Here is a 55,727-nt window from a genome sequence, read left to right as displayed (position 1 = left end):
CGAGGCGGAACAGGGCGATGATGCCCAGCGTGAAACCGATCTTCCGGCGAAGATCGGGGGTGCGGAAGATCCGCCCGATGGCGTTGAACACTCGTCCTCCTGTTACTGACGCCGCAGTCAGCATGAATGCGGCTCGAGCCTGTCGAGACCCCCGTGAATCATACGCGAGGTCCCGACAGGCTCGAATTCCGTGTGTGGTGCAGCGGCCTTACTTGACCGAACCGCCGGCGGCGACGATCTTCTGCTCGGCGGAGCCGGAGACCTTGTCGACCTCGACGTTGAGCTTCACCTGGATGTCGCCGTTGCCGAGCACCTTGACGCGCTCGTTCTTGCGGACGGCACCCTTGGCCACCAGGTCGGCGACGGTGACGTCGCCGCCCTTCGGGTAGAGCTCGGCGAGCTTGTCCAGGTTGACCACCTGGTACTCGACGCGGAACGGGTTCTTGAAGCCGCGGAGCTTCGGCGCACGCATGTGGTACGGAAGCTGGCCACCCTCGAAGCCGGGGCGGATGTTGTTGCGGGCCTTCGAACCCTTGGTGCCGCGACCGGCGGTCTTGCCCTTCGAACCCTCACCGCGTCCGACGCGGGTCTTGTCCTTCTTGGCACCGGGGGCCGGGCGCAGGTGGTGCACCTTGAGGACCGGCTCGCGCACGACGTCCTCGGACTCCTTCTTGGCCGGGGCCTTCTTCGCCGGAGCCTTCTTGGCGGGGGCCTTCTCGGCCTTCGCGTCGTCGGTCTTGGCGGCGGCGGCCTTGGCCGGAGCCTTCTTCTCGGCGGCCGGCTTCGCGGCGGCCTTCTTCTCGGCGGCCGGCTTCGCGGCGGCCTTCTTCGCGGGAGCCTTCTTCGGGGTCTCCTCGGCGGCGACGTCCTTCGTCTCGTCAGCCATTAGTCGATCTCCTCAACCGTCACGAGGTGGGCGACCGTCTTCACGTAGCCGCGCACCTGGGGGGTGTCCTCGCGAACGACGCTCTGGCCGATCTTCTTCAGACCGAGGCTGCGCAGCGTGTCGCGCTGGTTCTGCTTCTCGCTCACCTTGGACTTGACCTGGGTCACCTTGAGCTGCTTGGCCATCAGGCACCTGCCTTCGCTGCTGCGGCGGCCTCGGCCGCCTGGGCCTCGGCACGCAGCAGACGGGCCGGCACGACCTCGTCGTAGTCGAGACCACGACGGGCAGCGACGGCGCGCGGCTCCTCGAGCTGCTTCAGCGCCTCGACCGTGGCGTGCACGATGTTGATGGTGTTCGACGAACCGAGCGACTTGCTCAGGACGTCGTGGATGCCCGCGCACTCGAGCACGGCGCGGACCGGACCACCGGCGATGACACCGGTACCGGGGCCGGCCGGACGCAGGAGCACGACACCGGCGGCCGCCTCGCCCTGCACGGGGTGCGGGATCGACGAACCGACGCGCGGGACGCGGAAGAAGTTCTTCTTCGCCTCCTCGACGCCCTTCGAGATCGCGGTCGGGACCTCGCGCGCCTTGCCGTAGCCGACGCCGACGAGACCGTTGCCGTCACCCACGACGACGAGCGCCGTGAAGCTGAAGCGACGGCCGCCCTTGACGACCTTGGACACGCGGTTGATCGTGACGACGCGCTCGAGGAACTGGCTCTTCTCGGCGTCGCGCTCGCGACGGTCGCGGCCCTGGCCGCGGTCGCGGCCGCCACGGCGGCCTTCGCGCTCGTTGCGCGGCGGCTCCGAGGAAGCTGCCGTCTCGACGGGTGCCTCTGCGGCCACCTCGGTCTCCTTCACAGTGTTCTCGCTCACAGGCTCAGCCCTGCCTCTCGCGCTCCGTCGGCGATCGCGGCGACGCGACCGGCGTACTTGTTGCCGCCGCGGTCGAACACGACCGAGTCGATGCCGGCCTGCTTCGCACGCTCGGCGACGAGCTCGCCGACCTTCTTCGCCTTGGCGGTCTTGTCACCCTCGAACGCGCGGAGGTCGGCCTCCATGGTCGAGGCGGATGCCACGGTGTGGCCCTTGCTGTCGTCGACGACCTGCACGAAGACGTGGCGGGCCGAACGCGTCACCACGAGACGGGGACGCAGCTCGGTGCCGACGATCTTCTTGCGAAGCCGGGTGTGGCGGCGCGAACGCGCAGCCGACTTGCTCTTGACGGCCATGATTACTTACCAGCCTTTCCGGCCTTGCGACGCACGACCTCGCCGGCGTAGCGGATGCCCTTGCCCTTGTAGGGCTCGGGCTTCTTGATCTTGCGGATGTTGGCGGCGGTCTCACCGACGGCCTGCTTCGAGATGCCCGAGACGGTGATCTTGTTGTTGCCCTCGACCGTCAGCGTGATGCCGGCGGGCGGCTCGACGGTGACCGGGTGCGAGAAGCCGAGCGCGAACTCGACGGCGCTGCCCTTCTGCGCGACGCGGTACCCGGTGCCGACGATCTCGAGGCCCTTCGAGTAGCCCTGGGTGACGCCCAGGATGTCGTTGGCGATGAGGGTACGGGTGAGGCCGTGCAGCGAGCGCGACTCGCGCTCGTCGTCGGGGCGGGTGACGAGGACCTGGTTGTCCTCGACCTTGACCTCGATGGGCTGCGCCACGGTGAGTGCGAGCTCGCCCTTCGGGCCCTTCACGGTGACGGCGCGGCCGTCGACCTTGACGTCGACACCGGCGGGGATGTCGATGGGAAGTCGTCCGATTCGTGACATGGAACTACCACACGTAGGCGAGGACTTCCCCACCCACGCCCTTCTTCTCGGCCTGGCGGTCGGTGAGCAGACCGCTGGAAGTGGACAGGATCGCGACGCCGAGGCCGCCGAGCACCTTGGGGATCTCGGTCGACTTCGCGTACACGCGAAGGCCGGGCTTGGACACCCGCTTGATGCCCGCGATCGAACGCTCGCGGTTGGGGCCGAACTTGAGCTGCAGCGTGAGCGTCTTGCCCACGCGCGCGTCGGCGACCTCGAAGCCCGCGATGTAGCCCTCGGACTTGAGGATTTCGGCGATGTGCCCCTTGAGCTTGGAGTGCGGCATCGACACGGTGTCGTGGTGCGCGGAGTTGGCGTTGCGCAGGCGCGTCAGCATGTCAGCGACCGGGTCGGTCATCGTCATGACAATGGTTCCTTACGTTCACCAGGTTTCAGGACCCGTTACACGGGGACTGACCTGTGGTGGTGGCGGTACGCGGTTGCGAACCGCCGCATGCCGGTGCCGGCGGGGCCTCGGATGGCTCCGAGACCCGCCGGCGCTGGCACAAACTCGTAGAGTCTACTACGAACTACTGGGCGGACTCGTTCGACTTGAACGGGAAGCCGAGCGCCTTGAGCAGCGCGCGGCCCTCGTCGTCGGTCTTGGCGGTGGTCACCACGGTGATGTCCATGCCGCGGACCCGGTCGATCTTGTCCTGGTCGATCTCGTGGAACACGGACTGCTCCGTGAGACCGAACGTGTAGTTGCCGGTGCCGTCGAACTGCTGGTCCGAGAGGCCGCGGAAGTCGCGGATACGGGGCAGCGCCAGCGAGAGCAGGCGGTCGAGGAACTCCCACATCCGGTCGCCGCGCAGCGTGACGTGCGCGCCGATCGGCTGGCCCTCGCGCAGCTTGAACTGCGCGATGGACTTGCGGGCCTTGGTGACCTGCGGCTTCTGGCCGGTGATCTTCGTGAGGTCGGCGATGGCGCCGTCGATGACCTTGCCATCGCGCGCGGCCTCGCCGACACCCATGTTGACGACGATCTTCACGAGGCCCGGGACCTGGTGCGGGTTGGTGTACCCGTTCGCCTCGGTCAGGGCCGCGGTGATGTCGGCCTTGTACTTCTGCTTGAGGCGCGGCTGGATCTTGCCAGCCGGCGCGGCAGTCGCGGTGTCAGTCATTACAGGTCCTTACCTGACTTCTTGGCGTAGCGGACGCGGACCGTCTTCTCGACGCCGTCCTTGGTGACCGTCTCGGTGCGGAAGCCGACGCGGGTCGGCTTCTTCGTCTCGGGGTCGACGATCGCGACGTTCGACACGTGGATCGGGGCCTCGTGGGTCTCGATGCCGCCGGTCTTGGTGCCGCGCTGGGTCTGGCCGACGCGCACGTGCTTGGTGACGTAGTTGACGCCCTCCACCACGACGCGGTTCTGGTCGACCAGGACCTCGATGACGCGACCCTGCTTGCCGCGGTCGCCGCCGCGAGCCTGGCTGCGGCCCGAGATGACCTCGACGAGGTCGCCCTTCTTGATCTTGGCCATGGTTACAGCACCTCCGGCGCCAGCGAGATGATCTTCATGAACTTCTTGTCGCGAAGCTCCCGGCCGACCGGCCCGAAGATGCGGGTGCCACGGGGGTCACCGTCGTTCTTGAGGATCACCGCGGCGTTCTCGTCGAACTTGATGTAGGAGCCGTCGGGACGACGGGTCTCCTTCACGGTGCGGACGATGACGGCCTTGACCACATCGCCCTTCTTCACGTTGCCGCCCGGGATCGCGTCCTTGACGGTGGCGACGATGACGTCGCCGAGGCCCGCGTAGCGGCGGCTGGAACCGCCGAGCACGCGGATGGTGAGCAGCTCCTTGGCGCCCGTGTTGTCGGCGACCTTGAGCCGGGATTCCTGCTGAATCACTTCGTACTCCTTCTGGGAAGCAAGCCCGGGGGCTTACTTGGCCTTCTCGACGATCTCGACCAGGCGCCAGCGCTTGGTGGCGCTGAGCGGGCGGGTCTCGGAGATCACGACGAGGTCGCCGATGCCGGCGGTGTTCTGCTCGTCGTGCGCCTTGACCTTCGACGTACGGCGCATGACCTTGCCGTACAGCGGGTGCTTCACGCGGTCCTCGACCTCGACGACGATGGTCTTGTCCATCTTGTCGCTGACGACGTAGCCGCGACGGACCTTGCGGTACCCGCGGACGAGCTCGGCCGTCTCGGCGACCTCGGCCGCAGCCTTCTTGGTCTCAGCCATGATCAGGCCTCCTTCGTCTCGGCCTCGGCCGCCTCGGGGGCGGCCTTGGCCTTCTTCGTCTTCTTCTCGGCCTTGGCCGGAGCCTCGACCGGGGCGGGCGTGGCACGGATGCCGAGCTCGCGCTCACGGATGACCGTGTAGATGCGGGCGATGTCGCGCTTGACGGCCTTCAGGCGGCCGTGGCTCTCGAGCTGACCGGTGGCCGACTGGAAGCGCAGGTTGAACAGCTCCTCCTTGGCCTTCTTCAGCTCGTCGACGAGACGCTCGTCCTCGAAGGTGTCGAGCTCGGTCACAGCGAGCTCCTTGGAACCGACGGCCATTATGCGTCGCCCTCCTCGCGCTTGATGATGCGTGCCTTGAGGGGCAGCTTGTGGATTGCACGGGTCATGGCCTCGCGAGCGAGCTGCTCGGAGACGCCCGAGACCTCGAAGAGGACCCGGCCCGGCTTGACGTTGGCGACCCACCACTCGGGCGAACCCTTACCGGAACCCATGCGGGTCTCGGCGGGCTTCTTCGTGAGCGGACGGTCGGGGTAGATGTTGATCCACACCTTGCCGCCGCGCTTGATGTGACGCGTCATGGCGATACGAGCGGACTCGATCTGACGGTTGGTCACGTACGCGGGGCTCAGGGCCTGGATGCCGTACTCGCCGAAGGAGACCTTCGTGCCGCCGGTGGCCTGGCCCGAACGGCCGGGGTGGTGCTGCTTGCGGTACTTGACTCGACGGGGAATCAACATGGTTATGCCTCAACTCCTGCTGCGGCCGCCTCCTGCGCGCGGGGCGCACGGCGACGGTCGTTACGGTCACGCGACGGCTTCTGGGCGGCCTGCTCGCGGGCGAGCTCCTTGTTGGTGATGTCGCCCTTGTAGATCCAGACCTTCACGCCGATGCGGCCGAACGTGGTCTTGGCCTCGTAGAAGCCGTAGTCGATGTTCGCGCGGAGCGTGTGCAGCGGCACCCGACCCTCGCGGTAGAACTCCGAGCGGCTCATCTCGGCGCCGCCGAGGCGACCCGAGACCTGGATGCGGACGCCCTTGGCGCCGGCGCGCTGCGCGCCCTGCAGGCCCTTGCGCATCGCGCGGCGGAAGGCCACGCGGGCGGAGAGCTGCTCGGCGATGCCCTGCGCGACGAGCTGGGCGTCGGCCTCGGGGTTCTTGACCTCGAGGATGTTGAGCTGGATCTGCTTGCCGGTGAGCTTCTCGAGGTCGGCGCGGATGCGCTCGGCCTCGGCGCCGCGGCGGCCGATCACGATACCCGGGCGAGCCGTGTGGATGTCCACGCGGACGCGGTCGCGGGTGCGCTCGATCTCGATGCGGGAGACGCCCGCACGGTCGAGCGACGTCTGGAGCAGGCGACGGATCTTGACGTCCTCGGCGAGGTAGTCGGCGTAGCGCTGTCCGGGCTTCGTCGAGTCGGAGAACCACCGCGACACGTGGTCGGTGGTGATGCCGAGACGGAAGCCGTACGGGTTGACCTTCTGACCCATTACTTCGTACCCTCCTCGGGCGTGCCGAGCACGATGGTGATGTGGCTCGTGCGCTTGTTGATGCGGAAGGCACGACCCTGCGCGCGCGGCTGGAAACGCTTGAGGGTGGTGCCCTCGTCGACGTATGCCGTCTTCACGTAGAGGTCCTGCTCGTCCAGGTAGGTGTTCGTGGCATCGGCCTTGACGCGAGCGTTCGCGATGGCCGAGGCGACGAGCTTGTAGACCGGCTCGCTCGCACCCTGCGGGGCGAACTTCAGGATGGCCAGGGCCTCCTGTGCCTGCTTGCCGCGGATCAGGTTGACGACGCGGCGGGCCTTCATGGGGGTCACGCGGATGTGACGCACGCGGGCGATCGACTCCACCATTTCTCTCCTCCTTCACGCCACCGCGTCAGCGGCGGCGGCCCTTCTTGTCGTCCTTCACGTGTCCACGGAAGGTGCGGGTGGGCGCGAACTCGCCGAGCTTGTGGCCCACCATGGTCTCGGTGACGAACACCGGGATGTGCTTGCGGCCGTCGTGCACGGCGATCGTGTGGCCGAGCATGGCCGGGACGATCATCGAGCGACGCGACCACGTCTTGATGACGTTCTTGGAACCCGCTTCGTTCTGCGAGGCGACCTTGCGAAGCAGGTGCTCGTCGACGAAGGGGCCCTTCTTGAGGCTGCGAGGCATCTTCTCTTACTCCTACTTGCGCTTCTTGCCGACGGTGCGACGACGGACGATGAGCTTGTCGCTCTCCTTGTTGGGGCGACGGGTGCGTCCCTCGGGCTGACCCCACGGGCTGACCGGGTGACGACCACCGGAGGTCTTGCCCTCACCACCACCGTGCGGGTGGTCGATCGGGTTCATCGCGACGCCGCGGACGGTCGGGCGCACGCCCTTCCAGCGCTTGCGGCCGGCCTTGCCCCAGTTGATGTTCGACTGCTCGGCGTTGCCGACCTCGCCGACGGTCGCGCGGCAGCGCGCGTCGACGTTGCGGATCTCGCCCGACGGCAGGCGGAGCTGCGCGTAGGGGCCGTCCTTCGCGACCAGGCGCACCGAGGCGCCGGCCGAACGCGCCATCTTCGCGCCGCCGCCGGGGCGGAGCTCGATGGCGTGGATGACCGTACCGGTCGGGATGTTGCGCAGCGGCAGGTTGTTGCCGGGCTTGATGTCGGCGGCCGGGCCCGACTCCACGAGGTCACCCTGCGACAGCTTGGCCGGGGCCAGGATGTAGCGCTTGGTGCCGTCCGCGAAGTGGAGCAGCGCGATGCGCGCGGTGCGGTTGGGGTCGTACTCGATGTGCGCGACCTTGGCGGGCACGCCGTCCTTGTCGTTGCGACGGAAGTCGATCACACGGTACTGGCGCTTGTGGCCACCACCGATGTGACGGGTCGTGATGCGGCCCTGGTTGTTGCGACCACCGGTCTTCGAGAGCGGCTTGAGCAGCGACTTCTCGGGCGTCGAGCGCGTGATCTCGGCGAAGTCGGCGACCGACGAACCGCGACGACCCGGGGTCGTGGGCTTGTACTTGCGAATAGCCATAGTGAGGTTCCTCTGCTCCTTAGCCGACGTTCGTGAAGATGTCGATCGAGCCGGACTTGAGGGTGACGATCGCGCGCTTGGTGTCCTTGCGCTTGCCCATGCCGAAGCGGGTGCGACGCGTCTTGCCCTGACGGTTGAGGGTGTTGATCGAAGCGACCTGGACGTTGAAGATCTTCTCGATGGCGAGCTTGATCTCGGTCTTGTTCGAGCGGGGGTCCACGATGAACGTGTACTTGCCCTCGTCGATCAGGTTGTAGCTCTTCTCCGAGACCACCGGCGCGATGATGATGTCGCGGGGGTCCTTGTTGTGCGCGGCGCTCATGCGGAGACCTCTTCCTTCTTCGCCTGCTTCGCGGCGACGAACGCCTCGAGCGCGGCCTTGCTGAAGACGATGTCGTCGGAGACGAGCACGTCGTAGGCGTTCAGCTGGTCGACCGGCAGGACGTGCACGGTCGGGATGTTGCGGACCGCACGCTCCGAGAGCTCCTCGTCGCGGGTGAGCACGACGAGCTGGTGCCGCGACGGGGCGACCGAGGCGAGGAGCGCGACGGCGTCCTTCGTCTTCGGGGTCTCACCGTTGGCGAGCGACTCGACCGCGTGGATGCGGCCGCCGCGAGCGCGGTCGGAGAGCGCGCCGAGCAGGGCCGCGGCGATCATCTTCTTGGGGGTGCGCTGCGAGTAGTCGCGCGGCTGCGGGCCGTGGACGACGCCACCGCCGGTCATGTGCGGCGCGCGGATCGAGCCCTGGCGGGCGCGGCCCGTGCCCTTCTGCTTGAAGGGCTTGCGGCCGGCACCGGAGACCTCGCCGCGGGTCTTGGTCTTGTGCGTGCCCTGGCGCGCGGCGGCGAGCTGGGCGACGACGACCTGGTGGATCAGCGGCACGTTGGTCTGCACGTCGAAGAGCTCGGCGGGCAGCTCGATCGAGCCGGACTTCTTGCCGGTGACGTCGAGGACGTCGATGGTGTTGGCGGTAGCCATGGACTACGCCCCCTTCACAGCGTTGCGGACGAACACGAGACGACCGCGAGCACCGGGAACCGCGCCCTTGACGAGCAGCAGGCCCTTCTCGGCGTCGACGGCGTGCACGCGGAGGTTCAGGACGGTGACGCGCTCGCCACCCATGCGGCCGGCCATGCGCATGCCCTTGAAGACACGGCTCGGGGTCGACGAGGCGCCGATCGAACCGGGCTTGCGGTGGTTGCGGTGGGCACCGTGCGACGCGGAGACGCCCGCGAAGTTGTGGCGCTTCATGACACCGGCGAAGCCCTTGCCCTTCGACGTGCCGACGACGTCGACCAGCTGGCCGGCCTCGAAGGTGCCGTCGACGGTGAGCTCCTGGCCGAGCGCGTAGTCCGCGGCGTCGGCGGTGCGCACCTCGGTCACGTGGCGGCGCGGCGTGACGCCGGCGGCCTCGAAGTGACCGGTGAGGGGCTTGGTGACCTTGCGGGGGTCGATGGCGCCCGCGGCGATCTGGACGGCCGCGTAGCCGTCGCGCTCCGGGGTGCGGAGCTGGGTGACCACGTTGGGGGCGATCTCGATGACGGTGACCGGGATGAGCTTGTTGTTCTCGTCCCACACCTGGGTCATGCCGAGCTTGGTGCCGAGCAGACCCTTCACGTTCTTTGCAGTGGTGGACATGTCGTACCTCAGAGCTTGATCTCGATGTTGACGTCGGCCGGAAGGTCGAGACGCATGAGCGAGTCGACGGCCTTGGGCGTCGGGTCCACGATGTCGATCAGGCGCTTGTGGGTGCGCATCTCGAAGTGCTCGCGGCTGTCCTTGTACTTGTGGGGCGAACGGATGACGCACACCACGTTCTTCTCGGTCGGAAGCGGCACGGGGCCGACGACCGTGGCGCCCGCGCGGGTCACCGTGTCGACGATCTTGCGCGCCGAGGTGTCGATGACCTCGTGGTCGTACGACTTCAGTCGAATGCGGATCTTCTGTCCCGCCATTGCTGACTCTCTCTCTGTCAAGGCGTCTTACCCCTTCCGAGGGCATCGGACGCCGCGTAGCCACTTCGTGTGAAGCACCACTGTTCTTCTGTCAAAGGCCGGTGATCGAGCCTGTCGAAACCACCCCGCATCGCGGTGGTCTCGACACGCTCGACCTTCGAGCCCCAACCGGCCCCCGCGCTCGGGCGTGTCGCACTCGCGAAAACGGGCATGGGGCATCGCCCATGCTCGAAGGGTGGTGGTCGGTTGTGTGTCCTGCTGCCCGCGGCCTAGCCTGACCCGTGGGGCTCCGTGGAGCTTCCGGTGGCTATGCACTGCCTGGCAGTGATCCGATCGGAGCGCAGCAAGGCGCGCCGTTCGAAATGTTGAACTCAACGAGTTTGCCATATGGGGGCGCATCCGTGCAACCCGGGCGTGTCGCGGCGACGAGGCTCACCGCATCCTCCCAGCCAAGCGGATGCCGCGGCATCCGTCGCCGTGGTGGAATCGGTGCACGACACGGTGGAGGAGGAACTCGATGACGGAGCACGCGCACGCGGTCGGCGAGCGGATCGGACCGGGGAGCGTCTCGGTGACGCGGACCGGCCCGCGGACCTACGAGGGCCTCAACGAGCGCGGGTCGACCGTGCTCATCGGGCCCGTCGAGGCGCCGGGGCACTTCACCCCGGGCGAGCTCCTCAAGCTCGCGCTGGCCGGCTGCGCGGGCATGAGCGCCGACTCGGTCGCCGCGCGCCGGCTCGGCGACGACGTCGCGATCACGGTGTGGGCCCACGGCACCTCGAAGGACGGCAACCGGTACCGGGAGATCGACGAGGAGATCATCGTCGACCTCTCCGCCCTCGAGCCCGAGGAGCGCGAGAAGCTCGCGGGGATCATGGCCCGCGCGATCGCGAAGGCGTGCACGGTCGCGCGGAGCGTCGAGGGCGCGATCGACCTCCGGACGACGGTCGACGGCATCGAGATCTGACGCGACTCCGGTCGCCTCGGGTCGGATCACTCCCCCGTCTGTGCGGGGCGCTCGCACGCCTCGGCGCCGGCGGCGTTCGGGCCGACGATCCCCGCCGCGACGACCAGTGCGGCGAGCGTGACGAACGAGCCGAGCAGCAGGGCGGACCGGGGCCGCCTCGCCCCGGCGAGGCCGAACCGTGCGGGGTCCTCGATCCATCGCTTCGACGCGGCGGCGACGGCGAACGACGCGACCACGAGCAGCCCCATGAGCCACGGCGGACTCGGCACGCCCGTGATGAACGGCACGAACATGAAGATCGGCCAGTGCCACAGGTAGAGCGAGTACGAGATGTCCCCGGTCCACTGCACCGGGGCGAGGCCGGTCGCCCGAGCGGGCGACCACCGTGCGGCCGGCATCCCCGCCCAGATGACCGCGAGCGCGCCGGCGACCGGGACGAGCACGACCAGCCCGGGGAACACCTCGGGCGTTCGGAAGACGAGGATCGGCACGGCGATGAGCGCGAGCCCGAGCCATCCGACGGCGGCGCGCAGGCGCTCCCGGCCCGACGCCGCCTCGGGGACGACGACGGCGAGGATTCCGCCGACCCCGAACTCCCACACGCGCGTGAACGTCGAGAAGTAGGCGAGGTTGTGGTCCTGCGCGGTGAGCACCACGTTCCAGGCGAACGAGGCGGCCGTGGCGAGGCCGAGCACGACGAGCAGGGCGCGGCGAGGGTCTCGCGACGCGCGGACGGCGATCGCGATGGCCGCGATGATCAGCAGCGGCCACACGAGGTAGAACTGCTCCTCGACCGAGAGCGACCAGAAGTGCTGCACGGGCGTGGACGCGAGGTCGTCGCGCGCCGGGTCCTGCGAGTCGGCCGCGAGCAGCCAGTTCTCGAAGTAGAGGGCGCTCGCGATGACCTCGCGGAAGTAGGAGCGCCATTCGATCCTGGGCACGACGAGGTACGTCAGCACCGTGACCGCGACGAGCACCGCCATGGCCGCCGGGAGGATCCGCCGTGCGCGGCGCAGGTAGAAGTCCTTCAGCGAGATGCGCCCGGTGCGGGCGTGCTCGCGCAGCAGCAGCGCCGTGATGAGGAACCCCGACACGACGAAGAAGACGTCGACGCCCATGTAGCCCGCGGGTGCGACCGCGGGCCAGCCGTGGTGCAGCACGACGGCGCACACCGCGATCGCGCGGAGCGCCTGGATCTCGGGCCGCACGGCGGCACGCGTTCGGATCGACGGGGGAACCATCCGGTCAAGGCTAACCCGAGGTCTCCTCGACGAGGGACGCCCTGCCCGGATCTGGACGCCCGTGCACGGTTGTGGTACCGGTACGACGAAGGGGCCGGGCCCGAAGGCCCGACCCCTTGCAGGTCGCGATCGCGAAGGTTACTTGATGATCTTCGTGACGGTACCGGCGCCGACGGTGCGGCCACCCTCGCGGATGGCGAAGCCGAGGCCCTCCTCCATGGCGATCGGCTGGATGAGCTCGACCGACATGTCGGTGGTGTCGCCGGGCATGACCATCTCGGTGCCCTCGGGCAGCGTGATGACGCCGGTGACGTCGGTGGTGCGGAAGTAGAACTGCGGACGGTAGTTCGCGTAGAACGGGTTGTGACGCCCGCCCTCCTCCTTCGAGAGGATGTACGCGGTGCCCTCGAAGTTCGTGTGCGGGGTGACCGAGCCCGGCGCCACGACGACCTGGCCGCGCTCGACGTCCTCGCGCTTGGTGCCGCGGAGCAGGAGACCGCAGTTCTCGCCGGCCCAGGCCTCGTCGAGCTGCTTGTGGAACATCTCGATGCCCGTGACCGTGGTCTTCTGCGTCGGGCGGATGCCGACGATCTCGACCTCGGAGTTGATCTTCAGCGTGCCGCGCTCGGCGCGGCCGGTGACGACCGTGCCACGACCGGTGATGGTGAAGACGTCCTCGATCGGCATGAGGAACGGCTTGTCCTTGTCACGCACCGGGTCGGGGATGTTGTTGTCGACGGCCTCCATGAGGTCGAGGATCGACTGGACCCACTTCTCGTCGCCCTCGAGCGCCTTGAGGCCCGAGACGCGCACGACCGGCGCATCCTCGGCGAAGCCCTGGCTGGCGAGCAGCTCCGAGACCTCGAGCTCGACGAGCTCCAGGATCTCCTCGTCGTCGACCATGTCGGCCTTGTTCAGCGCGACGAGCAGGTAGGGGACGCCGACCTGCTTGGCGAGCAGCACGTGCTCGCGCGTCTGGGCCATCGGGCCGTCGGTCGCCGCGACCACGAGGATCGCGCCGTCCATCTGGGCGGCACCGGTGATCATGTTCTTGATGTAGTCGGCGTGACCCGGGGCGTCGACGTGCGCGTAGTGGCGCTTCGGCGTCTCGTACTCGACGTGCGAGATGTTGATCGTGATGCCGCGCTGGCGCTCCTCGGGAGCGGAGTCGATCGACGCGAAGTCGCGCTGCACGTTGGTGGCCGACGGGTACTTGTCGGCGAGCACCTTGGAGATCGCTGCGGTGAGCGTGGTCTTGCCGTGGTCGACGTGACCGATCGTTCCGATGTTGACGTGCGGCTTGGTCCGCTCGAACTTGGCCTTAGCCACTGTGGGTCCTCCTCAGGATCCGTGTAGCAGCACCGGGCGCCGGATTGCGACCGGTGTGCTACTGGGGTTGTGTTGTTATGTTACGCGAACCTGTCGGTCCGTGCGTTCGGGCGCGTTACTCGCCCTTGTTCTTCTGGACGATCTCCTCGGCCACGGCCTTCGGGACCTCCGCGTAGCTCTCGAACTCCATCGAGTACACCGCGCGGCCCGAGGTCTTGGACCGCAGGTCGCCGATGTAGCCGAACATCTCCGAGAGCGGGACGTGCGCACGCACGACCTTCACGCCGGCGGCGTCCTCCATGGACTGGATCTGGCCGCGGCGCGAGTTCAGGTCGCCGATGACGTCGCCCATGTACTCCTCGGGAGTACGGACCTCGACGGCCATCAGCGGCTCGAGCAGGACGGGGTTCGCCTTCCGAGCGGCCTCCTTGAAGCCCATCGAACCGGCGATCTTGAACGCCATCTCCGAGGAGTCGACGTCGTGCGCGGCACCGTCGACGAGGGTCGCCTTGACGCCCACCATCGGGTAGCCGGCGAGGATGCCGACCTGCATCGCGTCCTGGAAGCCCGCGTCGACCGACGGGATGTACTCGCGCGGGACGCGACCACCCGTGACGGCGTTCTCGAACTCGTAGGTCTTGTCGCCCTCGACCTCGAGCGGCTCGAGCTTGAACTGGATCTTCGCGAACTGGCCCGAGCCACCCGTCTGCTTCTTGTGGGTGTAGTCGTGACGGTCGACGGCGCGCTTGATGGTCTCGCGGTACGCGACCTGCGGCTTGCCGACGTTCGCCTCGACCTTGAACTCGCGCTTCATGCGGTCCACGAGGATGTCGAGGTGGAGCTCGCCCATGCCCTTGATGACGGTCTGGCCGGTCTCCTGGTTGAGCTCGGTGCGGAAGGTCGGGTCCTCCTCGGCGAGCTTCTGGATCGCCATGCCGAGCTTCTCCTGGTCGGCCTTGGTCTTCGGCTCGATGGCGACCTCGATGACGGGCTCCGGGAAGGTCATCGACTCGAGGACGACCTGGTTGTCCGGGTCGCACAGCGTGTCGCCGGTGGTCGTGTCCTTCAGGCCGATGACGGCGTAGATGTTGCCCGCGGTGACCGAGTCGACCGGGTTCTCCTTGTTGGCGTGCATCTGGAAGATCTTCCCGATGCGCTCCTTCTTGCCCTTGGTCGAGTTGATGACCTGGGCGCCGGAGTCGAGACGGCCCGAGTAGACGCGCACGTAGGTGAGGCGACCGAAGAACGGGTGCACCGCGACCTTGAACGCGAGCGCCGAGAAGGGCTCGGTCGCGTCGGCGTGGCGCTCGATGATCTTCTCCTCGTCGCGCACGTCGTGACCCTGCACGGCGGGCACGTCGAGCGGCGACGGCAGGTAGTCGATGACCGCGTCGAGCATGGGCTGCACGCCGCGGTTCTTGAACGCCGAGCCGCACAGCACGGGGTAGATCTCGGAGTTGACGGTGAGCTTGCGGATCGCGCCCTTGATCTCGGCGACCGTGAGCTCCTCGCCGCCGAAGAACTTCTCGAGCAGCTCGTCGCTGGTCTCGGCGACGGTCTCGAGCAGCTGCTGGCGGTACTCCTCGGCCTTGTCCTTCAGGTCGGCCGGGATCTCCTGGACCTCGTACTTGGCGCCCATGGTCACGTCGCCCTTGGCGTCGCCGGGCCACACCAGCGCGCGCATCTCGACCAAGTCGATGACGCCGACGAAGTCGTTCTCGGCGCCGATCGGGAGCTGGAGCACGAGCGGCTTCGCGCCGAGGCGCTTGATGATGGTGTCGACCGTGAAGTAGAAGTCCGCGCCGAGCTTGTCCATCTTGTTGACGAAGCAGATGCGGGGGACGTTGTACTTGTCGGCCTGGCGCCACACGGTCTCGGACTGGGGCTCCACGCCCTCCTTGCCGTCGAAGACCGCGACGGCGCCGTCGAGCACGCGCAGCGAACGCTCCACCTCGACGGTGAAGTCGACGTGGCCGGGCGTGTCGATGATGTTGATCTGGTTCTTGTTCCAGAAACAGGTGACCGCGGCGGACGTGATGGTGATGCCGCGCTCCTTCTCCTGCTCCATCCAGTCGGTGGTGGACGCGCCGTCGTGCGTCTCGCCGATCTTGTGGTTGACGCCCGTGTAGAACAGGATGCGCTCGGTCGTGGTGGTCTTGCCGGCATCGATGTGCGCCATGATGCCGATGTTGCGGACCTTGTTCAGGTCGGTGAGCACGTCAAGTGCCACGGGGTTCCTCCGGATGAAGTTGGAAGGGGCTTGGGGTGTCGGTGATCGAGTAGGCCGCTTCGCGGCCGTATCGAGATCCTCGCGAGGTCTCGATACGCGGCTTCGCCGCTACTCGACCACCGGAGTGACTACCAGCGGTAGTGGGCGAAGGCGCGGTTCGACTCGGCCATCTTGTGGGTGTCCTCGCGGCGCTTGACCGCGGCACCCAGGCCGTTCGAGGCGTCGAGGATCTCGTTGGTGAGACGCTCGGTCATGGTCTTCTCGCGGCGGGCCTTGGCGTAGCTGGTGAGCCAGCGCAGCGCCAGGGTGTTCGCACGGTGCGGCTTGACCTCGACGGGGACCTGGTAGGTCGAGCCGCCGACGCGGCGCGACCGGACCTCGAGGGTCGGGCGCACGTTGTCGAGGGCCTTCTTCAGGACCGCGACGGCGTCCTGGCCGGACTTGTTCGCGACGTTCTCGAGCGCCTCGTAGACGATGCGCTGCGCGAGGTCCTTCTTGCCGTCGATGAGGATCTTGTTGACGAGCTGGCTGACGACCGGCGAACCGTAGACCGGGTCGGCGACGACGGGGCGCTTCGGAGCGGGACCCTTGCGAGGCATTACTTCTTCTCCATCTTCGCGCCGTAGCGGCTACGAGCCTGCTTGCGGTTCTTCACGGCCTGCGTGTCGAGCGCGCCGCGGATGATCTTGTAGCGGACACCCGGGAGGTCCTTCACACGACCGCCGCGCACGAGCACCATCGAGTGCTCCTGCAGGTTGTGGCCCTCACCGGGGATGTAGGCGGTGACCTCGGTGCCGTTCGAGAGCTTCACACGGGCGACCTTGCGGAGCGCCGAGTTCGGCTTCTTCGGGGTGGTGGTGTACACACGCGTGCACACGCCGCGCTGCTGGGGGTTGGCCTTCAGGGCGGGCGCCTTGGTCTTGGTGACCTTGGGCGTGCGACCCTTGCGGACCAACTGCTGAATGGTTGGCACTGCTTCTCCTTGTTGTGCTGCACGGTGACAGCGTTGATGGATTTCACATCACGACCCACCGGCACCGCCGAGCGGCGCTGCCTTTTCAGTGGTGGGTATGCCGTGGGGGCTTCCGGCCGTTCGGCCGCCGCCCTGGTGTGCGCCCTGTGAGCACCCGCGCCGACGCCGTGGATCGCAGGATCCCGGGCACAGCACGAGCGCGCGGCAACGCGCACACCCGATCAATGGTAATGCGGCGTCACGATGGGGTCAAATGGGTCTCGATACGGGCGCTTCGCGTCCTACTCGACCACCGGCGGTTCGATCGCGGCCTCAGTTGGTCCAGCCCGGCGCGTCGAGCTCGCGGTCGAGGTCGGCGAGGAGCTCGGCCACCTGCGGTTCGACGAGCCGCTCGACCGCGTTCGCGATGCGCTGGCGGTGCCTCGCGAGCTCGGCGCAGATGCGCCGGCCCAGCTGCTTGGCGAACTCGTCGGCCAGGCGCACCTCCTCGCGCAGCGCCTCCTTCTCCTGTGGGGTGAACGGGCGCGGCGCGGGCTCGGCGGCCTCGGCCGCGGCATCCGCCTCGAGCCCCTGCAGCGTGAAGAGGAACGGCTCGCCCGGCGTCGGGTCGGGGTCGAGGTCGAGCCCGAGGAACTCCGGGTCGAGCCCCTCCCCCGCGCGGTACGGCCGTCGCGCCTTGCGCTCCTCCGCGAGGCGGATCTCGCGATGGAGCATCGGCAGGTTGCGGGCGGTGTAGTCGTCGACGGCGACGTCGATGATGCCCTTCATGCGCATCGAGAAGGCGTGCTGCACGGGGTGCGGCACGTCGACGTCGAGCCCGGCCGCGGCGAGGATCGGCGAGCCGAAGCATCGCGTGCACAGGCGCACGCGACCGCGGTGCGTGCCCGGCCGCCAGCGCGGCAGCCACGCCAGCCAGCGGTCGACCTCGTGGCTCACGCGGGCCTCGACCGATCCCTCCACGCGGTTCACCCTACTGCCGACGGCGTCGGGCGCCGCCGAAGCGGTGAACGGATGTCCGGCCGCTGGCGCCGCGTCACTCGTCGTCGTCGCGCTCCCACGGCCACCTGGGCCGTTCGACCCCGCCCTCCTCCGCGCGCACGGTCACGGCGGCGAGGAGCGCCACGAGCGCGCTCGCGAGCGGCACGATGAGCCCGAATCCGACCGACATGAAGGACAGGGCGAAGAGGAATGCGGCCAGGATCGTCCCGGTGGATGCCGCGTACGCGATCGTCGCGGCGACGACGCCGGTCGCCCAGGTCACGATGAACGCGAGGCCCGCGAGCGACCAGGCCCGCATCCCGCGCGTCAGCGCGGCGCCCAGCAGCAGGAGGAGGGCGCCGACGGCCGCGCCGATCGTGATCGGACCGACGAGCCGGCCCGCGGCGGGATCGGCGATGGGCTCGAGGTCGGCGAGCAGGCTGACGAAGCCGAACGTCGCGACGATGAGCGCGACGTCGAGTGCGGCCGCGAAGCCGGCGACGGCCCACGCGGAGGTCGGGTTCGACGCCATCCTCCGAGCCTACGCCGCACCGGCGACGGCGGGCCGTCGCCCCGGGGGCCGGGCCCCTCCGCCTGCCTGGCGGCTCACCGGGTGCGCGCGAGCGCGGGGACCAGCGGGCCCCGGTCAGGCATCCGGTTCGCGCGCGCGGCGCGCGCGATGGGGTCGTCGATGAGGAGCATGCCCGGTTCGTGCGGCGCCGCGGCCGGGTCGAGCAGGCCGCGCCGGGTGAGCACCGCGTAGGCCGCGGCGACCTCGCCGCGCGCGTGCTCGACCGCCTCGGCATCAGCCTGCGCGAGTGCCGCGGCGACCTGTTCCCCGCACGAGCGCCGGACGCGGGCGACCTCGTCGCCGAACTCGTCGCGGACCTCCGCCGCACGCGCCGTGTCCCGCTCCCTGACGGATCGCGGGACGCGGACTCGACGCGCGGTGGTGACCGCGGCCATCGCCACGAGCGCGAACCCACTCACCCCGGCGATCGTGACGGGAACCGCGAGCCCGCCGCCCGCGCGGCCGGCCTGCACGGCCGTCGCGACCGCTGCCGCCGCGCCGAGGACGGCGATGATGCAGGCCATCGTGGCGTCGGCCGCCGTCACCGGTCGCCGACGCGTCCACGGGACGACCATCGCCATGACCGCGGCACCGACGACGAGGGCGACGGCCGAGGCGACGACCTCGACCTCGAGTCCGAGCTCGCCCCGGCTGAAGAACATCGCGTACGCGGCCGCGACCGCGAGTGATGCAGCGATGTAGCCGGCGGTCGCGGTGCGGTGCGGTCGCACGGCGGCCGCCACGCCCGGCTCGTCGTCGACGAGTCGGGCCAGTCGGTCCTCGCGCCACCGCTGGAGCTCGCGTGCCGACCGGACGCCGAGGGCCGCGAGCGCATCGCGCGTCTCGGGCAGGCCGGCGAGCGCGCGACGATCGAGTTCGTCCCGACGGACCGCGAGCGCAGTCGAGTCGGCCCGCTCGGCCCACTCGGCGGCGGTGGGCTCGGTCACGCGACGAGCCTCAGCGACCCCACGATCGCGTCGGCGTGCGCCTGCATCAGTCCGATCACGTCGCTGTGCGCCTCCTCGGCGAAGACGTAGCCGGTGAGCCCGTCGAGCGGGAGGCCGTACACGAGGCCGGCGAGGGGGGCTCCGTCGGCGGCGTCGCGATCGCTCACGTACGCGACCCGGTGGCCGCGCGGCACGACCTCGGTCGCGAACGTCGCGACGGCCGGGTCGATCCGCGGCGTCGTGCCCGGCGGAAGCCAGGCGAGCGCGCCCTCGCGCTCGTCGACCTGCCGCTCGACCAGCCCGACGTGCAGCACGCCGGTCGCGGGAACCGACTCCGGACGGAAGAAGAGCGACGTGATCCCTCCCGTGCGGCGTCGGCCGAGCGCCTCGCGAGCCGCACCTTCCAACGCGTCGACGTGGGCGCCGAACGGCCCGTCGGCGAAGCGCATGCGCTGCTCGGCGACCCAGAGGCCGTCGGCCGCGGCATCCGGTTCGGGCATGATCGCCCACACGCGCTCGTCGTACGAGATCTCGAATCGCATCAGGCGCCGCTCCAGCGGAAGGTGGACAGGATCGCGTCGGCGAGCAGGCCGAACTCCTCGGCCGCGTCGTCGTCGAGGCGTTCGCCGCCCGCCGCGAGGGGCACGACGGCGGTGAAGACGAGCGCCTCGCGCCGGCCGGTGCCGGGGATCGCGACGAGGTAGTCGAACGAACGCGTGCGGAGGGTGCCGCCGTCGATGCGGTGCGACGAGTCCGACGACCAGCGCATGACGACGCGGGCGTCGTCGAGCGGCGCGGCGCCGCGCGTCCGCACGAGCTCGGCGACCTGCGCGTCGAGCGTGGCTCCCCCGGGAGCTGCGACGCGCGCGGCCGTGATCGCGAGCGGCAGCATCCGCTCGGCGGGCACCGAGCGCTGGTACACGAGCCGCACCGGATCGCGGCGGAGGAACTCGTCGGACGCACGCCGCACCAGTGCCCGGAACCGCGCGTCGAGGTCGGGGCGGTGCTCGGCGCGCATGCGTTCCGAGACCGTGCCGAGCAACTCGTCGAAGGCCTCGCGAGTCGCCTCGACCGAGACCCAGCCCGGCGGAAGCAGGAGCACGAACGGCGGGACCGGTGTGCGGGTGGAACCGGTCAGTTGCTCGCGGAGGCTCATCGCCACGAGTCTACGAGGCGATCCTCGGCCGCCTCGGCGACCTCACCCGTGATGAAGTCGGTGATCTGGACCCCCTGCGCCCACGGCTGCTTGGAACCCGCCACGATGTCGACGATGCCCGCGGCGCCGGAGTCGAAGGACTCCGCGAGCGAATCCCCGACGCCCCACAACCGGCCGAGGAAGACGTCGGAGTTGGTCGGCAACTGGGCTGCGTCGAACGCATAGCGCCAGCCCTCCCCGGTCTCGCGGAGCATCTGGCTGACGACCGACGTCTGCACCCAGGGCACGAGGTTGTCGCCCGCGTTCCACGCATCCGCCGCGTTGCGGCTGATGGTGCCGAGGTGCGTGCGAAGCGCGCCGACGTCGTCGAACCCGAGGAAGAGCCCGATGGGCTTGCCGATCCGCGCGAGCGCGCTGCCCTCGCCCGCCGCCGCGAAGATCCGGCCGAGCTTGCCGAACGGGATGACGCCGACGATCGCGAGGCCGAGGTCCATCCCGTTCTTGCGCCCCTTCGCGTAGAGCACGATGGTCGCCGCGAGCGTGATGAGCGCGGCGGCCGTCGCGAGGATCGCCACGAGCGGGCCGCCGACGATCAGCGCGGCGACGAACAGCACCAGGCCGACGACCTCGAGCACCTCGACGATGAAGTCGAGCGCGGGCAGCGCGTCGTCCCAGAACCCGTCCTCGACGCCGTCCTCGTTGGCGCCCTCGAGGCCGGTGAGCGCGGCGTCGTACGCGGCATCCCACGTGTCGTAGAAGCCGTCGAACCGCGCGGCGGCCTCCCGCCACTCGCCCTCGGCGGTCTCGAGCGCTCCCCCGGCGGCCGCCTGCGCCTCGTCGCGGGCCGAGGTCGACCCGTCCGGGTCCTCCGGGGTGTCGTCGGCGTCGTCGACCGCGGTGGCGCGGGTCCGCACGGTCTCCCACAGCTCCTCGCAGCGACGGACCGCCGCGTTCAGCGAGACCTGCACCTCGTCGACGGCTTCGCCGTAGGTTCGCAGCGCCGTGCCGCTCGGCGAGTAGCGCAGACCCGCCGTCCGGAGGTCGGCGTGCACCTCCCCGGCCTGGTCGCGGACCGCGTCGAGCGACTCGCCCCGGCCGACCTGGCCGTCGGCGAGCAGCCGGAGCGTGTTCGCCGCCTTCTGCATCCGCAGCCCCAGGTCCTCGATCGCGATGCCGCGCTCGATGATGACCGAGGCGTCGCCCTCGAGCCGCTCGATCTCGCGGCCCCCGGGCGAGTCCGGCATGAACCGGTGGAAGTAGGCGCTGTTCCCCATCGTCAGTCCGTCACTTCGTCTCGAGCTGGGCGGCGAGGTCGCGGTCGAGCGACGCCCAGCCGTCCTTCACGGCCTCGACCCGCTGCTGGAGCTCGACGAGATGCCCCTTGAGCGTCTCGCGCTTGTCGTCCCACGCGCCCTCGAACTCGTCGGCGGCGTCGCACAGGCCGGAACGGCCCATCGGACGACGGATCGCCTCGACGAGGCGGCCGGTGCGCCCGCCGGCCTCGTCGAACTCGACGACGATGTCCTTCAGGGCCTGGTCCAGCTCCTGCATCGAGGACAGCGGAATCTCGACTCCGTCTCCCACGGGAACTCCTCACTGACGGTCACTGGCTTCGGATGGAACGCCGCGCGACGGCCGGCACGAGCACCGGACGCCGCGCGGCGGAGGGTCAGCGACCGGCGAGCTGCTGGTCGAGGTCCTGGATCGCCTGCATCATGCCGCGGAGGGCCTCGCCCATCTCGCCGATGCTGTCGACGGCGTTCTTCAGGCCGGTGGTGAGCTCCTCGTAGCCCTGGCCGAACTTGCCGGAGGCGTGCTGGGTCTTGAAGTCGTTGCCGAGCAGGTTGTCGACGGAGCTCTTCAGCTGGTCGAGCTGCGACTGGATGTCGTCGCGCGCGTCCGACAGCTTGCTCGCCATCGCCTCCATCTCGCCGTACGAGGCGCCGAAGTCTGCAGCCATGGTGGAACCTTCCTTCGTTCGGGATCTGCCCGCGACTGCGAGCCGGTGTCAACAGACTACGGATGCCGCGGGCCGGGACCCATGGGGAGCACTCCCCACCGCGGGGCCCGGCGCATGGGTCATCCGACGAGCGGCATCTGCACGGTCGTGATGCGCCCGTTCTGCACGAAGATGCCGCGCCCCTCCGGGAAGTCCGAACGCTTGACCTTCGGGAACGGCGTCTTGAACACCGAGTCGCCGTCGTACGCGTCGGGCTTCAGGGCGACGCCGCGACGGCCGGCCTTGAAGTCTCCCACGAAGCCGAAGCCGCTCGAGAGGTTCGCGACGTCGGCGTCGCCGACCAGGAAGTGCTCGCTGCGGTTCACGGCCTGGAAGAGCTCCTTGAGCGGCCGCTCGGCGTCGGAGTCGGCGAACTGCGTGACGTTCTCGACCGCGATGAGGTAGCGTCCGGGCACCGACGGGTCGCCGATGACCTCGAGCAGTTCGCGTGCGAGCGCCTTGACGTCCTCGACGCTCGTCGCGCTCCGCATCCACTCGGCGTGGCCGGTGAGCGCCGCCCGCCGACCGGCCATGTGGAACAGCCGCACCTCGGGGTCGTGTCGGCGCACGGCGTCGATGACGGCGCGCATCGCGGTCGTCTTGCCGCTCTGCGGCGGCCCGGTGATCGCGAACGTGCCGACGGGTTCGAAGCCGATCGGCGCGAGCGTGTCATCCGAGAGCCCGAGGGCGGGCTCGCCCATGACCTCGCTCGGGAGGTCGGCCACCCCGAACGAGGCCGGCAGCGAGCGGATCGGTGCGGCCTCGGCGACCCCGGCTGCGCGGAGCCGGTGGGCGAGCGCCTCGAGCGCCTTCGTCTGCTCGGCCACGTTGGCCGTGCCGCCGAGCACGGCGACCTGCGTCTCGAGGCCGTCGACGATCGCGCGTCCGGGGGCCGAGCGATCGTCGAGCACGTCCTTCGGAACCCCGAGCACCTGGTAGCCGCCCTCATCGGAGAGTCGGAGCACGATGCGCTTGGTGACGTTCGCGCTCACCGCGGTCGGCACGGCTCCGGAGCGGTCGGCCGTCGCGACCACGTGCACGCCGAGCGGGCGCCCTTCGGCGAGCAGGCGCATGACGACGTTGTAGAACGGCATGCGGACGGTCGTGGAGTCCCAGTCCGCCTTGAACTGCGCGAAGCCGTCGATCAGCAGCAGCACGCGCGGTTCGCGGATGCCGGTGAGCTCGCGGTACTCGGTGAGGCTCGCCGCGTTCGCCGCACTGAACGCGCGACCGCGCCGGTCGAGCAGCTCGTCGAGCGTGCGGAGCAGGCGCTGGATGCGCTCGGGATCGTCGCCCGCGATGACCGAGCCGACGTGCGGCAGCGCATCCAGCGAACGGAGCGCGCCGGAACCGAAGTCGAGGCCGTACACCTCGGCGGCACCGAGCTCCGGCCGCATGCCGATCGAGACGGCGAGCGTGCGCAGCAGCGTCGACTTGCCCGAGCCGCTCGTGCCGTAGACGAGCATCGCGCCGTCCCGGTCGGGCACGAACGCCATCGGCGACTGCAGCTGGCGCTCGGGAACGTCGGCGAGCCCGAACACGACCTCGCCGTCGCCGCGCGCCGGGAGCTCCTCGACCGCGACGGTCGTCGCGAGGTCGTCGAGCCAGGGCCGCCGGGGGGCCGGGATGCCCGCGGCCGTCGCCGCGCGGATGAACGCGTCGACCATGCGCTTCTGGTCGTTCGGTCCCGGGTCGCCCGCGTGCACGTCGTCGTCGGCGACGCCCTCGCGCTCCCACACGACCGTGGAGCCGAACCGCAGTTCCGCGAGGCGCACGTCGGCGGCCTCGGGCTCGTCGCTCGTCCAGCCGCCGGCGTACGCGGACTGGAACGGCACGAGGCGTCCGGGGCCGGTCTTGGCGATGCCGCGGCCCGGGATGCCGGGGGCGAAGCCCGCCGCGACCGCGTCGCCCACGACGTCGCGCGAGTCCGACTCGTCGGCCATCCGCAGCGCGACGCGCAGGTTGGTGTTCGCGCGCAGGTTGTCCTTGATGACACCGGCGGGCCGCTGGGTGGCCATGATCAGGTGGATGCCGAGGGAGCGACCGCGCTGCGCGATGTCGACGACGCCGTCCACGAACTCCGGCACGTCGCCCGCGAGCGCCGCGAACTCGTCGATCACGATCACGAGCGCGGGCGGGGTCTCCGGGTCCTGCCGCTTCTCGAGTTCGAGCAGGTCCTTCGCCTTCTTGCGGTTGAACAGGTGCTCGCGGTGGTGCAGCTCTGCGCGGAGGCTCGTCAACGCGCGCCGCACGAGGTGCGGGCTGAGGTCGGTCACGAGGCCCACGCAGTGTGGCAGCTCGACGCAGTCGGCGAACGCCGACCCGCCCTTGTAGTCGACGAAGAGGAACGTGACCCGGTCGGGACTGTACTCGGCCGCCATCCCGAGCACCCAGGCCTGCAGGAACTCGGACTTGCCGGCACCGGTCGTGCCACCCACGAGCGCGTGCGGACCCTGCGTCCGCAGGTCGAGCGTCATGGCATCCGGGCTGCCCTGGCCGACGAACGCCTTCAGGGTGCCTGCACGTTTGAGGCGCGGCAGCTTCGCGCCGGAGCGGTCGATGACCGACGCGTTCTGCCGCCAGCGTTCGACGACGCTCTCCGCGTCGCGCGCCATCTCGCTTCCGATGAGCGAGAGCATCGAGACGCTCCGCGGCAGGTCGCTCGAGTCCTCGACGACGGTGCTCGCGTCGACGACCGGCGCGAGCCGGCGCGCGAACACCTCGGCGTAGCGGAGCGAGACGCCCTCGATGGCGACGTCGGCGTACTCGAGGCCCGATCGGACGACGCCGACGCGCGCCCGATCGAGCCCCGCGGTCACGTCGACGAAGGTGCGGCACGCCGCCGGGAGCGACTCGACGGAGGGAGCGACGAACACGGCGTGGATGCCGACCTCGGCACCTCGTTCGATGAGCTGGACGAGGCGGGGCCGGTCGACGGGCGCCTCGGCCGACACGACCAGGATGAGCGCCGAGTCGGGCCGGGACTCCTCGCGGACGCCGCCCGGCGTGCCGATGCGGGAGCCCCGCGACATCGAGCCGTCCTCGTCGGCGAGCGGTCCGCGGCGGACGGGCGCGGCCGAGAGCCGCTGCAGGATGAGCTCCTCGAGCGAGTTGAGGAGGGCCGCGCCGGCGGATGCGCTGTCGGCCAGGGCCGCCCCCGCGACGGGGTTCCGCTCCCCCGACGTGTGCGGGAGCCACTTCATCCAGTCGAGTTCGCGGCTCCAGGCCGGATCGACGATCGCCGCGGCGACGACGTCGTTCGGAGCGTGCAGGCCGAACAGCTGCACGGCGATGCCGCGCAGTGCGTCGGCCGCGAGGTTCGCCGGGCCGGCGATGCCGAGGGCGCCGGAGCTCGGCAGCAGCTCCATGACCGGCACGTCGTCGATCTCGCGGTAGCGCTCCCGCAAGGTGTCGACCTGCCGGGCGTACTTCGGGATGCCGTCGTTCGCGCCCTCGGAGTCGCGGATCGAGTTCCGGCTGCGGGCGCGGCCGACGCCGAGGCGCAGCGCGAGGAAGTTCCAGTGCTCCGGACGTCTCGTCCAGAGCATGGGCCCGAGCCGCATCGCCTGCTCGTACACCGTCGCGACCGGAGGGGTCTCGCCGTGCCGGCGCTCGCGCTCGACGTGCCGTTCGCGTTCGAGCGTCTCCTCGAGGTCCTCCAGCTGCACCTCGAAGGTCTCGACCTCGCGCTGCAGCTTCTTGCCGCTGCCCATGCGCTGGCCGAGGAAGTTCGCGAGCAGCATGACCGGCGTGAGCACCACGATGAGGAGCGACGCGGGCCGTTGCGTGATCGCGAAGATGCCGAGGCCCATCAGCACGGGTGAGGCGATCATCGGCCACGGGAAGAGACGCGGGGTCTCCTCGCTCGGCACGCGCGGCTCGGGGTGCGCGGTGCCCGGGTAGCGCGCCTCGACGCGCGGCGACCGGTTGAACATGAGCGCGCCGCCGCGTTCGAGCACCGGATCCGCTGCGGCATCCGTGCCCGCGACCTCGCTGAACGAGACCACCGTGTCGCCGATCGTGACGCGGACGCCGGGCAGCGCGCGCACGCGCGCGACCTGGCCGCCGTCGACGAGGAGGCCGTTCGCCGAGTTGAGGTCGACGAGCTCGACCGCCTGGTCGACCTCGACGCGGGCGTGCCGCTTCGAGACCAGCGGGTCGGCGAGCACGACATCGGCGTCCGCCGCGCGGCCGATCACCCCGTGGCCGCGGCGGAGCGGGAACTCGCGCCCGGCATCGGGCCCCGAGTGCACGTGCATGACCGCGACGGGTGCGTCGGCGGCGGCCGTCCGCGCCGCGGGCGAGACCACCGCGGCGTTGAAGCCCGACCCGATCGGGGCGTCGGCCGCGAGCGTGCCCGGGTCGAGCACGACCGGCTCGGAGGACGTCGGCGGCGCGACCGCGAGCGTGAGCGGACCCGGGTGCACCGGCAGGTGCGACGCGGCGGGGTCGGTGTCGGCGACCGCCCGTGCGACGTCGCCGACGGTCGCGGTCGCGTCGGCCGTGACGACGACGTCGACGCCGGCACCGGACTGCCGACGGAGCCCGAGCTTGAGCCTCATGCGCCGACCGCCTCGACGCGGAACTCCAGCCCGCCGAGACGCACCGCCGACCCCGGCGGCACGGCCTCGGGCACGCCAGGCTCGAGGTCGCGTTCGACCCCGGCCGCGTCGATGAGCGACGTGCCGTTGCTCGACCAGCGATCGGTCACGCGGATGCCCCGGGCGTCGACCTCGACGGCGGCGTGCGTCTTCGACAGCCCCATGCTCGGGTCGACGAGCGGGACGAGCGCGGCGTCGACGGGGTCGGCCTCGCCGCGCGCCGGCCCGCGGCCGAGCAGGGTGGTGCCGGATGCCGCGATCCGCGCGCCGTCGGCGAACACGAGCGTGACCGCGGGAGCGGGCACCGGCTCGGGAGCGGGCGCCGGCTCGGGAGCAGGTGCCGGCGGCGCCCCGAGCGGCGGAGGCGTCCAGCCGGCGCCCGCGGCCTCGGCCTCCGCGTGGGAGGTCGGCGGTGCGGCGACGACACCCGAGCTCGACCGTGCCGCCGGGATGAACGTGCGCTCGTCGACACCGCGCTCGGAGGCGAGCGAGGGCAGGCTCGCGCGCTGCGCGAGGGGCTCGGACTCGACCTGCCGCCGTGCGTGCCGCAGCGCCCTCGCATCGAACGGATCGAGTCCGCGGCGAGCGTCGACGACCCAGCAGCGGCCGATCCGGTCCAGCCAGCTGCGACCGCGACCCTCCGGATCCCAGAGCCCGGAGCCGAAGCAGATCGCCGGCCCGACGAGCGGCAGCACGCCCTGCGCGAGCCAGAGCACCAGCGCGCGGAGCACGACCCGCCAGAAGCCGGGCCGCTCGAAGGTCGCGACGTTCACCGAACGCAGCCCGAGCGAGGCCTTGCCGATCGTGACGCCCTTCCGGCCGTGGAGCGCGAGCTGCACGATGCCGAGCACGCCGACGAGGAGCTGGCCCACGCCGACGAGCACGAGCGGACCCACGAGCGCCCCGACATCCGCTGCCGTCGCCGGAACCGTCTCGATGCCGGGCGCGGAGACCGCGAGGGCGAGCTGGATCCACCCGTTGACGGCGGGCACGGCGACGAGCATCCAGACGGCGGCGTCGATCGCGAAGGCGGCCGAGCGTCGAGCGCTCGGCGCGGGCACGAGCCCGAGCGCCGCCGCGTACGCGGGATCGGGCCGGCCGTCGGCACCGGTGCCGGGGATCGGCTCGGCGGACTGCATCGTGATGCTCAACAGCGCTCCTCGGGTATGCAGGGTCAGGGAGCCACCCAAGCAGGCCGGGTGCGCCACGTCGATGGGGAGCGCTCACCATGAGCGCACCCCAGACGAGGGTACCCGGACGGATGCCTCCGCTAGCGCGTCGGCGTGACCGGCTGCGGCCCCGCCGCGAGCTGGCGGTCGTACTCCTCGCGCGCCCTGACGTTGCGCTCGCCCACGGTCCTGCCGCGCGCGGCGACCCAGCCGCCGAACCAGATCGGGAGCTCGCGGGCGACGATGAAGGCGATGATCGCGAACGGATCGACCCAGCGCTCGGCGACGAAGTCCGCGGCCTGCTGGGGCGTGAACTGCCAGGCGGCCACCGTGAGCAGCGCCGCCCCGATGTACGAGAAGTAGACGACGATCCCGATGGCGAGGCCGAAGACGGCCCAGGTCCACCACGCGGCGCGGTTGAGGATCGCGGCGAGCAGCGCGAAGGCGAGGAAGAAGAAGATCACCGGGATCCAGAACACCGGCTGCGCGAGGAACTCGGTGTACACGCGAATGCCATCGCCTCGCCCGGCCCCGTACCAGGTGATCACGAGGTACGAGATGCCCGCGTAGAGCAGCGCGAAGGCGACGGTGGCGATGAGGCCGACCAGCACGCCGAACCCGCGGTTGCCCTTCTCCTTGGGCGGCGTGGGCGCCTGGACGTAGATCGTCTGCGGGAGCGGCGGCGCCGGGGTCTCCGGGGCCGCGGTGGCCGCGCCGACGCCGGCTGCGGCGCCGATCCCGGCCGCGCCGACCGTCTCGGGCACGCCGGTCTCCCGGCGGACCTCCGCGGCGCGCACCGGTTCGGGGTGCTCGTCGATCACCGCGGTCTCGTCGACCACGGGCGGGTGCTCGGTGCGCGCCCGCTCGACGGCGGCGTCGAGTTCGGAGCGTTCGGCGGCGGCGTCCGGGTCCGTCGCGGGCAGCGGCTCGGCCGGGACGGGCTCGGCTGCCGCATCCGTACCCGTGAAGCCGTGCTCGACGTCACTCGACTGCGTGGTCGGGTCGGGAGCGGCGTCCGGGTGCTCGACGCGATCGACGCGCTCCGCATCGGGCGCGGTCGGGTCGACGTCCGCCTGCTCCGCGGCGACGTCGTCGCCGGGTGCGTGATCCGTCGTCGGCGTCGCGTCGGTGGCCTCGGCGGTCGTGGGCCCGTCGTCGACGGCGGGCCGATCGGACAGGCCGTCGCCGTCGAGGTCGCGGCGGTCGGGCTCGGATCCGGGGGTCGTGCTGCTCATCGTCCGCTCCTTCCGGGCAGCACCGGCTGCCCGTGGTGCGGCTCACTCTAGCAACGCGGCCGCGCCCCGCAGGGAAGCACGCGCGGGGCGTCGACCGCGCGTCGCAGTGCCGATCGTCGCGTGCGGGTCAGGAGAAGAGCTGCGCCATGATGTCGACCGTGTACCCGCTCACCTCGGGACCGTCCCAGCGCGTGGCGATCCAGAGGCCCTCGCGGATGAAGTGCGATTCGCCGGCCGAGCCCGCGACGCCCTCGAACTCGAGGATGCATCGCGTGCCGCCCTCCTCTTGGTAGCACTCCTGGCCGGCCGCCTGGAACGCCGCGATGGCGGCCGCGGTCTGCTCCTCGTCGACGCTCGCCACGTTCGTCACGAGGCCGACGCGACCGTCGCCGCCCTCCGGGGGAAGCCAGGCGCAGGTCAGTTGCGAGGTCTCCTGCAGGACCGGCAGCGCCCCGGTGTCGTCCGTGCCGTACAGGGCCGGCGCGCCGTCCGCGGTCGACCACTCCGGGTTCAGGACGTACCCCGGTGCGAAGGTGCTCGACCAGTCGAAGGTGTAGATCCCCGCGCAGTCGGTGGGGATCCGCTCGTCCCGCACGGGTTCCGGCGTCGGGACCGCGACGGGTGCGGGCGCAGCCTCGGCGGAGGGCGCGGGACGCGACTGCGACGTCGGCTCGGCGGACTGGCTGCCCGGTGCGGGCAGCGCCAGTGCCGCGACGAGCGCGACGACCGCGATCACCAGCGCGGAGGCCGCGACGATGAGCAGCGTCCTCGATCGGCGGGAGGCGGGGGCGGCGTCTGGCATGTGGGCTCCGGGTCGGAAACGGATGGGGCGACCGCCCGAGATACTATCCGCCGCACCTGAGTGCCGTCATCAGGTGGACGGTTCCCGGACGACGACGGGCCCCGGATCGCTCCGGGGCCCGTCGTTTCGGTGCGGGCGGCGGCGAGGCCGCCGCCCGCTGGGATCAGCTGTAGTTGCCGGGGGTGAAGTCGTCGCTCGAGAACGAGTCGAAGTCGACGAAGCTCAGGTCGCCCTCGGTGAACGACGCGTCGTCGGCGAAGATGCGGTTCGGGTAGCGCTCCGCCTTCGCCTCCTCGGTCGCCTCGACGGTCACGTTCCGGTACTTGGCGAGGCCCGTACCGGCCGGGATCAGCTTGCCGATGATCACGTTCTCCTTGAGGCCCACGAGCGGGTCGGACTTGCCCTCCATGGCGGCCTGCGTGAGCACGCGGGTCGTCTCCTGGAAGGACGCGGCCGACAGCCACGACTCGGTCGCGAGCGAGGCCTTGGTGATGCCCATGACCTCCTGGCGCGCCGACGCCGTCTTCTTGCCCTCGGTGAGCGCGGTCCGGTTGATCTCGTTGTACCGCGAGCGGTCGACGAGCTCACCCGGCAGCAGGTCGGTGTCGCCGTGGTCGACGACGGTGACCTTGCGGAGCATCTGTCGGACGATGACCTCGATGTGCTTGTCGTGGATCGGCACGCCCTGCGAGCGGTACACGTCCTGGACGCCGTTCACCAGGTGCTTCTGCACCTCGCGCACGCCCTTGACCCGGAGGACCTCCTTCGGGTCGACGGTGCCGACGATCAGCTGCTGGCCGAGCTCGACGTGCTGGCCGTCCTCGACGAGCAGCGTCGAGCGCTTGAGCACGTTGTACGCGATCGGCTCGTCGCCGTTGTCGGGCGTGAGGATGACCTTGCGCTGCTTCTCGGTCTCGTCGATCGTGATGCGACCGGGGGCCTCGACGATGGGCGACGCACCCTTGGGGGTGCGGGCCTCGAAGAGCTCCTGCACGCGGGGAAGACCCTGCGTGATGTCGTCGGCCGAGGCCGAACCACCGGTGTGGAAGGTGCGCATCGTGAGCTGGGTGCCCGGCTCGCCGATCGACTGGGCCGCGATGATGCCGACGGCCTCGCCGATGTCGACGAGCTTGCCGGTCGCGAGCGAACGGCCGTAGCACTTCGCGCAGACGCCGACCGCGGACTCGCAGGTGAGCACCGAGCGGACCTTGATCGACTCGACGCCCGCCGCGACGAGCTTGTCGATGAGCACGTCGCCCACGTCGTCGCCGGCCTCGGCCACGACCTCGCCCTTGGCGTCGACCGCGTCGGTCGCGAGCGACCGGGCGAACACCGAGTTCTCGACGTTCGGGTCGCGCACGAGCGCGCCCGTGGAGTCGACTGCGGCGATCGGGAGCTCGAGGCCCTTCGACGTGCCGCAGTCGTCCTCGCGGATGATGACGTCCTGCGAGACGTCGACCAGACGACGCGTGAGGTAGCCCGAGTCGGCCGTACGGAGGGCCGTGTCGGCGAGGCCCTTGCGGGCACCGTGCGTGGCGATGAAGTACTCCGCCACCGACAGCCCCTCGCGGTACGAGGAGATGATCGGGCGCGGGATGATCTCGCCCTTCGGGTTGTTCACGAGGCCTCGCATGCCGGCGATGTTGCGCACCTGCAGCCAGTTGCCTCGAGCGCCCGAGGTCACCATGCGGTTGATGGTGTTGCCCTGGTTCGCGGCGAACTCCTCCTGCATGGCCTTCGCGACCTCGTCGGTCGCCTTGGTCCAGATCTGGATGAGCTCCTGACGACGCTCGAGGTCGGTCGTGAGACCCTTCTCGAACTGCGACTGGACCTTCGCGGCCTGCTTCTCGTACTTCGAGACGATCTCCCGCTTCTGCGGCAGCTCGACGATGTCGGAGAGCGCGACGGTCACGCCCGAACGGGTCGCCCAGCGGAAGCCGGCGTCCTTGATGCGGTCGAGCGTCGCGGCCACCTCGGTCTTCGGGTAGCGCTCGGCGAGGTCGTTGACGATCTGCGAGATCTGCGACTTGCCGGCCTGCGCGTTGAAGTACGGGTAGTCCGCCGGCAGCGCCTCGTTGAAGAGCGCGCGACCGAGGGTCGTCTCCATGAGGAACGGCTGGCCCGACACGAAGCCCTCGGGCTCCTGGCCCTCGGCGAAGTGCAGCCCCTCGAGGCGGATCTTCACCGTGGCGCCGAGGTCGAGCACGGGCTCGCCCGGGCGGTTCTGGTCGAACGCGAGGATCGCCTCGGCGATCGACGAGAACGCGCGGCCCTCACCGGCGCCGCCCTCGATGACCGTCGTCAGGTGGTGCAGGCCGATGATCATGTCCTGCGAGGGCAGGGTCACCGGGCGACCGTCGGAGGGCTTCAGGATGTTGTTCGAGGCCAGCATCAGGATGCGGGCCTCGGCCTGGGCCTCGACCGACAGCGGCAGGTGGACGGCCATCTGATCGCCGTCGAAGTCCGCGTTGAACGCGGCGCAGACGAGCGGGTGGAGCTGGATGGCCTTGCCCTCGACGAGCTGCGGCTCGAAGGCCTGGATGCCGAGGCGGTGCAGGGTGGGCGCGCGGTTCAGCAGCACGGGGCGCTCGCGGATGATCTCCTCGAGCACGTCCCACACCTGCGGACGCGAACGCTCCACCATGCGCTTGGCGGCCTTGATGTTCTGCGCGTGGCTCAGGTCGATGAGGCGCTTGATGACGAACGGCTTGAACAGCTCGAGCGCCATCTGCTTCGGCAGGCCGCACTGGTGCAGCTTGAGCTGCGGGCCGACCACGATGACCGAACGGCCCGAGTAGTCCACGCGCTTGCCGAGCAGGTTCTGGCGGAAGCGACCCTGCTTGCCCTTGAGCATGTCGCTCAGGGACTTGAGGGCGCGATTGCCGGTGCCGGTGACCGGGCGGCCACGACGGCCGTTGTCGAACAGCGCGTCGACGGCCTCCTGCAGCATCCGCTTCTCGTTGTTCACGATGATCTCGGGCGCGCCGAGGTCGAGCAGGCGACGGAGGCGGTTGTTGCGGTTGATCACGCGACGGTAGAGGTCGTTCAGGTCGGAGGTCGCGAAGCGGCCGCCGTCGAGCTGGACCATCGGGCGCAGCTCCGGCGGGATCACCGGGACGACGTCGAGGACCATCGCGGCCGGCGAGTTGCCGGTCTGCAGGAACGAGTTGACGACCTTGAGCCGCTTGATGGCGCGGATCTTCTTCTGGCCCTTGCCCTCGGCGATCTGCAGGTGCAGGTCCTCCGCCTCGGCGGCCAGGTCGAAGGTCTCGAGGCGCTTCTTGATCGCCTCGGCGCCCATGTAGGCCTCGAAGTACATGCCGAAGCGGTCCTGCAGCTCCTGGAAGACGGAGTCCTCGGGCTTCAGGTCGCCGACCTTCAGCGTGCGGAAGTCCTCCCACACGCGCTCGAGGTGCGCGATCTGCTCGTCGCCCGACTTGCGGACGCCGGCCATCTCCTTGTCGGCCGCGGCCTCGGCGCGCTTCTTCTGGTCGGACTTGGCGCCCTCGGCCTCGAGTGCCGCGAGCTCCTCCTCCTTGCGCTGCATGAGCTCGGCGATGCGAGCGTCGCGAGCGTCGCCGATGGCCTTGATCTCGAGCCGGAGCTCGTTCTCGAGGCCGGGCATGTCGGCGTGACGACCCTCGTCGTCGACGTCGATCACCATGTAGGCGGCGAAGTAGATGACCTTCTCGAGGTCCTTCGGCGCCATGTCGAGCAGGTACCCGAGGCGCGAGGGCACGCCCTTGAAGTACCAGATGTGCGTCACGGGCGCGGCCAGCTCGATGTGGCCCATCCGCTCGCGGCGGACCGAGGACTTGGTGACCTCGACACCGCATCGCTCGCAGACGATGCCCTTGAAGCGGACGCGCTTGTACTTGCCGCAGGCGCACTCCCAGTCGCGGCTGGGTCCGAAGATCTGCTCGCCGAAGAGCCCGTCCTTCTCGGGCTTCAGCGTGCGGTAGTTGATGGTCTCGGGCTTCTTGACCTCGCCGTAGGACCACTTGCGGATGTCCTCGGCGGTCGCCAGGCCGATACGGAGCTCATCGAACGTCGTTGCGTCGAGCAATTTCTCTCCTAGATTCCTGAAGTCGTTCTCGTATGCCTGGCGGATCAGATCTCGTCGATGTTCGACGACTCGAAGCGCGCGGAGATGTTGATGCCGAGCTCCTCCGCTGCGCGGAAGGCCTCGTCATCGGTGTCGCGGAGGCTCACCGCGGTGCCGTCGGCCGAGAGGACCTCGACGTTCAGGCACAGCGACTGCATCTCCTTCATGAGCACCTTGAAGGACTCGGGGATGCCGGGCTCCTGGATGTTCTCGCCCTTGACGATGGCCTCGTACACCTTGACGCGGCCGAGGATGTCGTCGGACTTGATCGTGAGGAGCTCCTGCAGCGCGTACGCGGCGCCGTAGGCCTCGAGCGCCCACACCTCCATCTCGCCGAAGCGCTGGCCGCCGAACTGCGCCTTTCCACCGAGCGGCTGCTGGGTGATCATCGAGTACGGGCCGGTCGAACGAGCGTGGATCTTGTCGTCGACGAGGTGGTGCAGCTTCAGGATGTACATGTAGCCGACCGAGACCGGGTACGGGAAGGGCTCACCCGAACGGCCGTCGAACAGCTGCGTCTTGCCGCTGGAGTCGATGAGCCGCTCGCCGTCGCGGTTCGGGAGGGTCGAGTCGAGCAGACCCGCGATCTCCTCCTCGAGGGCGCCGTCGAACACGGGCGTGGCCACCTTGGTGCCGGGCTCGGCCTCGCGGGCGACCTCGGGCAGGCGCTTGGCCCACTCGGGGTTGCCGTCGACCTTCCAGCCCTGCTTGGCGACCCAGCCGAGGTGGGTCTCGAGCACCTGGCCGAAGTTCATTCGACCGGGGATGCCGAGCGGGTTCAGGATGACGTCGACCGGCGTGCCGTCGGCGAGGAACGGCATGTCCTCGACCGGCAGGATCTTCGAGATGACGCCCTTGTTGCCGTGGCGGCCGGCGAGCTTGTCGCCCTCGGTGATCTTGCGCTTCTGGGCGATGTAGACGACCACGCGCTGGTTGACGCCCGAGCCGAGCTCGTCGTCGCCGTCCTGCGCGTCGAACACCTTGACGCCGATGATCGTGCCCTGCTCGCCGTGGGGCACCTTCAGCGACGTGTCGCGGACCTCGCGGCTCTTCTCGTTGAAGATCGCGCGGAGCAGGCGCTCCTCGGCCGAGAGCTCGGTCTCGCCCTTCGGCGTGACCTTGCCGACGAGGATGTCGCCGGGGCGGACCTCGGCGCCGATGCGGATGATGCCGCGCTCGTCGAGGTCGGCCAGCAGGTCGGGGCTCACGTTCGGGAGATCGCGGGTGATCTCCTCCTTGCCGAGCTTGGTGTCGCGGGCGTCGACCTCGTACTCCTCGATGTGGATCGAGGAGAGGACGTCGTCCTTCACCAGGTTCTGGCTGAGGATGATCGCGTCCTCGAAGTTGTGGCCCTCCCACGGCATGAACGCCACGAGGAGGTTCTTGCCGAGCGCGAGCTCGCCGTTGTCGGTCGCGGGGCCGTCGGCGATGACCTCGCCGACCTCGACGCGCTCGCCCGCGGAGACGACGACGCGGTTGTTGTACGACGTGCCCTGGTTCGAGCGGTCGAACTTGCGCAGGTAGTACGTCTGCGTGCCGCCCTCGTCGAGCTGCAGCGTGACGGCGTCGGCCGAGACCTCGGCGACGACGCCCGCACGGTCGGCGGTGATCACGTCACCGGCGTCGATCGCGGCGTACCCCTCCATGCCCGTGCCGACGAACGGCGAGTCGCTGCGCAGCAGCGGCACCGCCTGGCGCTGCATGTTCGCACCCATGAGGGCGCGGTTCGCGTCGTCGTGCTCGAGGAACGGGATGAGCGACGTGCCGACCGACACCATCTGGCGCGGGGAGACGTCCATGTAGCCGATCTCGTCGGCCGGGAACAGGTCGACCTCGCCGCCCTTGCGACGCGCGAGGACGCGCTCCTCGACGAAGTGGCCCTTGCCGTCGAGCGGCGCGTTGGCCTGGGCGACGATGTAGTCGTCCTCCTCCATCGCGGTGAGGTAGTCGATGTGGTCGGTGACCTTGCCGTTCTCGACGCGACGGTACGGCGTCTCGATGAAGCCGAACGAGTTGATGCGCGCGAACGACGCGAGCGAGCCGATGAGGCCGATGTTCGGGCCTTCCGGCGTCTCGATCGGGCACATGCGGCCGTAGTGCGAGGGGTGCACGTCGCGGACCTCGACGCCCGCGCGGTCGCGCGAGAGGCCGCCGGGGCCGAGCGCCGAGAGGCGGCGCTTGTGCGTGAGGCCGGCCAGCGGGTTGTTCTGGTCCATGAACTGCGAGAGCTGCGAGGTGCCGAAGAACTCCTTGATCGCGGCGACGACGGGTCGCACGTTGATCAGGGTCTGCGGGGTGATCGCCTCGATGTCCTGCGTGGTCATGCGCTCGCGGACGACGCGCTCCATGCGCGAGAGGCCGGTGCGGACCTGGTTCTGGATCAGCTCGCCCACCGCGCGGATGCGACGGTTGCCGAAGTTGTCGATGTCGTCGACGTCGAGGCGGATGTCGACCGCCTTGCCGCCGCGGCGGCCCGGCAGGGTCGCGCGGTCCTCGTGGAGGGCGACGAGGTACTTGATCGTGGCGACGATGTCCTGGACCGTCAGCACCGAGTCGGTGAGCGGCGCCTCGAGGCCGAGCTTGTTGTTGATCTTGTACCGGCCGACCTTCGCGAGGTCGTAGCGCTTCGGGTTGAAGTAGAAGTTGTCGAGGAGCGCACGCGCGGCCTCGGCGGCCACCTGCTCGCCCGGACGGAGCTTGCGGTAGATGTCCTTGAGCGCCTCCTCCTTGGTGAGGATGTTGTCCTTCTCGAGGGTGAGCGCGATGGACTCGTAGCCCGCGAACTCCTCGAGGATCTCCTCGGAGGTGAGGCCGAGGGCCTTCAGGAAGACGGTGACGGACTGCTTGCGCTTGCGGTCGATGCGCACGCCGACCTGGTCGCGCTTGTCGACCTCGAACTCGAGCCACGCGCCGCGGCTCGGGATGACGCGCGCCGAGTAGATGTCCTTGTCGGAGGTCTTGTCGGGCGTGCGCTCGAAGTAGACGCCGGGCGAACGGACGAGCTGCGAGACGACGACGCGCTCGGTGCCGTTGATGACGAAGGTGCCCTTGGGGGTCATGAGCGGGAAGTCGCCCATGAAGACCGTCTGGGTCTTGATCTCACCGGTGAGGTGGTTCATGAACTCCGCGTTGACATACAGCGGAGCGGAGTAGGTCTTGCCCTTCTCCTTGCACTCGTCGATGGTGTACTTCGGCGGCTCGAGCTCGGGGTTGGAGAACGAGAGCTGCATGGTCTCGCCGAGGTCCTCGATGGGCGAGATCTCCTCGAAGATCTCCTCGAGGCCGGTGGCCTCGGGAAGGTCCTGACGGCCGGACTCGATGGCCTCCTCGACGCGGGCCCGCCACGCCTCGTTGCCGACGAGCCAGTCGAAGCTCTCGGTCTGGAGGGCGAGCAGATCGGGTACGGTGAGGGTGTCGGTGACCTTCGCGAACGAGAGGCGGCTTGCACCGCGTCCGTTCTTGGGGGTGGGCGTGGATGCGTTGCGCGCAGCAGCCAAGGAAATGACCTCCATGGCCCCGTCGGGGGCCGGTTCACTGTCGGTGGTGGTGGAGTTGACCCCTCAGACGTGGTGCGGATGCCGGGAGACCCGACACGCAGAAGCCGACCGCAATATGAAGGCATAGTGGGTCTGGGAGCGCAAAGGTCAAGCATAGACCGGATGGCGCGCCATGTCCAGTCGGATTCTTGATTTGTCTCGGCATCTCGGGTATAACCCGCGCGAACCGCGTCGACCGCCGGGCGAGCACGCCCGCCGTGTCCGGGATCGCGACGACGGATGCCGCGGGGATCGCTAGAACCGGCCCGCCCCGCGCGGCATCCGTCGTCACCGCCTGATCGGCCCCCGGATCACGCTCCGAGCTCGAGCCGGACCGTGTCGGGGCGCCCCGGCACGAGGCTCACGTCGATGATCGCGCCCGGGGTCACGCGGGCGAGCTGGATGGGTGCGAGCGGCTGGGTCCGGGACGCGGGGAGCGGGATGCCGCCCGGGAGCTGTGCGATGAGCTCGAGCTCGACGACGGCGTCCATGCCGATCATCATCGGCAACTGCCTGGCCGCCACCACCGTGGCGGTGGTCCGTACGCGCGCGGCGTCGGACACGGGGTCGTTCGCCGCGACGCTCGCGGCCATCACGCGGTTGGCCTGCTCGAGCGACTGCTGCGCGGCGGCGAGCGTCGAGCCGACGTCCATCCGGTCGCGGACGGCGGTCGCCTGGGCGTTGAGGGTGCGGAGGTCTGCGAGGAAGCCCATGTCACACCGCCGAGTAGATCTCGTTGAAGGCGCGGCCGACGCCGCGGTCGGCCTGGATCCGCGCGCCCCACCCGGCCTGGGCCTGCGCCCACGCCTCGGGGTCGATGCCGAACATGCCGGCCACGTCAGGCAGCTTCGTCTGGTCGTAGCCGTACGCGGCGATGCCCTTGACGATGCGGGCGTAGCGGTCGAGGTCGACACCGGCGATGGGCTCGAGCACGCCGGCGGCGGGCTCGGCCCGCATGGCCTGGACGGCCATTGCGTCCATCTGCTGCCGGTAGGACTCGCTCTGCGCGGCGAGGGTGTTCGCCTGCTCGATGAGGCCGGGTGCGGCCTTCACCATCTTCGCCATGTCGCCGAACTGGCTGAACATCTTCATGGTCGTTGCTCCTTCTGGTGTGGTCTCGTGTCGTCGTCTCGGGTGGTGCGGTTCAGGAGGGGCGGCCGCCGGCCGACGTGGGCCTCGGCCGCGGGCGCATCGAAGTCGGCCCGCCGAGGAGCGGTTCGGGAAGCTGGATCGGGGTTCGCATCGGATCTCCTCGTCTCAGGTCGCGCATTCGGTGCCCGCGCGGGGCGGAGGTCGGCCGCCGAGCACGAGCATCGGCCCCCGGCGGGCCGGATGGATGGGCACGCGGTGCTCAATCGCCCCGGCGCATTGCTCAGGAGACGAGCGCGATTGCTCATGCCCGGCCTCGGCATGCCTCATCCCGCTCGCGGGTGCCGCTCCGATCCACCCGGCATGCCGGAGCGTCGTGCCCCTCGTTCGGGGCACTCCATGACCCGTGCCCGCGCCGTGGACCACGCCGTACAGTGAGACCACCGGCCTCGCCGGAGACCTGAAGGGCCGAGATGGTGGCGTTGGATGCCGGGGGGACGACCGACGGCCCGCTCGCGCTCGACGGGAGCTGGCCGCTCGTCGGACGCGATGCACTCGTCGAGCGGGCCGTGGCCGGGCTGCGGGGATCCGCGCGCTCCGCGTTCGCCTACGGCACCTCGGGCGTCGGGAAGAGTCGCGTGGTGCGCGCCGTCGCCGCCCGGCTCGCCGAAGACGGCTGGCTCGTGCTCTCGGCGAGCGGCAATGCGACGCTGAGCGCGGTGCCGCTCTCGACGCTCGCGCCGGTCCTCGCCCGTGAGCCCGGGTCGCTCGTGGGCGCGGCCGGCGACCAGGTCGCGTTGTTCGCCTCCGCCGACGCCATGGTCCGCCGGCTCGCCGGAGACCGCCCCGTGCTCCTCGCCGTCGACGACGTCTCGGTCGCGGATCCGGTCTCGATCTCGCTCGTCGCCCAACTCGTCGATTCGGGCGCCATCCGCTTGGCCGCGACCGTGCGCGAGTCGGACCCCGTCCCGGAGGGCCTCCTCCCCGTCGCCGGCTCCGCCGACGCCCTGCGCCTCGACGTCGAACCGCTCGCGGTCGACGAGGTCGCGGAGCTCCTGACGCGCGTCCTCGGTGGTGCGGTCGCGCACCGCGACGTGGTCGAGCTGCATCGGGCCGCGCACGGGAACCCGCTGTTCCTCCGCGAACTCGTGATCGGCGCCGCTGCCGCCGGCTCACTCGTCTCGCGCGACGGGCTCTGGCAGCTCACCGGCGATCCGGTCGGCACCCCGGCGCTGCGCGATCTCATCCGCTCCCGGCTGAGCGCGCTCGACGAGGCTGAGCGCGACGCGATCGAGCGGCTCGCCCTCTGCGAGCCGCTCGCGCTCGACGAGTTCTCGCGGCCCGGGGCCGATGAGGCGCTCGCGAGGCTCGAACTGCGCGGCCTCATCCGCGTCGACGAGTCGACCACGCGAGTGCGCGTCGCGTTGACGCACCCCCACTACGCCGCAGCCGTCCGCGACTCGATCCCGAGGATCCGCGCCATCTCGCTCCTCTCGGGCCAGGCGGACCTGGTCGCGGCTCGCGCGATGGACGCCGGCGACGAGCTGCGGGTGGCCGTCTGGCGCCTCGACGCCGGCCGGCCGTCCGATCCCGCACTGCTCGCGCGTTCCGCGGCGCTCGCCCGGTCGGCCCACGACCATCGCACCGCCGCCCGCCTCGCCGGCGCGGCGGTCGAGGCGGGCGCCGACGACGCGCCGACGCTGCTGATGTACGGCGAGGTCCTCTGGTCGCTCGGCCGCTCGGCCGAGGCGCTCGAGGCCCTCGGACGCGCCGAGCGGCGTGCGTCGGAGGACGGTGCCGATGACGCCCTGCTCGCGGCCATCGGGCGAGCGCGGGCCGACGTCCACGGCGGCGACCCGCTCGGCACGCGACGCGGGCTCGACCTCCTCGAATCCCTCGAGGCCGAGCTGCCGGGACAGGCTGCCGGCATCGGGCTGAGCAAGGCCGCCCTGCAGGTCCACCTCGAGTACGGCTCGGCGGCGCTCGAGAGCGTCCGCAGCGCCGCGGCCGCCCTCGGCGACGGCGAACCGACCCGCGCGATGCTCGAGCTCGCCATGGCGATGCCGCTCTCGCTGGTCGGCCGCACCGACGACGCCGTGGCCGCCGCCGAGTACGCCGTCGCGTTCGCCCGCCGTCCGGATGCTCCGATCGCACTGCGGCACGCCGAGGTCGGGCTCGCCCACGTGCTGATCGCGGCCGACCGGCTCGAGGAGGCACGGGGAACGGTCGTCGACTCGCTGCACGCCGCCATCCGCGAGAGCGACGAGCTCACGGCGCGGCTCGACGAGTTCATGATGGGGCGCATCTTCTGGCAGGTCGGGCGCCTGGACACCGCGGCGCGATGGTTCCGCGACACCGTCGGCGGCGCCGACCTGCACGGTCCGAAGTCGCTCCGCGAGCACGCACGGTGCTTCCTCGCACTGGTCGCCGCGGAGCAGGGCGAGCCCGCGGCCGCACGGGAGCATCGCGAACGCGTGGTTCCCGGGCTGGAACGAGACAGCTCCGTGACCGCGCTCGCGGACGCGTGGATCGATGCCGCCGAGGGCGCCGTCGACCGGGCGGCCGCTCGCGTCTTCGCCAGGGCCGAGGTGGTGACGCTCCGGGGCGCCGCGAATGTCGCGGGGGCACTCCTGCACCACGTCGTCCGCTTCGGCTCGCGCGAGCACGCCGCGGAGGCCGCGATGCGACTGGAACGACTCCGGTCGACCGTGGGCGAGGCCCCCGACCTGGTCCGCCGCGCGACGCATGCGCGCGCCGAGGCGGACGGCGATCCCGGGGCGCTGCGCGACGCTGCCGTCGAGTGGGAGCGGGTCGGAGCCCTGCTCTACGCCGCCGAGGCCCACGCGTCGGCCGGACAGGCGGCCCGCTCCCTGGGCCGCGGCCGCGAGGCGACGGCCGACCTGCAGCGGGCGGCGACGCTCGCCGCCGCGTGCGAGGGCGCGCGGACTCCGCGGCTGCGCTTCGCGGAGGGGGCCGAGCCGCTCACGCCGCGCGAGCGGGAGGTCGCCTCGCTCGCCGCGCAGGGTCTCAGCTCCAACGAGATCGCTGCACGGCTGTTCCTGTCGCCCCGGACCGTGAACAACCACCTGCAGTCGACCTACGCCAAGCTCGGCATCCGCGGTCGCCGCGAGCTGCGGGTCTGAGGGCGGCTCGCGCCGGTCGGGTCGGCCGGGTCGGCCGGGTCGGCTAGGCCGACACGACCTCGTCGCGCAGGCGCTCCAGGCGCTCGCCGACGGCCGCGACCGCCTCGTGACGGACGCCCAGGTCGGCGAGGCTGGTCATGAGGGTCTCGACGATCCGGTCGAAGGCGGCATCGGTGATGGCGAGCCCGGCGTGCGCCTCGATGAGGCCCCGTCCACCGAACACGTGCGGGCCGCCGAAGGCGGCGGTGAGGAAGGCGCGCTGGTGGGACTGCAGCCGATCGAGGTCGACGTCCCGGAACCAGGGCGCGAGCTCATCGTCGGCGACCACGCGGCGGTAGAGCACCGCCACCGCCGTCCGCACGCCGTCGGGACCGCCGACCTCGTCGTACAGCTCGGGCATCCCGCCTCCCTCGTCTCCAGCGATCCTAGACTCGCGCCCCACGGGTCGACGTGAGCATCGATTGCTCATTCCGGCCGGAGTGCGCCCCAGCTGTGCGACGATGCCCCCATGTCGCCACGCATCGAGTTCGAGCGCGACGTGTTCTCGTCGCGGGGCTGGACGCTGCTCGTGGACGGCGCCGCGCAGTCGCACGTCGACGCCGAGCAGCCGACCCGGCTGTTCTTCGAGTACGTGCGCCGCATCGGCAACGTGATCGACGCCGTCGCGGACCCCGGCGCGCCGATCGCGGCGCTCCACCTCGGCGGCGGTGCGATGAGCCTCGCACGGTACGTCGCGGCGACCCGGCCCGACTCGAACCAGGTCGTCGTCGACGCCGACGCCCGGCTCGTGTCACTCGTGACCGAACGCCTGCCGCTGCCCGCGGGCGAGCGAATCTCGATCATGGTCGCCGACGCGCGCGACGCACTGGCGCGCCTCGACCCGGACCTGCGCTTCGACCTCGTCATCGTCGACCTCTACGCCCGGCTCGAGGCGCCCGCGTTCGTCGACGATCCGACCTTCCTCGGCGCGTGCCTCGGGCGTCTCGCGCCGAACGGGGTCGTCGTCGTGAACGTGGCGGATGCCGCGGGCGGCCCGCGCCTGGCCGCCCAGGCCCGGGGCCTCGCGCGGGCCGACCCCGCCGCCGACCTCCTGGTCGCCGGCCCGCCGGCCGTGCTCGCGGGCGCCGAGGAGGGCAACGCCGTGATCGTCGCCGGTCCCGCGATCCCGGCACGCGTCGTCGAGCGCCTCCGCGAGGCCGGCCCGTTCCCCGTCGAGGTGCTGCAGGGCGCGCGCCTGGACGCCGTGCTGTGGGGCGCGTGCTGATCCGGCGCGGGTAGCGTGGCATCCGTGCCGGAACTCGAACGACGCCTCGCCCTGAGCGGCCACCTCGCCCGCCTCGAGGAGTCGCGCACGCGCCCGGGATCCTGGACGCTGACCGTCGACGGTACGCCGCAGTCGCACGTCGACCTCGAGCAGCCCGAGTGGCTGGGTTTCGAGTACGTCCGGCGCATCGGGCACGCCGTCGACCTCGTGCGCGAGGAGGGTCGGCCCATCACCGCGCTGCACCTCGGCGGCGGCGCCTTCACACTCCCCCGCTACGTCATCGCGACGCGGCCGGGATCGCGGCAGCAGGTGATCGAACTCGAGTCCGACCTCGTCGACCTCGTGCGCGAGAACCTGCCCTTCCCGCGCGGCGCCCAGGTGCGCGTGCGGCACGGCGACGCGCGCGAGGTCCTGGCCAAGCTGCCGGCGGGGCTCGACGGCGCGGTCGACATCGCCGTGGTCGACATCTTCTCGGGCGCGCGCACGCCCGCCCACGTCACGAGCGCCGAGTTCCACGGGCTCATCTCGCCGCGGCTCGCGCCCGGCGGCATCGTCGCCGTGAACGTGGCCGACGGCGCCGGGCTCGCGTTCGCGCGCTCGCAGGCGGCGACGCTCGCGCACGTCTACGAGCACGTCGCGATCGCCGCCGACACGGGCATGCTGAAGGGTCGGCGCTTCGGCAACGTCGTCATGTACGCCTCGCACGATCCGCTGCCGTTCGACACGATGCCGAGGCGCCTCGCGAGCGACCCCGCCCCGGCGAAGCTCGTCGACGGCGACGAACTGGTGCGCTTCATCGCGGGTGCGCCGATCGTGACGGATGCCACGGCGGTGCCGTCCCCGCCGCCGGCGCGGTCGGTCTTCCTGGCGAAGCCCTAGCCGCAGCTCGGCCGTCACCCCGGACGGCGACGCGCACTCCCGCCGGACGGCCGCGGTCAGGCGTGCCGGAACCGGACCTCCTGCCCCGGCCGGACCTGCGCGAGCCGGTCGAGCGAGGCCGGGTCGACGATCGCGACGACCGGGTACCCGCCCGTCACCGGCCGGTCGGCGAGGAGCACGGTCGGCACCCCGGCGCCGGTGACCTGGATGGCGCCCGCGACCGTCGGCTCGCTCACGAGCTCGCCCGGCACCCTCCGCTCGAGCGCGGGGCCCTCGAGCCGCGCGCCGACGCGATCGGAGGATGCGGACACGCGCCAGCTCGACTCGTGCAGCGCGGCGAGCGCGGCATCCGTCACCCAGTCGGCCCGCGGCCCCGGCAGCAGGCCGAGCGAGACCGCGCCGACCGTCGGCGGGTAGGCGGCGTCGTCGTCGAGCAGGGGCACGGATGCCGCGGGCTCGGGCCCCACGGCGAGCACGCGCCCGGCGTCGACGGGCTCGGGTCCGATCCCGGCGAGCGTGTCGCGGCTCCGGGACCCGAGGGTCACGGGCTCGTCGATCCCGCCGCGGACCGCGACGAGGTACCGGAGGCCCCGCTGCGCGGTGCCGATCTCGACGGCCTCGCCGGCCCGCACGCGCGCGGCGCGGTACGGCCCGACCTCGCGTCCGGCGACGCGCACCGACCCCCACGCCCCCGTCACCGCGAACCAGAGGTCGCGATCCGGTGCGAACCTGAGCCCGCCGAGCACGACCTCGAGGCCGGCGAGCCCGTCGGGGTTGCCGACGAGCCGGTTCGCGAGCGCGAGCGCGCCGCGGTCCAGCGCGCCCGACGGCGCGACGCCGAGGTGCGCGAAGCCCGGACGGCCGAGGTCCTGGACGAGCACGCGCCCGCCCGTCCCCTCGATGCGCAGCCGGGTCATGCGCGCGCCTCCCGGAAGCGCACGCCGCGGCCGGGGACGAGCAGCGCCGGCGGATCGGCGTCCGGGTCCCAGAGCGCGGCCTCCGTCCGACCGATGAGGCGCCACCCGCCGGGGCTCTCGCGCGGGTAGGCGCCGGAGAACGCGCCCGCGAGCCCGACCGCGCCGGGCGGCACGCGCGTGCGCGCGACGTCGAGCCGCGGCACGTCGAAGGGCCAGTCGTCGGCCACGAGGTAGCCGAACCCCGGCGCGAAGCCGATGAATGCGACGCGCCACCGGGTGGCGAGGTGCCGGGCCACGAGGTGCTCGGCGGTCACGCCGAGGTGCGCCGCGACGTCGGCGAGGTCGTCGCCCCGGTAGTCGACGTCGATCACGAGGTCGTCGTCCGACGCCGGCTCCTCCGCGCGAGCGCCGTCGCCCGCCCCGGAAGAGGCCGATGGGAGCGCCTCGCGCACCGCCCGCCGCACCCAGTTCGCCGCCGACTCGAGCGGGAGCCGGGCCGGGTCGACGGCCACGAGCAGGGTCCGTGCCGCCGGCACGAGCTCGACCACGCCGTCGGGCAGGTCGCGCGCGAGCGCGTCGTGCAGCTCGATCACGGCGTCGAGCCCGTCGCACTCCACGAGGATCGCCGAGCGGCCGGCGGGCAGCAGGCGGGGCTCGGCACGACTCATGCGAACGGCCGCACGTCGTGGCCCGCGCTCGCGAGCGCCGCCCGGACGGCCCGGGCGATGCCGACCGACCCGGGGGTGTCGCCGTGCAGGCAGAGCGAGTCGGGGGCCAGCTCGACGCGCGCGCCGTCGGCTGCGCCGATGCCTCCGGTCTCGACGAGTTCGAGGGCCCGATCGGCCGCCCGCCCGGGATCGTGCACGAGCGCGTCGGGGTGGCCCCGCGGCACGAGGCGGCCGTCGGCGAGGTACCCGCGATCGATGAAGGCCTCGCGGGCGTAGCGGATGCCGGCGGCCGCCGCCGCGAGTTCGAGCGCGCTTCCGGGCGGCCCGAGCACGACCACGCCCGGCGCCGACCCGGCGAGCGCGTCGGCCACCGCGTCCGCAGCCGACCGATCGGCGCCGAGCCGGTGGTACAGCGCGCCGTGCGCCTTGACGTACGCGACGGATGCGCCCGCCGTCCGTGCGATCGCATCGAGCGCGCCGAGCTGGTACAGGATCTCCGCCGCGAGCTCGTCGACCGAGACGTCGAGCGCCCGCCGGCCGAACCCGGCACGGTCGCGGTAGCCGGGATGCGCCCCGAGCACGACCCCGTGCCGGACGGCGAGGCGCGCACTGCGCAGCATGGTCAGCGGGTCGCCGGCGTGGAACCCGCACGCGACGTTCGCGCTCGAGACGACCTCGAACATCGCCTCGTCGTCGCCCATGCTCCACGCGCCGTACGACTCGCCGAGGTCGGCGTTCAGGTCGATCGCGCGCTGCATGCTCCCATTCTCCCGCGTGCTCGCGCAGACTGGGCGGGCGGGCCGGGACGACCCACCGGCTCGGGGGAGGTCCCGGATGCACGTGCGGACACGGCGGACTCGTACCCGGACCGGAACGGTCGCCGCCGCGACCGCGCTCGTCGCCACCGCGGCGGCCGTTCTCGCGGGCTGCGCGCCCGACGCGGGTTCCGGCCCGGTCGTGATCACGCCGTCGGCGCCCGCATCGACGTCGCCGGCGGCGTCCGCCCCGCCGGCGATGCGACCCGTGGGCGAGGCCGAGACGCTCGCCGAGGGGCTCGAGTCGCCGTGGTCGATCCTCCGGCTGCCCGACGGCGGTGTGCTCGTGAGCGAGCGCGACCGCGGGCGGATCGTCGAGGTGCTCCCCGACGGCGACCTCCGCGAAGCGGCCGTCCTGCCCGACGTGACCGCCGGCGGCGAGGGAGGCCTGCTCGGGCTCGCGTACCTGCCGGGCGACGGCGTCGACGAGGCATCCGTCTTCGCCTACTTCTCGACCGACGGCGACAACCGCATCGTGCGGATGCCGCTCACCGGCGAACCGGGCGAGCTCGGCCTCGGCGAGCCCGAGGTCGTGCTCGATGGCATCCCCCGCGGCAGTCGTCACAACGGCGGGCGGCTCGGGGTGGGGCCGGACGGGTTCCTGTACGCGACGACCGGCGACGTCGGCGACGGCGACCTGTCGCAGGACCCGGACTCGCTGGGCGGCAAGATCCTGCGGATGACGCCCGACGGCGAGCCGGCGCCGGGCAATCCGTTCGGAACCCTCGTCTGGAGCCTCGGGCACCGCAATCCGCAGGGCGTGGCGTGGGATGCCGCCGGCGGAATGTGGGCGGCCGAGTTCGGGCAGAACACCTGGGACGAGCTCAACCGCATCGAGCCGGGCGCCAACTACGGGTGGCCGATCGTCGAGGGGCGGGCCGGCGACGATCGCTTCCACGACCCGGCCGTGCAGTGGCCGACCTCCGAGGCGAGCCCGAGCGGCATCGCGATCGTGGGCGACACGATCGTGCTCGCCGCGCTCCGCGGCGAGCGGCTGTGGTTCGCGTCGCCCGCGCTCACCTCGCCGACCGAGGTCGACGACGCGTTCGCGGGCGAGCTCGGACGACTGCGCGACGTCGTGCCCGGACCCGACGGCGAGCTCTGGGCGCTCACCGGCAACACCGACGGCCGGGGGTCTCCGCGCGACGGCGACGACCGCCTCGTGCGGATCCGGCTCGCAGACGCAGACTAAGCCGGTCCCCCGTTCGGGGGACCCCGGAAGCGGTTGCAGCCGGTACTCCCGGGGATATCCTCGATCGCATGGCGGATCTCGCGAGGGTTCGGATCTGGGCTGAGGCGCTCATCGCCCTCCACCTCGACCCCGCCGTGTGGAGCTTCGGCTTCGACAACGCCAAGAAGCGCGCCGGCCTCTGCAACTACACCGCCAAGCGCATCTCGGTCTCGCGATACCTCGCGGCCCGGTACGACGACGACGAGATCCACCAGATCCTGCTGCACGAGGTCGCGCACGCCATGGCCGGTCCGCGCGCGGGCCACGGCCCGAGGTGGGCGACGACCGCGGCCGACATCGGCTACGTGGGTCGGCGGACGCACGACGGCGCGGTCGCCGACGAGCTCGCGCCGTGGGTCGGCCGCTGCCCGGTCGGGCACGAGCACTACCGGTACCGCGAGCCGAGCCGTCCGCTCAGTTGCGGGCTCTGCCGCCGCGGCTTCGACCGGCGGAACCTCATCGTGTGGAGCCGCCGCGAGATCACCGCGGCGATGCGGCGCGCTGCGGCGAGCGCGGCCGCCGACTGACCCGGGGGCGGATGCCGCGGGCGCAACTGCAACCGCACGTGCGGGTCGTCCGCGGCGGCCGGGCATCCGTGACCCGATCGTGGTGATCGCGGCCGTGCGCAGCCGGTAGTTTGGTGCGGTGCCCGTCTCGACCGTCTCGATCCCCGTCGGCCAGTGGTTCACGGACGACAGCGGGCGGTGGTGGTTCGACTCCGGTTCGTTCGCGCTCGACTTCGCCTACACCGGTGGCATCCACGTCGCCGTCGCCGTCGCCCCCGCACGACTGAACTCGCCCGACGACCTCACGGCGTGGATGCGCGAGCGTTTCCCGATGCCCGTCGCGCCCGCACGGTCGCGCGACCTGTTCGACGCGACCTCGCTGCGCGACGCGATCGCGCGCCTCGCCCTCGCGGCCGGCCGCGGCGAACCGCTCGCCACGGCCGACATCGACGTGGTCAACCTGTACGCCGCGACCCCCGACATCCCGCCGACGCTCGACGGCGGCTCCCGGCAGGCCGGCCGGTCGGTGCAGACCGTCGGCCAGGCGCTCTCGACGATCGCGCGCGACGCGGTCGACTGCTTCGGCGAGGCGAACCACGGTCGCGTGCGCATCTGCGCCGGCGACTGCGGCATCGTCTACCTCGACACCTCGCGTGCCGCGAGCCGGCGCTGGTGCTCGATGCAGCGCTGCGGGAACCGTGCGAAGGTGCGCGCGCACCGCGCGCGGAAGTCGGGCAAGGTCGCGCTCAGCGCCGCCTGATCGCCCGCGCCGTCGTGAGGAGCGCGCTCAGCGGGCCCTGACGACCCGCGCCGTCGCCTCGGCGTCGCGGGTCGCCGCGCGGCGCAGCGCCGCGGGGTCGGCTCCGCCCGCGATCGCCTCGCGCCCGCCGACCGACGCGGTCGCGAGGTGCGCGACCGCGCGCCGGAGGCCCGTGTACGAGGCGCACGCGACGGCCGCCTCGGGTGAGGTGTCGTCGATTCCCAGCTCGGTGAGCGCGTCGATCACGGCACCGGCGGCGAGCACGTCGTCGGCGGCGAAGCCGCCGTCTGCGCGCCCGGCGGCGACGATCGCGAGGTACGCGCGTCGACCCAGGGCCTCCTGCTCGGCCAGGATCCAGGCCGCGGTCGCCGGCGCGTCGGCGAGGCCCGCGACGAGCACCGCGTCGGGGGCGTCGGCGAGCACCTCGGCGGGCACGAGGGCGGCCGCGACCGCGCCGTCACCGGAGCCCCCGCCCGCGGCATCCGTCACCTGGTCGACCCAGACGAGCACGTCGGCGCCGCGCGCGATCCGCCGCACGCCGCCAGCTCCCTGGTCGAACCGCACCTGGTACTTCGGCTGCGCGGCGGGCGTCGCCTCCGCGGTCGTGGTCGTGGGGGTCGTCGTGCTCACCGCGTCAGGCTACGCGATCGGCTCGGCGCCACCCACTCGTAGGGTGGGTGCATGACCTCGCATGTCGACGCCCGGCCCGTGACCATCATCACCGGCGGCGGCCGGGGCATCGGTCGCGCGATCGCCGAGCGGCTCGCGGCCGAGGGCCACGATCTGGTGCTGACCTATCGCGAGCGACGCGACGAGGCCGAGGCGGTGGCCGACGGATGCCGCGCCGCGGGCGCGCGCGTCGAGCTGATGCAACTCGACCTCGCCGACCTCGACCGCGCGGCCGAGATCGTCCCCGAGGCCGTCGGGCTCTTCGGTCGCGTCACGGGGCTCGTGAACAACGCGGGCATCACGGGGCTCATCGGGCCGTTCCTCGACGGGTCGATCGAGGAGTCCGAGCTCGTGTTCCGGATCAACGTGCTGGCCCCCATGGTGCTCTGCCGTTCGGCGATCGCGCACATGTCGACCGGTCGCGGCGGCGCGGGCGGGTCGATCGTGAACATCTCCTCGGGGGCGGCCACGCACGGTGCGCCCGACACCTACATCCCGTACGCCGCGAGCAAGGCCGCGCTGAACGCCATGACGATCGGGCTGGCGAAGGAGTTCGGACGCGCCGGCGTCCGCGTGAACACGGTCTCACCCGGAACGACCCGCACCGAGATCCACGCGGCCGCCGGGCGCCCGAACGCGCCCGACGAGCGTGCGGGCAACATCCCGATGCGCAGGCCCGGCGAACCGCACGAGATCGCCGGCGCCGTCGCGTACCTGCTCTCCGACGACGCGTCGTACACGTCCGGCGCCGACATCCTCATCGCGGGCGGCAAGTAGCGGACCGGCCGTCGCCGGCAGACGCCCGCCCGCGCTCGCCGCACTCGAGTCCCATTTCTGGGGTGGAGTACGCGGACAGATCGTCCGCCACCCCGGAAATGGCACTCGATCGGCGCGCCGCGCGTCAGCGGTGCAGTGCGGCGTAGTGCGCGAGCGCCTCGGCGTCACTCGCGCGTGCGGCCGCACGGCGGGCCGCGTCGAGCGCCGCGACCGGGTCGGACTCGCGCCTGGCGATGCCGAGCTGCCGTTCGGCCTCGGCGAGGCGCGTCCGCGCGTCGGCTCCCGCGAACGCGCGGGCGCGCTCGAGCGCCTCGCCCGCCACGCGGATCTGGCTCTCGGCGATCGCGATCGCACCGGGCAGCGCGCCGCGCGCGCCGTCGAGCCGGTCCTGTTCGCGTCGCGCGGTCGCACGCGCGGCCTCGAGCCGATCGCGGGCCGCCCGCAGCCGGTCCCGCTCGGCGAACGGGTCGTCCGCGCGGTGTTCACGGCCGACGAGGAGCGGCGACAGGTCGCCGATCGCGGCGGCGAGCGCCGCGCCCGCCTCCGGGTCGGACGCGTGGTCGCGCTCGCCGCGCGCCGCGATGAGCTCCGCATCGAGGTCGGCCGCCTCGCGACCGGCCTCGTCGGCCGCGCGAGCAAGCTCGAGTTCGACGTGCTCGACGCGATCGAGTTCGCCCTCCGCGCGCTGCAGGGCGTGGGCGGCGCGCCCGTTGAGCCCTGCGACGGGCTCCCCCGGCGCCTCGGCCAGTCGTCGCGCGGCGTCGTCGAGCGCGGAGGCCGCTGCAGCGAGGTCGTGGTCGGCTCGTGCGAGCGAACCCTGCGCCCCGGCGAGCGCCGCCGCCGAGAACCGGGTGCCGAGTCGTTCGAGGGCGGATGCGGCATCCGCGCTCCTCGCGACGAGGCGCCGCTCGCGCTCGCGCAGCGCCGGGATGTCGTCGGCCGCCCCGCGCTCGGCCGCGCGTCGCTCGGAGAGCACGCCCTCGGCGTCGGCGAGCGCGCGCTCCACGGAGTCGCACAGGGACGAGATGCGCGCGCTCCACGTCCGGCGCTGCGCCGCCGCAGCGAGCTCGGCGTCGTCGAGCCGCTGCTGCAGGAGGAACGCCTCGCGAAGCCATCCACGCGCCCGTTCGACCGTCTCGCCGAGCTCGCGCGCCGTCTCCGGTCCGAACTGCGCCTCGGCGAACCGGATCTCCTGCATCGCGTCGCGCACGGCCTCGTCGGCGCCGACCAACCTGGCCTTGGCGGCCGTCTCGAGTTCGCGTGCCGCGCCGACCTCTCGCGCCTCGCGCCGCGCGCCCGATCGGCGGAACCCGAACACGCCCGCCGCGAGCGCCAGCGCGGCGGCTCCGAACACGACGAGGGAGGGCAGCCAGTCGGCGGCGTCGACCATGCTCGGGAGCCTAGCGGGATCGGCCGTGACCGGACCGAGCGGACGCCGTGCGACGCCCGTGAATCCGGCGCGGCCGCTTGGAACGCGCCATCCGTCGCCCCTAGGGTCGTGCCATGCGGGTGCTGCTCAAGCTGACCCTCGACTGCGATGCGGATGCCGCGTGGCGCGCGATCCGCAGCCCGGCCGTGCTGCGCGAGGTCGTGGCGCCGTGGCTCGACTTCGAGTCGCTCGAGACCGAGGGCTTCCCGGCGACGTGGCCCGAGGGGCCGCATCGGATGCGCGCGCTCGCGTTCGGCATCGCCCCGAGCGGCGAGGAGTACGTCGACGTGTCGTACCCGGGCGGGCTGCCGGCAGGGGTGCGGATGCTCCGCGACGGGGGCGGCGCGGTGACCGGGCCGCTCTCGGCGTTCCGGCACTGGGACCACCGCATGGCGGTCTCGCCGCTGCCCGACGGGCGGACGCTGTACCGCGACCAGCTGCGCGCGAGCGCCGGCGCGCTCGACGCCCTGTACTGGTACCCGACATGGACGTTCTGGCAGTACCGCGGGCAGCGGCTGCGGCAGCTCGCGCCGACCTGGGCGTTCGACCCGCCGGGGACGGCGGACGCCGAGCGGGCCGAAGCGGCCCGAATCGGGCTCGCCGCGGGCGCTTCGACCCGGAGCACCGGATCGTGACCGCCTCGCTCGGTGCACTGCAGCTCGCCGACTGGCGCCGGCACGTGTTCGCCCTCTACGCGGGCGTGCGCCACCTCAGCGTGCACGACCCCGCCCAGGGTCACGAGCTGTGGCGCTCGGGTCGTGACGAGCTGTTCGCCGGGCATCCGCAGTCGCCGCTGCTGCCGGACGACCGAGCACGGTTCACGGGCCTCGAGATCGCGCCGTACGACCCGGACTGGCGGTTCGAGCTCGAGGTGCGCCGGCCCGACGAGCCGCAGCGGATGGTGGTCGACAGCTCGTCCGACGGGAAGATCCCGTTCTCGCTCGTCGGCACCGTGCGGCTGCCGTACCTCGGCACGCTCGACGTGTGGCGGCTCACGGCCTACGGCGGCGGGCTGTTCCTGCCGGTGAAGGACGGCCTCGCGGGAGCGCCCGGCGGCACCTACGGCGGAGGCCGCTACCTGCTCGACACCATCAAGGGCGCCGACCTCGGCTCGGGCGGCAACGACGACAGCCTCGTCATCGACCTGAACTTCGCCTACAACCCGTCCTGCGCCTACGACCCGTCGTGGTCGTGCCCGCTCGCGCCCCCGGGCAACACGCTCCGCGAGCCGATCCCGGTCGGCGAGCGGATGCCCCGGTGAGCTGCCCCACGACGGGTGCGCGGTTCCGCGGCGGGTGCGCGGTTCCGCGACGGGTGCGCGGTTCCGCGGCGGGTGCGCGGTGGCGAACCTGCGCACTGGTCGCGACGGCGCGCACCCGCTCGGCGAGTGCGCAGGTCGTCCTGCTATGGTGGTCCGCGGCGTGCGCGACGAACGCGCCGCCTGCGTCGTAGACACGCTTCCGGGCCCAGCGCCCGTCGACTGACTTCATACGGCGAACGGATTCGCCGCCCGGCGTCTTCGCCATCACCCACCGCCGGGTCCATCCGCCGCTGCCGCATCGTGCACCGGCGCGCCCGGCCGTGCCATCCGGAACGGACCCCCTTGACCGAGATCACCTTCGGCGCGCTCGGCGTGCCCGCCCCCCTCGTCGCGGCCCTCGCCGCCGACGGCAAGACCACCCCCTTCCCCATCCAGGCCGACACCCTGCCCGACACGCTCGCCGGCCGCGACGTGCTCGGCCGCGGCAAGACCGGCTCGGGCAAGACCATCGCGTTCGCGCTGCCCATGGTCGCCCGCCTCGGCACCTCGCTCGCCGGGGGCCGCCGCCGTGCGGGCCGCCCGCTCGGCCTCGTGCTCGCGCCGACCCGCGAGCTCGCGACGCAGATCACGCAGACGTTCGAGCCGCTCGCCGCCGCGTACGGCCTCAAGGTCACCACGATCTTCGGCGGCATCAACCAGAAGCGCCAGGTCGACGCGCTCCGCGCCGGCGTCGACATCGTCGTCGCCACCCCCGGTCGCCTCGAGGACCTCATGAAGCAGGGCTTCGCGCACCTCGACGCGGTCGAGATCACGGTGCTCGACGAGGCCGACCACATGGCCGACCTCGGCTTCCTCCCGGTCGTCACCCGGATCCTCGACAAGACCCCCACCGGCGGCCAGCGCCTGCTCTTCTCGGCCACGCTCGACAACGGCGTGGACAAGCTCGTCAAGCGGTACCTGCAGAACGAGGTGCTGCACTCGGTCGACGAGGCGCACTCCCCCGTCGCCGCGATGACGCACCACGTCTTCCAGGTCGCCGACACCGACGCCAAGCACGAGCTCGTCTCGGCGCTCGCGTCGGGCACCGGCCGCCGCATCCTCTTCATGCGCACCAAGCACCACGCCAAGAAGCTCGCGAAGAAGCTCACCGAGCAGGGCATCCCCGCCGTCGACCTGCACGGCAACCTGTCGCAGCCGCAGCGCGACCGCAACCTCGCCGCGTTCGGCGACGGCTCGGTCAAGGTCATGGTGGCGACGGATGTCGCCGCGCGCGGCGTGCACGTCGACGACATCGAGCTCGTCATCCACGTCGACCCGCCCATGGAGCACAAGGCGTACCTGCACCGTTCGGGCCGCACGGCACGTGCCGGCAGCGAGGGCGACGTCGTGACGATCGCGCTCCCCGGCCAGATGGACGACCTCGGCAAGCTCCTCCGCAAGGCGGAGATCCGGGTCGCGCCCGAGAAGGTCGTGCCGAGCACCCCGAAGGTCGTGCAGCTCGTCGGCGAGGTCGCTCCGTACGTGAAGCCCGCCCCGCGCGAGGCGAAGCCGCAGCAGGGCGGCGGCCGCTCGCAGGGCGCCAACGCGCAGCGCAAGCGCGCCGCACGCGAGGAGCGCGCCGGCGGCGTGGCGCAGCCGGCCGGCCAGGGCCGTCGCAGCCGCCGTCGTGGCCGAGGCGGTCAGTCGGATGTCGCGCCCGCGACGCCGCGCCGCGACCGTTCGGGCCGCCCCGCCGAGGCGAAGGCGCACGCACCGAAGCAGGGCGGCGGCCAGTCCCGCGGCGCGCAGACCACGGGCGCGCAGCGCGCGTCATCCGCCCGCGGTTCGCAGAAGCAGCCGCTGCGCGTCGGCAGCCTCGTCTCGCCGAACCGCAACAGCCGCACCAACCGGCGCGCGCAGGGCTGAGCCCCGGTCCGCATCGTCGACGGCCCCGCACCCGGGAGGGTGGCGGGGCCGTCGCCGATTTCGCCCGCGACAGCACCCCGGGTTAGCCTGTGCCGCATGAGCACCGAGGTCGCTGCCGATGTCGTCATCCGTCCCATCCGCGATTCCGACGCCGAGGCACTCGGCCGGGTCCACGCGCAGTGCTGGCACGAGGACTACGACCAGCTCGTGAGCGCCGCGACGCTCGAGAACCTCTCGCCGCGGCGCATGGCCGAACTCTGGACGCACTGGATGAGCCAGGGCGAGGCGTTCACGCACGTCGCCGCGCTCGTCGACGGCGAGATCGTCGGATTCGCCGGGGCGGGCCCCGCACGCGACGAGGACGCGCCGCGCGAACGCGAGCTCTTCTTCATCCACCTGCTCGACGCGCACCACGGCAAGGGCATCGGCCAGAAGCTCTTCGACGCGGCCGTCGGCGAGGAATCCGTGTACCTCTGGGTGCCGTCGGCGAACGAGCGCGCGGTGCACTTCTACGACCGCAACGGCTTCACGGCCGACGGCGTCTCGCACGACGAGCCGTTCCTCGGCGAGAGCATCCACGAGGTGCGGATGGTGCGCTGACGCGCACAACGCGGCATCCGCTCGGGCCGGAGGCGCGGGCCGAGGCGCGGGCCGGGGGACGCTCCTATGGATGTCAAGCGGGGTGTTCGAGGAGTCGGTAGAGGTCGCGGGCGATGTA

At 71.5% G+C, this 55,727-nt stretch carries 60 protein-coding genes (1 of these 60 running past the window's edge); 12 read left to right on the top strand and 48 right to left on the bottom strand.

Annotation, left to right across the window (positions count from 1 at the left end):
* The 21 genes from secY to rpsJ all read right to left on the bottom strand — a co-directional run.
* Positions 1-91: the start of a preprotein translocase subunit SecY gene (gene secY / locus GJ743_RS15440; protein WP_166548731.1), read on the bottom strand. Its footprint begins 1,232 nt before the window's first position; only the first 91 of its 1,323 coding nucleotides appear in the window; the start codon lies at positions 89-91; its stop codon lies off the left edge, out of view.
* Between the two features lie 117 nt (positions 92-208).
* Positions 209-886 carry a 50S ribosomal protein L15 gene (gene rplO, locus GJ743_RS15435; protein ID WP_155052803.1) on the bottom strand — a complete coding sequence of 226 codons (678 nt, stop codon included), beginning with the start codon at positions 884-886 and terminating at the stop codon, positions 209-211.
* Positions 886-1,071 carry a 50S ribosomal protein L30 gene (rpmD, locus tag GJ743_RS15430; protein WP_155052802.1) on the bottom strand — a complete coding sequence of 62 codons (186 nt, stop codon included), beginning with the start codon at positions 1,069-1,071 and terminating at the stop codon, positions 886-888. Before rpmD ends, rplO begins: the two co-directional genes overlap by 1 nt.
* Complete coding sequence (rpsE, locus tag GJ743_RS15425) at positions 1,071-1,766, bottom strand: 30S ribosomal protein S5 (RefSeq protein ID WP_328289252.1); 696 nt, start codon at positions 1,764-1,766, stop codon at positions 1,071-1,073. Before rpsE ends, rpmD begins: the two co-directional genes overlap by 1 nt.
* On the bottom strand, positions 1,763-2,122 hold the full coding sequence (rplR, locus tag GJ743_RS15420) for a 50S ribosomal protein L18 (protein ID WP_155052801.1): 360 nt from the start codon (positions 2,120-2,122) through the stop codon (positions 1,763-1,765). The genes rpsE and rplR overlap by 4 nt, the downstream gene beginning before the upstream one ends.
* 2 nt (positions 2,123-2,124) lie before the next feature.
* A complete protein-coding gene (rplF, locus tag GJ743_RS15415) occupies positions 2,125-2,661 on the bottom strand; it encodes a 50S ribosomal protein L6 (RefSeq protein ID WP_155052800.1) in 537 nt (178 codons plus the stop codon).
* A gap of 4 nt (positions 2,662-2,665) precedes the next feature.
* On the bottom strand, positions 2,666-3,064 hold the full coding sequence (gene rpsH / locus GJ743_RS15410; RefSeq protein WP_155052799.1) for a 30S ribosomal protein S8: 399 nt from the start codon (positions 3,062-3,064) through the stop codon (positions 2,666-2,668).
* Between the two features lie 166 nt (positions 3,065-3,230).
* Positions 3,231-3,824, bottom strand: coding sequence for a 50S ribosomal protein L5 (gene rplE / locus GJ743_RS15405; RefSeq protein ID WP_155052798.1), 594 nt, complete (start codon positions 3,822-3,824; stop codon positions 3,231-3,233).
* Entirely contained in the window at positions 3,824-4,183 is a 360-nt protein-coding gene (gene rplX / locus GJ743_RS15400; protein WP_155052797.1) for a 50S ribosomal protein L24, read from the bottom strand. The genes rplE and rplX overlap by 1 nt, the downstream gene beginning before the upstream one ends.
* 2 nt (positions 4,184-4,185) lie before the next feature.
* Positions 4,186-4,554 carry a 50S ribosomal protein L14 gene (gene rplN, locus GJ743_RS15395; protein ID WP_129233339.1) on the bottom strand — a complete coding sequence of 123 codons (369 nt, stop codon included), beginning with the start codon at positions 4,552-4,554 and terminating at the stop codon, positions 4,186-4,188.
* 33 nt (positions 4,555-4,587) lie between these two features.
* Positions 4,588-4,890, bottom strand: coding sequence for a 30S ribosomal protein S17 (gene rpsQ / locus GJ743_RS15390; protein ID WP_129233338.1), 303 nt, complete (start codon positions 4,888-4,890; stop codon positions 4,588-4,590).
* A gap of 2 nt (positions 4,891-4,892) precedes the next feature.
* On the bottom strand, positions 4,893-5,210 hold the full coding sequence (rpmC, locus tag GJ743_RS15385) for a 50S ribosomal protein L29 (protein WP_155052796.1): 318 nt from the start codon (positions 5,208-5,210) through the stop codon (positions 4,893-4,895).
* Entirely contained in the window at positions 5,210-5,629 is a 420-nt protein-coding gene (rplP, locus tag GJ743_RS15380; protein ID WP_155052795.1) for a 50S ribosomal protein L16, read from the bottom strand. The genes rpmC and rplP overlap by 1 nt, the downstream gene beginning before the upstream one ends.
* 2 nt (positions 5,630-5,631) lie before the next feature.
* Positions 5,632-6,378: a 30S ribosomal protein S3 gene (gene rpsC, locus GJ743_RS15375; RefSeq protein WP_155052794.1), complete on the bottom strand. Its 747-nt coding sequence runs from the start codon at positions 6,376-6,378 to the stop codon at positions 5,632-5,634.
* Positions 6,378-6,743, bottom strand: coding sequence for a 50S ribosomal protein L22 (gene rplV, locus GJ743_RS15370; protein ID WP_154346541.1), 366 nt, complete (start codon positions 6,741-6,743; stop codon positions 6,378-6,380). The genes rpsC and rplV overlap by 1 nt, the downstream gene beginning before the upstream one ends.
* A 25-nt stretch (positions 6,744-6,768) precedes the next feature.
* Positions 6,769-7,050: a 30S ribosomal protein S19 gene (gene rpsS, locus GJ743_RS15365; protein ID WP_155052793.1), complete on the bottom strand. Its 282-nt coding sequence runs from the start codon at positions 7,048-7,050 to the stop codon at positions 6,769-6,771.
* Positions 7,051-7,062: 12 nt separating this feature from the next.
* Positions 7,063-7,902, bottom strand: a complete 840-nt coding sequence (rplB, locus tag GJ743_RS15360) for a 50S ribosomal protein L2 (RefSeq protein ID WP_155052792.1) — start codon at positions 7,900-7,902, stop codon at positions 7,063-7,065.
* A 19-nt stretch (positions 7,903-7,921) separates the two neighbouring features.
* Positions 7,922-8,224: a 50S ribosomal protein L23 gene (gene rplW / locus GJ743_RS15355; protein WP_155052791.1), complete on the bottom strand. Its 303-nt coding sequence runs from the start codon at positions 8,222-8,224 to the stop codon at positions 7,922-7,924.
* Complete coding sequence (gene rplD, locus GJ743_RS15350; RefSeq protein ID WP_155052790.1) at positions 8,221-8,880, bottom strand: 50S ribosomal protein L4; 660 nt, start codon at positions 8,878-8,880, stop codon at positions 8,221-8,223. The genes rplW and rplD overlap by 4 nt, the downstream gene beginning before the upstream one ends.
* Positions 8,881-8,883: 3 nt before the next feature.
* A complete protein-coding gene (rplC, locus tag GJ743_RS15345) occupies positions 8,884-9,540 on the bottom strand; it encodes a 50S ribosomal protein L3 (protein WP_155052789.1) in 657 nt (218 codons plus the stop codon).
* An 8-nt stretch (positions 9,541-9,548) separates the two neighbouring features.
* Positions 9,549-9,857, bottom strand: a complete 309-nt coding sequence (gene rpsJ / locus GJ743_RS15340) for a 30S ribosomal protein S10 (protein WP_017201594.1) — start codon at positions 9,855-9,857, stop codon at positions 9,549-9,551.
* 517 nt (positions 9,858-10,374) lie between these two features.
* On the opposite strand from rpsJ, the gene GJ743_RS15335 reads away from it, so the two are divergent.
* On the top strand, positions 10,375-10,824 hold the full coding sequence (locus GJ743_RS15335; RefSeq protein ID WP_155052788.1) for an OsmC family protein: 450 nt from the start codon (positions 10,375-10,377) through the stop codon (positions 10,822-10,824).
* Between the two features lie 26 nt (positions 10,825-10,850).
* Here GJ743_RS15335 and GJ743_RS15330 read toward each other — a convergent pair whose 3' ends face one another.
* The 21 genes from GJ743_RS15330 to GJ743_RS15230 form a co-directional block, all read right to left on the bottom strand.
* Complete coding sequence (locus GJ743_RS15330; RefSeq protein ID WP_155052787.1) at positions 10,851-12,065, bottom strand: acyltransferase family protein; 1,215 nt, start codon at positions 12,063-12,065, stop codon at positions 10,851-10,853.
* A gap of 138 nt (positions 12,066-12,203) precedes the next feature.
* Positions 12,204-13,394, bottom strand: a complete 1,191-nt coding sequence (tuf, locus tag GJ743_RS15325; protein WP_328289251.1) for an elongation factor Tu — start codon at positions 13,392-13,394, stop codon at positions 12,204-12,206.
* Positions 13,395-13,509: 115 nt separating this feature from the next.
* Positions 13,510-15,624 (bottom strand): elongation factor G, encoded by a 2,115-nt coding sequence (gene fusA / locus GJ743_RS15320; RefSeq protein ID WP_328289250.1) that lies wholly within the window; start codon positions 15,622-15,624, stop codon positions 13,510-13,512.
* A gap of 128 nt (positions 15,625-15,752) precedes the next feature.
* On the bottom strand, positions 15,753-16,223 hold the full coding sequence (rpsG, locus tag GJ743_RS15315) for a 30S ribosomal protein S7 (RefSeq protein WP_121477586.1): 471 nt from the start codon (positions 16,221-16,223) through the stop codon (positions 15,753-15,755).
* A complete protein-coding gene (gene rpsL, locus GJ743_RS15310; RefSeq protein WP_056734914.1) occupies positions 16,223-16,597 on the bottom strand; it encodes a 30S ribosomal protein S12 in 375 nt (124 codons plus the stop codon). Before rpsL ends, rpsG begins: the two co-directional genes overlap by 1 nt.
* Before the next feature lie 312 nt (positions 16,598-16,909).
* Positions 16,910-17,557 carry a spermidine/putrescine ABC transporter substrate-binding protein gene (locus tag GJ743_RS15305; protein ID WP_328289249.1) on the bottom strand — a complete coding sequence of 216 codons (648 nt, stop codon included), beginning with the start codon at positions 17,555-17,557 and terminating at the stop codon, positions 16,910-16,912.
* Positions 17,558-17,630: 73 nt separating this feature from the next.
* Complete coding sequence (locus tag GJ743_RS15300; RefSeq protein WP_155052786.1) at positions 17,631-18,107, bottom strand: hypothetical protein; 477 nt, start codon at positions 18,105-18,107, stop codon at positions 17,631-17,633.
* Positions 18,108-18,181: 74 nt separating this feature from the next.
* Positions 18,182-19,093, bottom strand: coding sequence for a hypothetical protein (locus GJ743_RS15295; protein WP_155052785.1), 912 nt, complete (start codon positions 19,091-19,093; stop codon positions 18,182-18,184).
* Positions 19,090-19,635: a hypothetical protein gene (locus GJ743_RS15290; protein WP_155052784.1), complete on the bottom strand. Its 546-nt coding sequence runs from the start codon at positions 19,633-19,635 to the stop codon at positions 19,090-19,092. Before GJ743_RS15290 ends, GJ743_RS15295 begins: the two co-directional genes overlap by 4 nt.
* Positions 19,635-20,249, bottom strand: a complete 615-nt coding sequence (locus GJ743_RS15285) for a hypothetical protein (RefSeq protein ID WP_155052783.1) — start codon at positions 20,247-20,249, stop codon at positions 19,635-19,637. The genes GJ743_RS15290 and GJ743_RS15285 overlap by 1 nt, the downstream gene beginning before the upstream one ends.
* Complete coding sequence (locus GJ743_RS15280; RefSeq protein WP_155052782.1) at positions 20,246-21,523, bottom strand: hypothetical protein; 1,278 nt, start codon at positions 21,521-21,523, stop codon at positions 20,246-20,248. Before GJ743_RS15280 ends, GJ743_RS15285 begins: the two co-directional genes overlap by 4 nt.
* A 10-nt stretch (positions 21,524-21,533) precedes the next feature.
* Positions 21,534-21,833 carry a hypothetical protein gene (locus GJ743_RS15275; RefSeq protein ID WP_155052781.1) on the bottom strand — a complete coding sequence of 100 codons (300 nt, stop codon included), beginning with the start codon at positions 21,831-21,833 and terminating at the stop codon, positions 21,534-21,536.
* An 85-nt stretch (positions 21,834-21,918) separates the two neighbouring features.
* Positions 21,919-22,209, bottom strand: coding sequence for a WXG100 family type VII secretion target (locus GJ743_RS15270; protein ID WP_230386835.1), 291 nt, complete (start codon positions 22,207-22,209; stop codon positions 21,919-21,921).
* A 119-nt stretch (positions 22,210-22,328) separates the two neighbouring features.
* A complete protein-coding gene (locus GJ743_RS15265; protein WP_155052780.1) occupies positions 22,329-26,810 on the bottom strand; it encodes an FtsK/SpoIIIE domain-containing protein in 4,482 nt (1,493 codons plus the stop codon).
* Complete coding sequence (locus GJ743_RS15260; protein WP_155052779.1) at positions 26,807-28,000, bottom strand: RDD family protein; 1,194 nt, start codon at positions 27,998-28,000, stop codon at positions 26,807-26,809. The genes GJ743_RS15265 and GJ743_RS15260 overlap by 4 nt, the downstream gene beginning before the upstream one ends.
* A gap of 119 nt (positions 28,001-28,119) precedes the next feature.
* Positions 28,120-29,253: a hypothetical protein gene (locus tag GJ743_RS15255; RefSeq protein WP_155052778.1), complete on the bottom strand. Its 1,134-nt coding sequence runs from the start codon at positions 29,251-29,253 to the stop codon at positions 28,120-28,122.
* Positions 29,254-29,380: 127 nt separating this feature from the next.
* On the bottom strand, positions 29,381-30,055 hold the full coding sequence (locus GJ743_RS15250; RefSeq protein WP_155052777.1) for a hypothetical protein: 675 nt from the start codon (positions 30,053-30,055) through the stop codon (positions 29,381-29,383).
* 163 nt (positions 30,056-30,218) lie between these two features.
* On the bottom strand, positions 30,219-34,121 hold the full coding sequence (gene rpoC / locus GJ743_RS15245) for a DNA-directed RNA polymerase subunit beta' (RefSeq protein WP_155052776.1): 3,903 nt from the start codon (positions 34,119-34,121) through the stop codon (positions 30,219-30,221).
* A 44-nt stretch (positions 34,122-34,165) separates the two neighbouring features.
* Positions 34,166-37,657, bottom strand: a complete 3,492-nt coding sequence (rpoB, locus tag GJ743_RS15240) for a DNA-directed RNA polymerase subunit beta (RefSeq protein WP_155052775.1) — start codon at positions 37,655-37,657, stop codon at positions 34,166-34,168.
* A gap of 350 nt (positions 37,658-38,007) precedes the next feature.
* Complete coding sequence (locus GJ743_RS15235) at positions 38,008-38,409, bottom strand: hypothetical protein (protein WP_155052774.1); 402 nt, start codon at positions 38,407-38,409, stop codon at positions 38,008-38,010.
* Position 38,410: 1 nt separating this feature from the next.
* On the bottom strand, positions 38,411-38,788 hold the full coding sequence (locus GJ743_RS15230) for a hypothetical protein (RefSeq protein WP_155052773.1): 378 nt from the start codon (positions 38,786-38,788) through the stop codon (positions 38,411-38,413).
* 479 nt (positions 38,789-39,267) lie between these two features.
* Here GJ743_RS15230 and GJ743_RS15225 point away from each other — a divergent pair, with 479 nt between their 5' ends.
* The gene (locus tag GJ743_RS15225; protein ID WP_196217022.1) at positions 39,268-41,928 is read left to right on the top strand and encodes a LuxR C-terminal-related transcriptional regulator; all 2,661 of its coding nucleotides are present in this window, start codon (positions 39,268-39,270) and stop codon (positions 41,926-41,928) included.
* Positions 41,929-41,971: 43 nt separating this feature from the next.
* On the opposite strand, the gene GJ743_RS15220 is transcribed toward GJ743_RS15225, so the two are convergent.
* A complete protein-coding gene (locus GJ743_RS15220; RefSeq protein ID WP_196217021.1) occupies positions 41,972-42,328 on the bottom strand; it encodes a group I truncated hemoglobin in 357 nt (118 codons plus the stop codon).
* A 108-nt stretch (positions 42,329-42,436) separates the two neighbouring features.
* Here GJ743_RS15220 and GJ743_RS15215 point away from each other — a divergent pair, with 108 nt between their 5' ends.
* Both GJ743_RS15215 and GJ743_RS15210 read left to right on the top strand, forming a co-directional pair.
* Positions 42,437-43,192: a spermidine synthase gene (locus tag GJ743_RS15215; protein ID WP_155052770.1), complete on the top strand. Its 756-nt coding sequence runs from the start codon at positions 42,437-42,439 to the stop codon at positions 43,190-43,192.
* Positions 43,193-43,216: 24 nt separating this feature from the next.
* Positions 43,217-44,071 carry a spermidine synthase gene (locus GJ743_RS15210; protein WP_328289248.1) on the top strand — a complete coding sequence of 285 codons (855 nt, stop codon included), beginning with the start codon at positions 43,217-43,219 and terminating at the stop codon, positions 44,069-44,071.
* A 56-nt stretch (positions 44,072-44,127) separates the two neighbouring features.
* Here GJ743_RS15210 and GJ743_RS15205 read toward each other — a convergent pair whose 3' ends face one another.
* Genes GJ743_RS15205 through GJ743_RS15195 form a run of 3 tightly spaced genes read right to left on the bottom strand, consistent with a single transcriptional unit; the run spans position 44,128 to position 46,414 of the window.
* Positions 44,128-44,988, bottom strand: coding sequence for a 5-oxoprolinase subunit C family protein (locus tag GJ743_RS15205; RefSeq protein WP_155052769.1), 861 nt, complete (start codon positions 44,986-44,988; stop codon positions 44,128-44,130).
* Positions 44,985-45,656 carry a 5-oxoprolinase subunit B family protein gene (locus GJ743_RS15200; RefSeq protein WP_155052768.1) on the bottom strand — a complete coding sequence of 224 codons (672 nt, stop codon included), beginning with the start codon at positions 45,654-45,656 and terminating at the stop codon, positions 44,985-44,987. The genes GJ743_RS15205 and GJ743_RS15200 overlap by 4 nt, the downstream gene beginning before the upstream one ends.
* On the bottom strand, positions 45,653-46,414 hold the full coding sequence (locus GJ743_RS15195) for a LamB/YcsF family protein (protein WP_155052767.1): 762 nt from the start codon (positions 46,412-46,414) through the stop codon (positions 45,653-45,655). The genes GJ743_RS15200 and GJ743_RS15195 overlap by 4 nt, the downstream gene beginning before the upstream one ends.
* Before the next feature lie 76 nt (positions 46,415-46,490).
* Between GJ743_RS15195 and GJ743_RS15190 the strand changes: the two genes are divergently transcribed.
* From GJ743_RS15190 to GJ743_RS15180, 3 genes are all read left to right on the top strand, one after another.
* Positions 46,491-47,663 carry a PQQ-dependent sugar dehydrogenase gene (locus GJ743_RS15190; protein ID WP_155052766.1) on the top strand — a complete coding sequence of 391 codons (1,173 nt, stop codon included), beginning with the start codon at positions 46,491-46,493 and terminating at the stop codon, positions 47,661-47,663.
* A gap of 68 nt (positions 47,664-47,731) precedes the next feature.
* A complete protein-coding gene (locus GJ743_RS15185) occupies positions 47,732-48,229 on the top strand; it encodes a SprT-like domain-containing protein (protein ID WP_155052765.1) in 498 nt (165 codons plus the stop codon).
* A gap of 118 nt (positions 48,230-48,347) precedes the next feature.
* A complete protein-coding gene (locus GJ743_RS15180; protein ID WP_328289247.1) occupies positions 48,348-48,968 on the top strand; it encodes a CGNR zinc finger domain-containing protein in 621 nt (206 codons plus the stop codon).
* Positions 48,969-48,995: 27 nt separating this feature from the next.
* Here the strand turns inward: GJ743_RS15180 and GJ743_RS20250 are convergent, their stop codons facing one another.
* Entirely contained in the window at positions 48,996-49,598 is a 603-nt protein-coding gene (locus GJ743_RS20250; RefSeq protein WP_328289246.1) for a 2-phosphosulfolactate phosphatase, read from the bottom strand.
* A gap of 51 nt (positions 49,599-49,649) precedes the next feature.
* On the opposite strand from GJ743_RS20250, the gene GJ743_RS15170 reads away from it, so the two are divergent.
* Positions 49,650-50,414 (top strand): SDR family NAD(P)-dependent oxidoreductase, encoded by a 765-nt coding sequence (locus GJ743_RS15170; protein WP_155052764.1) that lies wholly within the window; start codon positions 49,650-49,652, stop codon positions 50,412-50,414.
* A 124-nt stretch (positions 50,415-50,538) separates the two neighbouring features.
* On the opposite strand, the gene GJ743_RS15165 is transcribed toward GJ743_RS15170, so the two are convergent.
* On the bottom strand, positions 50,539-51,804 hold the full coding sequence (locus tag GJ743_RS15165) for a hypothetical protein (protein WP_155052763.1): 1,266 nt from the start codon (positions 51,802-51,804) through the stop codon (positions 50,539-50,541).
* A 113-nt stretch (positions 51,805-51,917) separates the two neighbouring features.
* Here GJ743_RS15165 and GJ743_RS19735 point away from each other — a divergent pair, with 113 nt between their 5' ends.
* From GJ743_RS19735 to GJ743_RS15145, 4 genes are all read left to right on the top strand, one after another.
* Entirely contained in the window at positions 51,918-52,478 is a 561-nt protein-coding gene (locus tag GJ743_RS19735; protein WP_230386834.1) for a hypothetical protein, read from the top strand.
* Positions 52,472-53,104, top strand: a complete 633-nt coding sequence (locus GJ743_RS15155; protein WP_376862040.1) for a DUF1684 domain-containing protein — start codon at positions 52,472-52,474, stop codon at positions 53,102-53,104. Before GJ743_RS19735 ends, GJ743_RS15155 begins: the two co-directional genes overlap by 7 nt.
* Before the next feature lie 342 nt (positions 53,105-53,446).
* Positions 53,447-55,009: a DEAD/DEAH box helicase gene (locus tag GJ743_RS15150; RefSeq protein ID WP_155052761.1), complete on the top strand. Its 1,563-nt coding sequence runs from the start codon at positions 53,447-53,449 to the stop codon at positions 55,007-55,009.
* Between the two features lie 96 nt (positions 55,010-55,105).
* Positions 55,106-55,609 (top strand): GNAT family N-acetyltransferase, encoded by a 504-nt coding sequence (locus GJ743_RS15145; protein ID WP_155052760.1) that lies wholly within the window; start codon positions 55,106-55,108, stop codon positions 55,607-55,609.
* The last annotated feature ends 118 nt before the right edge of the window (positions 55,610-55,727 follow it).

Origin of the sequence: Agromyces bracchium (genome assembly GCF_009709675.1) — a bacterium.
GTDB classification, from domain to species: domain Bacteria; phylum Actinomycetota; class Actinomycetes; order Actinomycetales; family Microbacteriaceae; genus Agromyces; species Agromyces bracchium.
The sequence above is the reverse complement of the archived record's forward strand: the minus strand, read 5'-3'. Positions and strand labels throughout refer to the sequence as shown.

Coding starts and splice junctions, on each gene's coding strand:
- rplO (WP_155052803.1), bottom strand. CDS start 886: ATGGCTGACGAGACGAAGGACGTCGCCGCCGAGGAGACCCCGAAGAAG.
- rpmD (WP_155052802.1), bottom strand. CDS start 1,071: ATGGCCAAGCAGCTCAAGGTGACCCAGGTCAAGTCCAAGGTGAGCGAG.
- rplR (WP_155052801.1), bottom strand. CDS start 2,122: ATGGCCGTCAAGAGCAAGTCGGCTGCGCGTTCGCGCCGCCACACCCGG.
- rplF (WP_155052800.1), bottom strand. CDS start 2,661: ATGTCACGAATCGGACGACTTCCCATCGACATCCCCGCCGGTGTCGAC.
- rpsH (WP_155052799.1), bottom strand. CDS start 3,064: ATGACGATGACCGACCCGGTCGCTGACATGCTGACGCGCCTGCGCAAC.
- rplE (WP_155052798.1), bottom strand. CDS start 3,824: ATGACTGACACCGCGACTGCCGCGCCGGCTGGCAAGATCCAGCCGCGC.
- rplX (WP_155052797.1), bottom strand. CDS start 4,183: ATGGCCAAGATCAAGAAGGGCGACCTCGTCGAGGTCATCTCGGGCCGC.
- rpsQ (WP_129233338.1), bottom strand. CDS start 4,890: ATGGCTGAGACCAAGAAGGCTGCGGCCGAGGTCGCCGAGACGGCCGAG.
- rpmC (WP_155052796.1), bottom strand. CDS start 5,210: ATGGCCGTCGGTTCCAAGGAGCTCGCTGTGACCGAGCTCGACACCTTC.
- rplP (WP_155052795.1), bottom strand. CDS start 5,629: ATGTTGATTCCCCGTCGAGTCAAGTACCGCAAGCAGCACCACCCCGGC.
- rpsC (WP_155052794.1), bottom strand. CDS start 6,378: ATGGGTCAGAAGGTCAACCCGTACGGCTTCCGTCTCGGCATCACCACC.
- rplV (WP_154346541.1), bottom strand. CDS start 6,743: ATGGTGGAGTCGATCGCCCGCGTGCGTCACATCCGCGTGACCCCCATG.
- rpsS (WP_155052793.1), bottom strand. CDS start 7,050: ATGCCTCGCAGCCTCAAGAAGGGCCCCTTCGTCGACGAGCACCTGCTT.
- rplB (WP_155052792.1), bottom strand. CDS start 7,902: ATGGCTATTCGCAAGTACAAGCCCACGACCCCGGGTCGTCGCGGTTCG.
- rplW (WP_155052791.1), bottom strand. CDS start 8,224: ATGAGCGCCGCGCACAACAAGGACCCCCGCGACATCATCATCGCGCCG.
- rplD (WP_155052790.1), bottom strand. CDS start 8,880: ATGGCTACCGCCAACACCATCGACGTCCTCGACGTCACCGGCAAGAAG.
- rplC (WP_155052789.1), bottom strand. CDS start 9,540: ATGTCCACCACTGCAAAGAACGTGAAGGGTCTGCTCGGCACCAAGCTC.
- rpsJ (WP_017201594.1), bottom strand. CDS start 9,857: ATGGCGGGACAGAAGATCCGCATTCGACTGAAGTCGTACGACCACGAG.
- GJ743_RS15335 (WP_155052788.1), top strand. CDS start 10,375: ATGACGGAGCACGCGCACGCGGTCGGCGAGCGGATCGGACCGGGGAGC.
- GJ743_RS15330 (WP_155052787.1), bottom strand. CDS start 12,065: ATGGTTCCCCCGTCGATCCGAACGCGTGCCGCCGTGCGGCCCGAGATC.
- rpsG (WP_121477586.1), bottom strand. CDS start 16,223: ATGCCTCGCAAGGGTCCCGCTCCGAAGCGCCCCGTCGTCGCCGACCCG.
- GJ743_RS15300 (WP_155052786.1), bottom strand. CDS start 18,107: ATGGCGTCGAACCCGACCTCCGCGTGGGCCGTCGCCGGCTTCGCGGCC.
- GJ743_RS15290 (WP_155052784.1), bottom strand. CDS start 19,635: ATGCGATTCGAGATCTCGTACGACGAGCGCGTGTGGGCGATCATGCCC.
- GJ743_RS15285 (WP_155052783.1), bottom strand. CDS start 20,249: ATGAGCCTCCGCGAGCAACTGACCGGTTCCACCCGCACACCGGTCCCG.
- GJ743_RS15280 (WP_155052782.1), bottom strand. CDS start 21,523: ATGGGGAACAGCGCCTACTTCCACCGGTTCATGCCGGACTCGCCCGGG.
- GJ743_RS15270 (WP_230386835.1), bottom strand. CDS start 22,209: ATGGCTGCAGACTTCGGCGCCTCGTACGGCGAGATGGAGGCGATGGCG.
- GJ743_RS15265 (WP_155052780.1), bottom strand. CDS start 26,810: ATGAGGCTCAAGCTCGGGCTCCGTCGGCAGTCCGGTGCCGGCGTCGAC.
- GJ743_RS15255 (WP_155052778.1), bottom strand. CDS start 29,253: ATGAGCAGCACGACCCCCGGATCCGAGCCCGACCGCCGCGACCTCGAC.
- GJ743_RS15250 (WP_155052777.1), bottom strand. CDS start 30,055: ATGCCAGACGCCGCCCCCGCCTCCCGCCGATCGAGGACGCTGCTCATC.
- GJ743_RS15235 (WP_155052774.1), bottom strand. CDS start 38,409: ATGGGCTTCCTCGCAGACCTCCGCACCCTCAACGCCCAGGCGACCGCC.
- GJ743_RS15230 (WP_155052773.1), bottom strand. CDS start 38,788: ATGAAGATGTTCAGCCAGTTCGGCGACATGGCGAAGATGGTGAAGGCC.
- GJ743_RS15220 (WP_196217021.1), bottom strand. CDS start 42,328: ATGCCCGAGCTGTACGACGAGGTCGGCGGTCCCGACGGCGTGCGGACG.
- GJ743_RS15215 (WP_155052770.1), top strand. CDS start 42,437: ATGTCGCCACGCATCGAGTTCGAGCGCGACGTGTTCTCGTCGCGGGGC.
- GJ743_RS15205 (WP_155052769.1), bottom strand. CDS start 44,988: ATGACCCGGCTGCGCATCGAGGGGACGGGCGGGCGCGTGCTCGTCCAG.
- GJ743_RS15200 (WP_155052768.1), bottom strand. CDS start 45,656: ATGAGTCGTGCCGAGCCCCGCCTGCTGCCCGCCGGCCGCTCGGCGATC.
- GJ743_RS15195 (WP_155052767.1), bottom strand. CDS start 46,414: ATGCAGCGCGCGATCGACCTGAACGCCGACCTCGGCGAGTCGTACGGC.
- GJ743_RS15190 (WP_155052766.1), top strand. CDS start 46,491: ATGCACGTGCGGACACGGCGGACTCGTACCCGGACCGGAACGGTCGCC.
- GJ743_RS15185 (WP_155052765.1), top strand. CDS start 47,732: ATGGCGGATCTCGCGAGGGTTCGGATCTGGGCTGAGGCGCTCATCGCC.
- GJ743_RS15170 (WP_155052764.1), top strand. CDS start 49,650: ATGACCTCGCATGTCGACGCCCGGCCCGTGACCATCATCACCGGCGGC.
- GJ743_RS15165 (WP_155052763.1), bottom strand. CDS start 51,804: ATGGTCGACGCCGCCGACTGGCTGCCCTCCCTCGTCGTGTTCGGAGCC.
- GJ743_RS19735 (WP_230386834.1), top strand. CDS start 51,918: ATGCGGGTGCTGCTCAAGCTGACCCTCGACTGCGATGCGGATGCCGCG.
- GJ743_RS15145 (WP_155052760.1), top strand. CDS start 55,106: ATGAGCACCGAGGTCGCTGCCGATGTCGTCATCCGTCCCATCCGCGAT.